Here is a 56,844-nt window from a genome sequence, read left to right on the forward strand (position 1 = left end):
GGCCGCGCTGCCGGCAGACCAGCTGCTCCTGGTGGTGACCCGGGTCCTGGAAAACACCAGTCCTTTCGCCGACGAGGCTCAGCTGGTAGCCAGTGAGATCCTCCGCCTGCGTGACGCAGGCCAACTTTCACAGAACATCGCGGAAGACCTCGCGTCGCGCATCTACCAGCGTCAGATGCACTCCTGGCACTCCGGCGATTTCCAGCTGACAGAGCCGATTGCGAAACTCAGCAATGACATCGACCCGGCCAAGCGGGAACACTTCCCGGGCACACAAGTGGACCCGGTACACGTCCAGGCTCGCGTCGCTGCCATCGCCGCGGGTATTCCGTCGCCGACGGCCTCGCAGCCTGGAGGTGGGCAGGATGAGGCCGACCTGCTGGTGTCCATCGCTCGAGCGGTCGAAGGCAGCGTTCAGCCAGGATGGAGCAGCTTGCGTTTCAGAGCATGGGCCATAGGAAACGTCATGTCCTACGAACTCCTCGCACTGCGGAACGGGAAGGAAGAGCGCAGCATCCCTGCGGCTGCGGCTGTGTATAGACCACTGAAGCGCCTGAAAACGGTTGGCCATGTAGCGGGGACAGGCACCTGGCTGTCCCTGACACTGAACATCTCGTCCTTCGGCGGCCTCGACGTCGACTACAACTTTGACGACAGGCCACATTTCGACATTGACATAAGCACCCAGGACTACGCCCTCGAGCTGCAGCGATTTCGGCGCCGTGATGAATCGATACCGGCATGGTGGCGCGAACGCATCGCGCGTGGTGACTAATAAGGTGCATGACGAGCCAGTTTTGTCTGCCCTGTGGGCCTGAGCCCTAGGTGTCCGTTGTGCAACTCTTTCTTTGCGAGACACCGTGACGAGACAGGGCCGCTCCAAAGAGCTGGCGACTAGGTAAAGAGCTAGCGACTAGGTAACCAACGCCGCAGTACTCTCCCGCACCACCAGCCGCGTCGGCACGAGTTCCCGCCCCGGCTCCGTCGAGTTGTCCCGCATCTGCTTCAGCACCTTGTCCACGCAGCGCCGGCCCAGCTCCGCGAAGTCCTGGTGCACCGTCGTCAGGGGTGGGCTGAAGGAGGTGCTGTCCGGTATGTCATCGAATCCGACGATCGAGACATCCTGTGGCACCCGGACGCCCTTCTCGTGGAACGCCCGCAGGATCCCCAGTGCCATCTGGTCGTTCGCAGCGAACACCGCGGTGCAGTCCGACTCCGCCAGCGTCAGCCCCGCAAGGTAGCCCGAGTCCGCAGACCAGTCCCCCCGTAGCAGCGGAGGCTCCTCGCAGCCACGAGCAGCGAGAGTCTGACGCCACGCGTTGACGCGCCGTTCAGCGGCGAAGGACTCCGACGGCCCCGCCACGTGCCACACGGTCTCGTGCCCCAGGTCCAGCAGGTGCTCCACAGCCTTCTGGGCGCCGTCGGCCTGGTCCGTGTCGATCACGCTGTAGCCGTCGCTCGCGTTGGAATCGACCACCACGGCGTGCACGCCCGGCGGCAGCGGCACCGTCGCGGCATCGAGCAGGTGTACCTCCATCACCACGATGATCGCGTCCACCGCCAGCTCGTTCAGCCGCGAGAACGCTCCCCGCACTCCGGCCTGCGTCGGCGCGGACACGGGGATCAGCGTGATGACGTAATCCTCCTCGGCGGCCCTCGCGGCAATCGCTTCCAGGGTGCGGACGTTGCCGGTGGTCGAGAGCGTGAAGAGCAGGACGCCGATCGTCCGGAAGCTCCCCCGCTTAAGCGCCCGCGCGGCGCTGTTGGGTCGGTACCCCAGTTCATCCATGGCCCGAATGACCTGCTGTCGCGTTGCCTCGACCACGCCCGGGCTGCCGTTGGAGACCCGGGACACCGTCTGCGCCGAGACGCCGGCCAAACGGGCGACGTCGGACATGGACACACGCCGCTCCTCACGGACGAGGTGTTGACGCGGCGTGGAGGACATGTGACCATCGTAACAACAATGTTTGCGTAAACATGCCGCTTCCCGTTCTGCTATGTTTGCGCAAACATCATCGATAGAGTCAGAAGGAACCACCCATGACGACGGCGTCACCACCACCGGCCGTGCTCGGCACGCAGCCCAAGCCCGCGAAGCGAGCGCAGAAGCGCACCCAGAAGCGATCCTGGTCCGGCTGGCTCTTCATCGGCCCCTTCATGGCGGTCTTCGCGGTCGTCTTCCTCGCACCCATCGCCTACTCGATCTGGCTCAGCTTCTTCCGCAACCAGCTCGTGGGTGGCAACGGCTTCGTTGGCCTCGCCAACTACTCCCAGGCGCTGCAGGACTCCCAGTTCTGGTCCTCGCTCCTCCGCGTGACGCTGTTCCTCGCGGTGCAGGTGCCGGTGATGCTGCTGATCGCCCTGCTCGTGGCCCTGGCTTTGGACAGCGGCAGGCTCTACGGGAAGTCCTTCTTCCGGATCTCGATCTTCCTGCCGTATGCCGTTCCCGCCGTCGTCGCCAGCCTCATGTGGGGCTTCATGTACGGCACGCGGTTCGGCCTCGTGGGCAACATCAACAGCGCGCTCGGCACCAACCTGCCGAACCCTCTCTCCCCCGACCTGATCCTCGCCTCGATCGGCAACATCGTCACGTGGGAGTTCATCGGCTACAACATGCTGATTTTCTACTCGGCGCTCCGCGTGATCCCGAAGTCCCTGTACGAGGCCGCGGAGATCGACGGCGCCAGCCGGTTCCGCCTCGTCACCGCCATCAAGCTCCCCGCAATCCGCGGAGCCCTCGTGGTCGCGGCGATCTTCTCGGTGATCGGCAGCTTCCAGCTCTTCAACGAGCCGGCCATCCTGCAGAGTCTCGCGCCGAACTCCATCTCCACGTACTTCACCCCCAACCTCTACGCCTACTCGCTGAGCTTCTCCGGCCAGCAGTACAACTACTCCGCCACCGTGGCCATCATCATGGGCGTCATCACCATGGTCATCGCCTACGCAGTCCAGCTGCGCGGCATGCGGAAGGAGAGCTGACCATGAGCGTCGCCGTCGAACCCGCCCATACCCGCAAGGACCACCAGAAGCAGAAGCCCGGCTACGTTCGTATGAAGAGCACGCGCCGCGGCGTGGACAATCCGAAGCGCAGCCTCCTGCTGACCGTCCTCACCGGCATCGTCCTCATCTACAGCCTCATCCCGCTGGTTTGGCTGTTCATCAACTCCTCCAAGACCCAGGCCGATCTCTTCACCTCGTTCGGCCTGTGGTTCAGCGGCGACTTCGCCCTGTTCGGCAACATCGGCGACACCCTCACGTACGACGGCGGTATCTTCGGCCGCTGGTTCCTCAACACCGTGCTGTACGTGGTGCTGGGCGCCGGCGGAGCGACGTTCCTCGCCGTCCTCGGCGGGTACGCTCTCGCGAAGTTCAACTTCCCGGGCAAGAAGGCCGTGTTCGCCGTCGTCATCGGTGCGGTGGCCGTTCCCGGCACCGCCCTGGCAGTCCCCACCTTCCTCATGTTCAGCGAGATGGGCCTCACCAACACCCCGTGGTCGGTGATCATCCCGTCCCTCATCTCGCCGTTCGGCCTGTACCTGATGTGGACGTTCGCCTCCGAGGCGATCCCCACCGAACTGCTGGAATCGGCCCGCATGGACGGCGCCGGCGAGTTCCGCACGTTCTTCCAGATCTGCCTGCCACTGCTGGGCCCGGGCATCGTCACGGTGCTGCTGTTCACCATGGTCGCCACGTGGAACAACTACTTCCTGCCGCTGATCATGCTCAAGGACCCGGCCTGGTACCCGCTGACCCTGGGCCTGAACGCCTGGAACGCTCAGGCGTCGACGGCGGGTGGCGAGGCGATCTTCAACCTCGTCATCACCGGCTCGCTCCTCACCATCCTGCCGCTGATCGCGGCGTTCCTGCTGCTGCAGCGCTACTGGCAGTCCGGCCTGAGCGCGGGCGCCGTCAAAGAGTAATCCCCTCCCGTTACCCCTTCCGAAAAACAATGAAGTGAAAAGGAACCCCATGAAGAGCAAAATCTCCCCGGCGGTGCTGCGCGGTTCGGCACTCGCCCTCGCGGCAGCCCTCACCCTCACCGCTTGCGGTGGCGGCGGGAACGACGCCGGCGGCGCCGCACCCGAAGAGGTCAGCGCCGACGACGTCCAGGCAGCCCTCGAGGAGGGTGGCGACCTCACCATCTGGGCCTGGGAGCCCACTCTCGAGAAGGTCGTCGAGGACTTCGAGGCCGAGCACCCGAACGTGAACATCGACCTCGTGAACGCCGGCACCGGAAACGACCAGTACACCGCGCTGCAGAACGCGGTCGCGGCCGGCTCGGGCGTGCCCGACGTCGCGCAGATCGAGTACTTCGCGCTTCCCCAGTTCGCCCTGGCCGAGTCCGTCAAGGACCTCACCGGCTACGGTGCCGGTGACCTCGCCGACACCTTCAACCCCGGCCCGTGGAGCTCCGTCCAGGCGGGCGAGGGCATCTACGGCCTCCCCATGGACTCCGGGCCCATGGCCCTGTACTACAACACCGAGGTGTTCGAGAAGCACGGCGTCGAGGTCCCCACCACGTGGGACGAGTACGTCGAGGCAGCCCGCGCGCTCCACGCCGCGGACCCCAGCATCTACATCGCCAATGACACGGGCGACGCCGGCCTCACCACGAGCCTCATCTGGCAGGCAGGCGGCCAGCCCTACAAGGTGGACGGCACCGACGTCACCATCGACTTCTCCGACGAGGGCTCCACCAAGTTCGCCGAGACCTGGCAGCAGCTGCTCGACGAGGACCTCCTCTCGCCCATCACCTCCTGGAGCGACGAGTGGTACCAGGGCCTCGGCAACGGCACCATCGCCACCCTGGCCACCGGCGCCTGGATGCCCGGCAACTTCACCTCCGGCGTCCCCGCGGCGTCCGGCAAGTGGCGCGCGGCACCACTCCCCCAGTGGGAAGAGGGCGGGACCGCGAGTGCCGAGAACGGCGGCAGCTCGCTGACCATCCCGACCGCGAGTGAGAAGGGCGCCCTCGCGTACGCCTTCCTCGACTACGCGAACGTGGGCGACGGCGTGCAGACCAGGATCGACGGCGGCGCATTCCCCGCGACCGCGGCGGCCCTCGAATCGGAGGAGTTCCTCAACGCCGAGTTCGAGTACTTCGGCGGCCAGCAGGCCAACCAGATCTTCGCCGAATCCGCCCGCAACGTTCCCGAAGGCTGGTCCTACCTGCCCTTCCAGGCGTACGCCAACAGCATCTTCAACGACACCGCCGGCCAGGCCTACGTCTCGGACACCCCGCTGACCGAGGGCCTCAAGAGCTGGCAGGACGCCAGCATCAAGTACGGCTCCGAGCAGGGCTTCACCGTCTCGGAGTAGTACCAGCAGCTCGACCAGACCCGGGCCGGGCGGGAGCTCGCGCACCCGCCCGGCCCGCTCCATCCCCGCCGTACCCCGCTGCACCGAACGGGCAGCGGGAGCACCGCCCCTGCATTGAACGCCTCACGAAATCGCCTCAAGGAGCTGTACCGTGTCAACACCCACCACCCACCGCTGGCTGCGCTGGCCGTCCGAGCCGAATCGCAAGCGCATGGCCTTCGGCGCCGACTACAACCCGGAGCAGTGGCCGCGCGAGACGTGGGACGAGGACGTACGGCTCATGCGCGAAGCCGGCGTCAACGTGGTGTCGCTGGCGATCTTCTCCTGGGCCCGCCTCCAGCCCGAGCGGAACACTTGGAACTTCGCCTGGCTCGACGAGATCATCGACCTGCTGCACGCCAACGGCATCGCCGTCGACCTCGCGACCGCCACCGCCTCGCCGCCGCCGTGGCTCGCCACCGAGCACCCCGAGATCCTGCCCGTGACGGCCGACGGCGGCACCCTCTGGCCCGGCGCGCGCCAGCACTGGCGCCCCACCAGCCCCGTCTTCCGCGAGCACGCGCTGAACCTCGTGAGCGCGATGGCCGAACGCTACAAGGACCACCCCGCGGTCTGCGCGTGGCACGTCTCCAACGAGCTCGGCTGCCACAACATCTACGACTACTCCGACGACGCCGCCCGCGCCTTCCGCACCTGGCTCACCGAGCGCTACGGCAGCATCGACGCGCTCAACGACGCCTGGGGCACTGACTTCTGGTCCCAGCGCTACACGCGGTTCGAGCAGATCTTGCCCCCGCGCCAGGCCGCCTCGCACCCGAACCCCACGCAGCAGCTCGACTTCAAGCGGTTCTCCTCCGACGCCCTGAAGCAGTACCTGCGCGAGGAACGCGACACCCTGCACCGCATCACGCCGGACATCCCCGTCACCACCAACTTCATGGTCATGGGCGAGACCAAGGGCATGGACTACGCCGACTGGGCCGCCGAGGTGGACTTCGTCTCCAACGACCACTACTTCGTGCCCGGCTCGCAGGCCGTGGACGAGCTCTCCTTCTCCGCGAACCTGACCGGTAACATCGCCGCCGGCAAGCCCTGGTTCCTCATGGAGCACTCCACGAGCGCCGTGAACTGGCAGCCCATCAACACCCCGAAGAAATCAGGGGCACTGCGCCGCGACTCCCTCACGCACGTGGCTCACGGGGCCGACGCCGTCTGCTTCTTCCAGTGGCGGCAGTCCAAGGCCGGCGCCGAGAAGTTCCACTCCGCGATGGTCCCCCACGCCGGCGAAGACAGCCCGATCTTCCGCGGCGTCGTCGACCTCGGCCGTGAACTCGGCGAGCTCTCCGCCGTCGTCGGATCCCGCCGCAGCAAGGCGCCGGCCGCGATCCTCTTCGACTGGAACTCCTGGTGGGCCTCGGAGCAGGACTCCCACCCCTCCGACCGCCTGCGCTACAAGCAGGAGGCTCTCGACTGGTACTCGGCGTTCCTCGCGCTCGGCATCCGCGCCGACGTCGTCCCCTCCGCCACCGACTTGAGCGGCTACGGGCTCGTCGTAGCGCCCATCCTCCATTCCGTCCCCGCGGGCCTGAAGGCGCGCCTCGAGGAGTACGTGACCGGCGGCGGGCACCTCGTAGCCAGCTACTTCAGCGGCATCACCGACGAGAACGACCACATCTGGCTCGGCGGCTACCCCGGCGCCCTGGCGGACCTCCTCGGCGTGCGCATCGACGAATTCGGGCCCCTGCTCGACGGCGAGACCGTGCAGCTGGACAACGGCACCACCGCGACCCTCTGGGCCGACCGCGTGCTGCCTCGCGCCGACGGCGTCGAGGTCCTCGCCCGCTACACCTCGGGTGAGCACACCGGCGATGCCGCCGTCACGCGCCGCACGGTCTCCTCCGACCCCGGAGCAGGCAGCGCCGCCTACGTCGGCGCGCGCCTCGGCGCGGCAGGCATCGAACCCGTTCTCGCGGACCTCGCCGCCCGCGCCGGGATCGAGAGCGAGCTTCCCGCCGATCTCCGCGGCGCCGTCGAGCAGGTGCTGCGCACCGACGACGACGCCGACTACGTCTTCCTCATCAACCGCACCGACGAACCGGTGGACATCGCCGGCGTCGACGGCGACACCCTCACGGGCGAGGAGTCCAAGCTGGCTCCCCGCTCCGTCGCCGTGCTCTCGAGGAAGGGACGCACCACTTAGCAGTGCCCCTGCAGTTCATCCCTTTGCTGGAAGGAACATATTCAATGACGAATCGACCCAGGCGCGCCACTCAGGCCGCCGCCGTGGGGGTGGCCGCCGTCCTGGCTGCCGCCTCCCTCATCGGGGGTGCGGCGCAGGCCGTTCCCCCGGCACCCCCCGCACCTGCGGCCGTGCCCGACGGCGCCCTCACCCTCACGCCCGACCCCTCCTACCAGGGCGAGGAGTTCGAGGGCTGGGGCACGAGCCTCGTGTGGTTCGCGAACGCGACCGGCGACTACCCCGACGAGATCCGGAACCGACTCGCCGAGCTGGTGTTCGGGCCCGAGGGGCTCAACCTCAACATCGCGCGCTACAACATCGGCGGCGGCAACGCGCCGGACGTCAAGGACTACCTGCGCCCGGGCGGTGCCGTCGAGGGCTGGTGGAAGGCGCCCGAGGGGACCACGCGCGAGGACACCGACTGGTTCGACCCCGAGGACCCGACCGACTGGAACCTCGAGGCGGACGCCACGCAGCGCTGGTGGATCGACCGCATCAAGCAGGACATCACGCACTGGGAGGCGTTCAGCAACTCGCCGCCCTACTTCCAGACCGTCAGCGGCTACGTTTCGGGCGGTTTCAACGCCACCGCGGACCAGCTGAAGACCGAGAGCATCGACGACTTCAACTCCTACCTCGTCCGCGTGGTCGAGGAACTCGAGGACGCCCACGGCATCACCGTCGACACGCTCGACCCGTTCAACGAGCCCAACACCAACTACTGGAGCACGCGCCTCGACGCGAGCGGCCAGCCGGTCGGGGGACGCCAGGAGGGCGCGCACATCAGCCCGCAGCTCCAGCAGCAGGTCCTCCGGAACCTCGCACCCAAGCTCGACGCCGCCAGCACCGACGCGACGATCTCGGCGATGGACGAGACCAACCCGGGCACGTTCGCCACCAACTGGAACACCTACCCCGAGGACGTCCGCGCCCTCGTGGACCAGCTCAACGTCCACACCTACGGCACCGGCCAGCGCACCACGGTGAGGGACATCGCCAAGGGCGAGGACAAGCCGCTGTGGATGAGCGAGGTCGAGGGTTCCTGGGGCAATGGCCAGAGCTTCACGAGCATGGAACCGGGCCTCGGCATGGCCAAGCGCATCGCCGATGACCTCCGCGAGCTCGAGCCCAGCGCCTGGGTGTTCTGGCAGCCCGTGGAGGACTACGACAACATGAAGCCCGGCGGCGAGAGCGCTGCCGGCGCCAACTGGGGCAGCATCCAGATGCCGTTCGACTGCACCAATGCGGACACGCTCGAGAGCTGCCCCATCTACACGAACACCAAGTTCAACACCGTGCGCAACTACACGCACTTCATCAGGCCCGGCGACCGCCTGGTCCAGGTGAACGACGACGACACCACCGCCGCCATCACGGAGACCGGTGCCGCCGTCGTCCACATCAACGAGTCCACCGACGCCAAGCCCGTGGTCCTCGACTTCTCGAAGTTCGGGACCGTCGCCGCCGGCGCGACCGTGACCCCCGTGGTCAGCGACGCCAACGGAGCGCTCGTCGAGGGCACTCCGGTCGCGATCGAGGCCGGCTCCGCCGTCGTCACCGCGCCCGCCGAGTCCGTCACGACCTTCGTGGTCGAAGGCGTCTCCGGGATCGCCGAGGACGCGGCCGCCATTCAGGACGGTCACGTGTACCGGCTGCAGGGCGTGCAGAGCGGCAAGTCGATCGAGCCGACCGGCACCACCGCCGTCATCAGCGCGAGCGATCCCGCCGACGCCGGCCAGCTGTTCCGCTTCACGAGCCTGGGCGAGGACAACACCAACCGCGAGCGCTACTCGATCACCACGCTCGACGGCGCGTCGCAGCTCGCGGACGAGGGCGGCGCCGCCGTCGTCGCTCCTGCGGGAGCCAACCCGCGCGCGGAGTGGATCGCCTCGACCACCGGCGACGGCACCTACACGTTCGTGAACGCCGAGACCGGCCTGCTGCTCGAAGTGGGCGGCGGCTCGGCGGCCGAGGGTGCTGCCGTGACCCTGTACATCGCTAACTCCGGCGCCAACCAGCGCTGGACGCTCATCGACGAGACCGTGCTGTCCGTGCAGGACGCCACGGCGTTCACCGTCCCCGGCATCGCACCCGTGCTACCCGAGACCGTGACACCGGTGTACCGCGACGGCGCGCGCGGCGCGATCCCGGTCGAGTGGAAGGTCCCGAACGACAACCGCTGGAAGAAGTCCGGCACCGTCAAGGTCAAGGGCATCGCGACCGACCTCACCGGCACGCAGTTCCCCGTGGAGCTCTCCGTCACCGTGGACACGCTCGTCTCCACGCAGCCGGCGCGGGCGAAGGCGGTCGTCAACGGCCTGCCGTCGCTGCCCGCCACCGTCACTGCCGTCGGCAGCCAGGGCGGAACGGTGGAGCGTCCGGTCACCTGGAACACCGCCGTCGCCTACCCGGCCCCCGGAGTGTACGAACTGGCGGGCACGGCCGACGACGGCAACGGCGGCACGCTCCCGGCGACCGTCCGCATCCAGGTCACCGAGGGCACGCTGGACAACGTGGCCGACGACGGCGGCACCACCGCCCGCGCGACCTACACCGAGCCGGGCTACGGCACGGCCGGCCTGTTCAACGGCGACACCCGCGACAAGGCGTGGTCCAACTGGCGCTCCGGCACCAAGAACGCGGCCGACACGCTGACGGTCACGCTGCCGAAGGCGCAGACCCTCGGGGGCGTCGTCGTGCACTTCTTCCGCGACGGCTCTTCGGACAGCTACGCGCAGACCGTGCAGTTGCAGGTCCAGGGCGCCAACGGCCAGTGGACCAACGAGGGCGGGCCGGTCGCGGTGCGCGGCGGCTCCCCCGCACCTGCGGTGACGCTGCCGATCGCCAGCGTGACGGCGTCGAACGTGCGGGTGGTCATGACGGCCCGCTCGCAGACGCACATGGTGGTCAGCGAGATCGAGGTGCTCGGCTCCGTACCGGCTGCCTCGTCGGATGTGGCCCTCGCGTCGATCAGTCTCGACGGTACGCCGATCGAGGGCTTCGATCCCGCGGTCACGGAGTACTCGGTGCCGGCTCGGGGCAAGGTGCCAGCGGTCTCGGTTGTCACCGCGGACCCGTACGCCACGGCGACCGTGACGCAGCCCTCGGGCGGGGACCGCACCGCCGTCGTCACCGTGACGAGTGAGGACGGTACCGCCACGAGCACCTACCGGGTGGACCTCACGAAGTAGTAGCTACTCCGGATCGACACGACGGGGCGTCCGCAGCAGCGGGCGCCCCGTCGTCGTTCCGCGGTGGGGTTCGCTGCCGTGCTTCTGTCGGCCGAAGGCTCTACCCCTGACGGGATACGGCTGGTGACGCCTGCGTGCGTCGGCGGACGAGGAGGACGATGATCACGACGGCGAGCAGTGCTATGACGCCGATGAAGTAGGAGGTTGCGCCCGCTCCTGCCTCGTCCTGAAGGATGGGGGGAAGCTCGCCCGCCTCGGTCGATGTCGACGCTGCCGATGCGGGGGCGGCGACGGTGAACCGCAGGTCCGTGCCCGTGGCGGCGGTTGCCGTGGCGTCATCCGTCACCGTGAGGGTCGCGGTGTACTCCCCGGGCTCGAGCGCCCCTGCGAGCGTGGTCCTGACCTGGGTGGAGGTCCTGGCGTAGACGACGTCCATCGCCACGTCCGACCGGCTGACGATGGTTCCGTCCGCGTCCCGGACGAGCAGCTCGCCGGCCGGCATGAGGCTGGTGTTGCCGGTATTGGCGATGGCCACGTCGACGACGGACCGCTCCGCGGCCAGGGAGTGGCTTGCTGCGTGAACCGCGAGCGCTGGAGTGGAAGGCCCTGGAACCTCGATGGATACCGCGATGGCCTGCCGGACGATCTGGTCCAGTGCTACGTCGCCCGACCCCTCCACCGCGACGTTGTTCTCCAGCACGAGGCTCGTGAGGTACTGCCCGGGCTCGGTCCCGGGAGGGACGGTGACGGAGAAGGCACGGGTGATGCCCTGCTCGGTCGGTAGTTCTACGACCTCCGTAGGGTAGGACACCCACTCGGTCGTCCCGGTCGGGCTGCTTCCGCGCTCCTTCGCCCCGAACCCACCGTTGATGACGGTGTAGGCGTCAGCGGCGTAGGTGAGGGCCTCGATGGGCACGGTCCCCTGATTGCCGAGCTCGACGGCAAGCTCCCGGCTCTCGCCAGGGCTCATCGTCAGGGCGAAGTACGGACCGGGCTGGTCGGCCGGCCGTAGGCTCAGCTCCACGGGCTGTTGCTCGGCATCCGCCGTCGCCAGTGCCGGCTGGGGCGACACAAGTCCTGCCAGCGAAAGCGGAAGGAAAGCCAGGACCAGGAGGAGCGCGGTGGTTCGCGCGCGGAGTGCGTGAGGCATGAGGGATTAGCTTCTTTCGGGCGAATGGCGATGCTGCTGCTGGCGACGGGGCCGGGTTGGCCGTCCCGGCCCCGTCGTCTTGATCAGTGCCGGCGGATCAGCTGCCGGAAGGAGCGGCGCTGATCGTGGTGGTCAGCGTGGCCTTGTAAGTACCCGCGAAGCTGTCCGCAGGGACCGACAGGGTGCCCTGAACCACCTGACTGAAGGCCCCGTTGACGCTCTTGCTGGCCGTCAGGACGGTGACCGGCTGGTCCAGCGAACCGGAGGCGCCGGGGACGGCCACGGCTCCGTCGGGAGCGCTGACCGTGCCGGGCACGATCGAGAAGTTCGACGCCGGGATGTCGGTGCCGTTGTAGTCGCCGTCGTACAAGAAGTCCGAGACCTTCGCGGTGACGCTCCACCCCGCGCCGGTGCCGCTGCTGTCGTCGACTGTCAGCGTCATCGGAATCGCGCTGTTCTGGTCGCTGTGGCTCGAGGAAACGGCGGGCAGAGCAGCGTTGAGGAACGAGGCGGTACGGGCTCCCTGGGTCACGGTGGCGGTCACTTCGTCCGCGGCGGAAGCCCCTGTGGCTCCAACGAAAGCCAAGGCGGCCACACTGCCGACGACGAGGATTTTGGTAGGACGAGAAGTAGACATGAGAACTCCTGAGACTGCTTGGGGGTTACTGATGGCTTCAACGGATATGAAGCCGACCCGAACGTAGCAAGCCGCCCGCCCTATCCGGAGCTGCTTTCAGCTCTTCTGCACCAAGCCTGAGCGGAACATGCACGAGGGCGTGGACTTGGGCGAAATCAGCGGAAAATGCGGAACAACCGCTGAGCATGCGCGGAGCGTCTTCCGTCGGAACAGGAGCGTCAGGCGCTGTGCGGGTGGTTCGTCAGCCAGGCGCGCGCCTCGTCGTGGTCTTCGAAGTGGCGGGTGGGAAAGGGCGGTTCGTGCACCTGCCTGAAGTACTGGCTCAGGGTTCGATCGACGGCCGAGGGTCCCACCAGTGCCAGGGCCGCTATGTTCAGACCGGTCGCAAAATAGTGCAGTGCGCCGCGGGCGAGGGACACCATCCCGTTGAGTTCCACGAGCATCGGCGGACACAGGTTCGGGCAGATCTGGTCGGCTCGCTCGATGAGCGCCACGGCCATGTCCTCGCTGACCGTCGCGCTGCTGCTCCACTTCACCCAGAGGATGCTGCCGCGCATCCCGGCCGTGAATGCTTCCACGTCCGTCACCTGTGGCTGACCGTCCACGCCGTCCTCCTCCGTGTTACACCTCCGTGGTGTCAGCAACACTACGTCCACCAGCTGCGGGCGCCGGGAGATACGGGTGACGTCGGGAAGCGGATCGCCGGTTCCGGTCCGGTCCGCTTCCCGACTTGGCGTAATGCTTCGTGGTTCCTCGACAAAACCTCAGTGAGACTTCGTGTTCACCCGGCAGACTGATGAGCAGCCGCGCCGGACGGCGCAGAGAGGAGTGGTGAGGGTCGATGATTCGTCAGGAGCCCGTAGAGGCGCATCGCGCCAGGGGCGGGGGCCCGGGGGTGTGGCTTCTCGTCAGCCTTCTCCTGGTGGTTTCCGCGGCCTATACGGCCGCTGTCGTGCTCAAACCCTCCGAGGAGTTCCACCCCCTGGTCGATGGCGCCCTGGGCCTCGTGGCCATGTGGGTGCCGGCTGCGATGTCCTGGCTCGCGGTGTACCGGGCGGAGAGCCGGCGGCCGGACATCCTCCTCGCCGCGTGTGCCGTGTCCTGTTGGGCTGCAGGCACCACCTACTACGTGCTGCACGCAGCGGCCGGTGAGGATGTTCCCCTGCCGTCCCCGGCGGACTTCGGGTATTCCGGGTTCTATCTCCTGATGCTGGCCGCTCTTGCCTTCGTCGTCCGCGACCGGCTCCGGGCCATGACATGGTCGGTCATCCTGGACAGCGTCATCGGTGCCCTTGGAGCGGCTGCCGTGCTCTGCGTCGTCCTCGATCCGCTGCTGACCTCCACCATGGGCGGTCCCTGGACCCCCACGGCCCTGCTGGGGACGGGTTACCCGCTGATGGATCTCCTGCTGGTGGCAACCGTCATCGGGATCACCGCATCAACCGGGTTCTCGCTCGGCGAAGGGTGGGTCCTCGTTGTCCTGGGACTCCTGCTCTTCACAGGGGCCGATGTGGCCTATGCGCTGTTGGAGCTGAACCATGACTACGTCCTCGGCACTCCCCTGGATGCCTCGTGGGCCTTAGGGCTGTCGCTGGTCGCAGCCTGGATCGCGCTTCAGGCACGAACCCCCGGGCGGCACAGCCGGTGGCGCGTAGCCGTTCCGGCACAGACCGTGCCCACCCTCGCGACGGTTGCCGGGTTGGGCGTCCTGATCCTGGCGTCCCAGGAGCGGGTTCTGGTGCTTGCCGTGGCCCTGGCCAGCCTCACTCTGGCCCTTGCGGTACTGCCGCTGGTGTTTCGCCAGCGGCTCCGGTTGTCGGAGGCCACCACCCAGGCGCGCACGGATGAACTGACAGGCCTTCCCAACAGGCGGGCTCTCTACGCGGACGTACCAGAACGGCTGGCAGCCGCCAGGAGGCGACGCAGTGCCGTACTGCTGCTGGATCTGGACAAGTTCAAGGAGATCAACGACGGCCTGGGCCATGACGTGGGGGACCGGCTCCTCGTTCAGGTGGCGGCGCGACTGTCCGAACAGCTACGGCCGGCCGATCTGCTCGCCCGCATGGGCGGCGACGAGTTCGTGATCCACCTCGACAACTGCGGGCAGGAGCAGGCGCAGGCCGTCGCCCTGACACTCAGGGCTGCTTTGGTAGAACCGTGCGACCTGGGCGATATCACCGTCCACGTCAGCGCGAGTATCGGCATATCGTGCTACCCGGAGCAGGGCCAGGACCTGACCCTGCTGCTGCGCAAGGCCGATATGGCTATGTACTCGGCCAAGTCGACGCGAAGCGGCCACGCCGTCTATGCCGACGGTGCGGCGGAACTCATCCCCCACCAGTTCCACACTGTGCAGGCCCTCAACGAGGCACTCCTCGACGACCAGCTGATCCTTCACTTCCAACCGAAGATCGACCTCTCCACAGGAGCAGTGCGAGGGGTCGAGGCCCTGGTCCGGTGGGACCATCCAACGCTGGGGCTGCTCCAGCCCGAGGCTTTCCTCGCCCGGTTCGAGGAGGCCGGGCTGATGCCGGCGCTGACCAACGTGATTCTGGGCCGGGCTTTGGACCAGGCCGCCGCGTGGGCGAACGACGAAAAACCCCTGTCGGTGGCGGTCAACCTCTCCGCCTGTTCGGTCATGGACGCCCGCCTCCCTGCGCAGATTGCCACGATGGTCTCGGACCGAGGACTCACCCCGTCCGTACTCGTCCTCGAGATCACCGAGGACGTGCTGGTGGGTGATCGAAGCCGGGCCTCCACGACACTCTCGGCCCTTCGGGAAACGGGTGTGCGGATCGCGGTGGACGATTTCGGGAAAGGCTACAGTTCGCTCTCCTACCTCCGTGACCTGCCGATCGACGAGCTCAAGCTCGACAAGTCCTTCATCCTCACGATGTTGGACGACACCCGCGCCACGGCGCTCGTGGTGTCGACCATCGACCTCGCGCACAGCCTGGGGCTCCAGATGACCGCGGAGGGCGTCGAGAACCTCGATACCTACCGCAGCCTCAGCGACTACGGCTGCGACTTCGCCCAGGGTTTCGTGGTGTCCAAACCGCTGACCGCCCCGGAACTGGACGCGTGGCTCCAGGCCCGATGTCCCCTGTCTGCTGCCGCCGACTACGTTCCTACCGCTTCCCAGGCCGAATAGGCGGCTGCGCCGCGGTGCCGCCCGGAGGTGTTCCGCTGGGAGCCTTCACTTCGGCATTCCAAGGGGGGGCCGCTTGCCGGCATTTTCGAGTACCCGCCTGAGCAGATGGAGTAGCCAGTACTCGCGAAACCGGCACGGCCCTCCTCGTAGTGTTGTTCGCGAAGATGCATTCCAAGCCCGCCGTTGTGCTGTGGCTGGAATGCCCTCTTCGTGCCGATCTTCTCTTGAGACCGGAAGATCACGGCACGGCGGCTTCCTCTGCCCCTTGGAGGCTGCCCCCAGTAAGTCGGCGGCGCCGAAGGCCCTCCTGAGACCAGGGACTTCATCAGGCGCCGCCGACTCCACGGGCACACGTCGAGCGGGTCGCCCCGCCATGCACCAGAAGGTGGATCCCCTTCACGGGCAATAGCGGCTTCACGGGCAATAGCGGCGAAGCCACCTGATCGCCCTGGATTCCGAGGTGAAGAACCGCGTGGGGTGCAGCGCCTGCTCCGCCCTCGCCGCCAGGACCCTGTCCATGGGGCCCGAACCGAGGAACGCGGCAGCGACTGCTGTTGTCTCCGTCGCGAAGGCCCGATGCGCATCGAGGCTCACGTAGCGGATGCCCCGGAAATCGATGAGGACCGCGTGCGGCGCGTTCGCGGCGAGAACGGCGCTGCGGGCGAGAACATCCCGAGCATCGGCTACGGAGATCTCGGCATCCGGGACCCAGGCGAATCTGAGCAGACTTCGACCGATGCTGCTGACGCTGGCCTTTCCACCCACGGCGTCGCCGTATGCCATCACGTGGCTGCCCTCCGTCCGGAGCAGGAGCTCATCCCCACCCGCACCCGGCTGCCTCGAGGTCGCGCTGATCAGTTCAGGGCTGTGATCGAGTTGGATCGAGACGATGCAGGGCTGCTGCCGACCCTATTGGTCGCCGTCACCGTGAAGGAGTATGTCCTGCCCGCAGTGAGGCCCGTAATCCTGGCCGTAGTGGCGGTGCCCGCGATCGTGACGGCGCCGATCCTCTGGGTCCCGGAATAGGCGGTGATGGTGTGGCTGGTCAGTGCTGAGCCGCCATCGCTGCCCTTGGTCCAGGAAAGTGACGCCGACCTGCTGCCGGCGGTTGCTTTCACGGCGGTCGGAGCGGCAGGCGCTGTGGCGACCAAGGGGGTGATGGTGTTGGATCTCGCCGACGCAGGGCTACTGCCGATGCTGTTGGTGGCAGTGACGGTGAAGGCGTACGCCTTTCCTGCGGTGAGGCCCGTGATTCGTGCGGTAGTGGCAGACGCCGCCACTGTGACGTTACTGATCACCTGGGTCCCGGAGTGGACCGTGATGGTCTGCCCGGTCAGGGCTGAGCCGCCATCACTTCCCTTGACCCAGGACAGCGCTGCCGCCGACACCTCCGCGGTAGCGCTCACGGTGGTCGGCGCGGTCGGCGCCTTGGCAACGGGGGCAGGAGCGGGGGCAGGAGCGGGCGAACCCGTGTAGAGGAGCCTGTTCGGGGTTCCGGTACCGGCCGCCATCACCACGCCGGTGGTAGCCGTGCCGTTGAGCGTCGCTGTGACCTGCGCCGGGGCCATCGACGGCTGCTGGCCGAGCAGCAGCGCTGCTGCACCGGCAGCGTGCGGGGCGGCCATCGAGGTGCCGGACATCGTGGCCGTCGAGGTATCCGAGGTGTAGGACGCGGACAGTACGGACGCGCCGGGCGCGTACAGGTCGACACAGGACCCGAAATTCGAGAAGGAAGCCTGTCGGTCCGAGGAATCACTCGCCGCGACGGTCAGGGCTGCTGCCAGTCTCGCCGGGGAGGTGGAGCAGGCATCGGCCGCGGAGTTGCCCGCTGCCACGACGGCGGTGACGCCGTCGTTGATCACGCCCTGCAGTGCAGCGTCCACGGTAGAGCTCGCCGCGCCGCCCAGGCTGAGATTGACGACGGCAGGGGTCCCTGCGGCGTGATGACCGGCCACCCAGTCCAGACCGGCGATGACGTCCGAGGTGTAGCCGGAACCGGTGCAGCCGAAGACCCGCACCGGGACGACCGTCGCGGCTTTCGCGACACCATAGGTGGCGCCCGCGATCGTGCCTGCGACGTGTGTGCCGTGCCCGTTGCAGTCGCCGGCACCTCGACCGTCCGCGATCGCGGACCAGCCCGTGCCGACGCGGCCGCCGAACTCCGCGTGGGAGCCGAGGACTCCGCTGTCCACCACGTACGCCGTGACGCCGGCCCCGGTCGTCGCCGTCGTGAACGAACCGGAGAGCGGCAACGTGCGCTGATCGATGCGGTCAAGTCCCCAGGGCGCTGGTTGCTGGGTCGCCGTCACTTCCATGACGGCGTCGACCTCTACGGCCTGCACCTGCGCCGACGCCGCCAGGTCCGCGGCCGCGGCCGGGGTGAGCGTGACGACGGCGGCACGCACCGCGTGGGAGAACTCCCGCTCCACCCGGATGCCCTTGCCGCGCAGAGCCCGTGCGGCGGCAGGGACGTCGGTGCCCGGGGCGTATCGGACGACATACCGGGCGGGCTTGTCTGCTGCAGGCTGCGCGACCTCCGGGGGTACCGGCACGACAGCCGAAGCGGCAGGCGTCACGCCGGCGAGCACTACGGAGGACAGCAGGGCGGCGGTGAGGATACGGGGCACCACAGGCAGCACGGAGGCCAGCTTTCACGTCAGGGATTTCCAGGGGAGGGACCGTGCGGGCATGCCCGCTCCTTCACGGTAGAACGACGACGATCGGCATTCCCCTGATCTAGCACAATCCTGCGCGAAGCCTGACGATCATCGGGCTTTCGCTGCGCAACTGCCCTGGTGTGCCCGAGAAGGGCAAGCTCCGACACCGGTCACAGCCCTATCCTCCCGGAGCGCTCGCTTCTCCCGCGCTGGTTCATCCCCGGTCGCCCTGCTTGCCACGCTGGCCTCGTCAGGCGTCCGGCAGCTCGCGTCCGAGCCGGTCGACGAGCTCCAGGCTCTGCTCCCGGATGGACCCGAGCATGCTGCCGGCTCCGCACAGGACCATGGCCGCGTCGGCCACCTGGAGCGGAGAGGCCGGCGTCACCTGCCCGTCGGCGCGAAGGCTCACGAGGGATTCGACCAGGCGGAAGGCCAGCTCCCCCTGGTGCTGGGGATCCCCCGGCCAGAGCGGTGCCGGAACCGCGGCGGCGCCGAAGTTCCGGTACAGACCCCGCAGCTCCGCCCGATCCGCGAGGAAACCGCTGAAGCGCTCGTCCCGTGCCTCGGGCAGGTGGTAGAGGATGCCGACGTTCCACCGGCCGCTGCACAGGTGCGTGCCGTCGAACAGCGCGACGGCGTGAAGCCTGGCGGCCGGCGACGCCGCGCCGTCCGTTGCCGGGACCTCGGCCACCGCCCGGGCGAAGGCGAGCCCTTCCGCGACCGTCCCGGCCAGGAGGTCCTCAAGGATGTCGTCCTTCGTGCCGAAGTGGTGGTAGAGGGAGGACTGCCGCATGCCGACGGCGTCCGCGATGGCACGCGTCGATGTCGTCGCGTAACCCTGCGTCGTGAAGAGCTCGGCTGCCGCGTCGAGGATCTCCTCGCGGGCCGTGGCACCGGGTCGTGTCGATTGTCGCGCACGGGGGCGCCCTGGTCCGGCTAGTGTCACGCCCTCATTCTTACACCCGGCCCATCGGCTCCCGTGCGCTCCCGTCTAGCCGTTCGGCGGAGTTCCGCCGGATGCGCCCATGCCGCTCATGCCGCTCATGGGGACAGTGGAGTGGCGGACCCTATCCGCCCTGTAGGTGGGCGCTGTGTCCGACCTGTGAGGGCGAAACATCACGGAAACAACCTCCTCACACGCCTTTTACCTCCGGGAAACCCGAGCGGGACGCCGGATTGGAAAACTATCAAGTGATCGGTATTACGCAGGAACCGCGCTCCTGCTCCCACCGGCACCCATCCCGTTCGAGCCCCGGAGACACCGATGACGATTCCAACCTCGACCCACATGGACGACGCCGACCTCACGTCCCTCGGCTACGAGCCCTCCCTGCACCGCAAGCTGGGCCGGTATGCGTCCTTCGCGGCGGGATTCTCCTTCGTCTCCATCCTCACCACGATCTTCCAGCTCTTCGCTTTCGGCTACTCGTTCGCCGGCCCGGCGTTCTTCTGGACGTGGCCCATCGTCCTCGTCGGGCAACTCCTCGTAGCCCTCAACTTCGCCGAACTCGCCGCTCGGTATCCGCTCTCCGGTGCCGTCTACCAGTGGGCGCGGCGCATCGGCGGCGAGACGGTGGGCTGGTTCGCCGGGTGGTTCATGGCGGTGGCCCAGGTGGTCACGGCGGCCGCTGCTGCCATCGCCCTCCAGGTCGTGCTGCCGCAACTGTGGAGCGGCTTCCAGCTCGTCGGCGGGGACCCCGCGCTCAACACGGTCACGGGTGCCGCGAACGCCGTCGTCCTCGGCGCCATCCTCCTCGTGGCGACGACCGTCATCAACGCGATGGGCGTCCGGCTCATGGCGCACGTCAACTCCGTCGGCGTCACCTGCGAGATCGTCGGCGTCATCGCCGTCGTCCTCGCCCTCATCACCGCGGCGCAGCGCGGGCCCGACGTCGTGATGGACACCACGGTGCTCCAGAGCTCGGACCTAGGCGCCGTCGGGGCGTTCCTGGTCTCCGGCCTCATGGCCGCCTACGTCATGGTCGGCTTCAACTCGGCCGGCGAACTCTCAGAGGAGACCCGCGATCCCCGCCGCACAGCACCGCGCACCATCATCTCCGCCCTCGTGATCTCCGGGATCGGCGGGGCCCTCATGATCATCACCGCCCTCATGGCGGCACCGAGCCTCGACGACGGCCGGCTCGCCACCGAGGGCCTCCCCTACGTCCTGACCGCCGTGCTCGGCACCTTCTGGGGGAAGGTGCTGCTGGTCGACGTCGCCATCGCGATCTTCGTCTGCACCCTGGCCATCCAGACCGCGGGCTCGCGCCTCGTCTTCTCGATGGCACGTGACGGCAAGCTCCCCGCCTCCACGCTCCTGGCCACGGTCCACCCCCGCCGCGGAACCCCGATGTGGCCGTCGATCGTCATCGGCGCGCTCGCCGTCGGCGTCCTGGCCATCAACGTGGGCAATGCCGCGCTCTTCACCACGCTGACCAGCGTCTGCATCGTCATGGTCTACATCGCCTACCTGCTGGTCACCGTCCCGCAACTGGTCAACCGCCTGCGCGGCGACTGGGACCGCGTGGGGCAGACGATGCCGGCCGGCCTCTTCTCGCTCGGCCGCTGGGGCCTGCCCGTGAACGTCCTCGCCGTCCTGTACGGCGCCGTCATGGTCGTGAACCTCGCCTGGCCCCGCCCCGAGGTGTACGACCCCGCCGGCGAGAACGGCATCCTCCTCTACTCCGCGCCCCTCATGGTGACCGTCGTACTGCTCCTGGGTCTGTGGATCCGGAGGAGCATCACGGACAGGGCCTCCTGAAACGCCAGCCACCGCACCTCTGCCGCACCTCTGCCGCACCTCTGCCGCACCTTAGACAGGACCGACATGACACAGACCACCGACTCCCCGGCAGGCACGTCCACCACGGCCGGAGCCCGGGCCCATGCCCGGGAGCAGCACCACCGCACCGCGGACACGATGCGCCACATCCCGGTATCCACCGCTCCCACCCGAGTCACCGGCGCGCTGCCCGACACCGCCGCAGACAGCCTCGTCTGGTCGGAGACGCTCGCGTTCGGTCGCTACACCACCCTGCAGCTCGCCCGCGGAACACGCCTACGGCTCACCGACACCGGGGATGCGTGCGTCCACACCCTCCTGTACAGAGCCGGAGCACTGCACGAACGCTACAACGCGGCTGATTCCGTCAAGGTCCCGTGGCAGGCCTATCCGGGAGCAGGGCACCCGCTCCTGTCCGCCGCCGGGCGCCTCCTGGCCACGATCGTCGAAGACACCTCGGGCAGCCACGATGCGCTGACGGGTGCCACCACCCTCGCCGGCAACACGGCCCGGTACGGGGCAGGCACGGCGCACAGTGCTTCACCCGCGGCGCGCGAACTGCTGACGCTGGGTGCACTGAAGAACGGACTCGGCCCGCGCGATGTCGCTCCGTCGCTCACCTTCTTCAAGGGCATCCACGTGGACACCGACGGAAGCATCCGCTTCACGGGTAGCGCCGGCCCCGGCGCGCACGTCGACCTGCTACTGCAGGTGGACGCCGTCGTCGTGCTGGCCAACACCGCACATCCGCTGGACCCGCGCGCCGACTTCACCGGCACCGCCGTGAACATCGCCGCATGGCGGTCACCAGGGGGCCTCGCCGCGCTGGCGGACGGGACCCTGGTGGGGCCGTTGACGCCGGAGCACCAGCAGGCACTGAACAACACCGAACACGATCTCGCCGCAAGGAGCACCCGATGACGACCACCCTCTCGCAGCCCGCGAGCAGCATCGCCCTCGCGCCGGGTGCCGTCGTCCTCGACGAGTACGTCGAGGCACGTGGGCCCTGGTCCGCCGTCGTCGCAGCCGGTGACGTGCTCACCATCGTGGACCTCGACGGCAACCAGGCCGTCGACTGCCTGCTCTACGCCGCCGGGGACACCACGGTCCGGTACTCCGCACCGGTCACGATCGCGCAGCAGCAGTCCATCGTCCTGACCACCGGCTCCGTGCTGCGCGCCGACACAGGGCTCGCGCTCATGACCGTCGTCGCCGACGAGGTGGGCGTGCACGACACCATCGGGGGCGCGTGCTCGCAGGAGTCGAACACCCTGCGGTACGGCCAGCACACCCGCGAGCAGCACGCGTGCGTGGAGAACTTCCTCATCGAGGGCTCCCGCTGGGGACTCGGCAAGCGCGACCTCGTCTCCAACATCAACTGGTTCATGAACGTGCCGGTGGATCCCGACGGTGCCCTCGGGATCGTCGACGGCCTGTCCGCTCCCGGCAAGCGCGTAGCGCTCCGCGCCGAGGTGGACACCCTGGTGCTCGTCTCCAACTGCCCGCAGGTCAACAACCCCTGCAACGGCTTCAACCCCACACCCGTCCGCATGATCGTCACCCGCCCGGAGAACATCGCATGAGCCGCTTCGACACCCTGCTCGTCGCCAACCGCGGCGAGATCGCCTGCCGCATCATCGAGTCCGCCCGGAAGCTCGGCCTGCGGACGGTCGCCGTCTTCTCCGAGGCGGACCGCGGCGCCCGCCACGTCCGGCTGGCCGACGAGGCCGTGCTCCTCGGTCCGGCACCTGCCAAGGAGTCCTACCTGCGGATCGACGCCCTGCTCGCCGCCGCCGCGTCGACCGGTGCCGGAGCCATCCACCCGGGCTACGGCTTCCTCTCGGAGGACGCCGACTTCGCGGAGGCCGTCGAGGCCGCCGGGCTGGTCTTCGTCGGACCCACTCCCGAGCAGCTCCGCATCTTCGGGACCAAGCACACCGCCCGCGACGCCGCGCAGGCCGCCGGCGTGCCCATGATCGCGGGGTCCGGACTGCTCGACGGCGTCGAGGACGCCCTCGCCGCCGCGCAGACCATCGGCTTTCCGCTCATGCTCAAGGCGACCGGCGGTGGAGGCGGCATCGGCATGACGGTATGCCGCACGGAGGAGGAACTCGCGGAGAGCTTCCCGAGGGTCTCCCGGCTCGCCGGCGCGAGCTTCGGCACCGCCGGGGTCTTCGCGGAGCGGTACGTGGAGAACGCGCGCCACGTCGAGGTCCAGGTCTTCGGCGACGGAGCCGGCCGGGTGGTCAGCCTCGGTGACCGCGACTGCTCCCTGCAGCGCCGCCACCAGAAGGTCCTCGAGGAAGCCCCTGCACCGGATCTGCCGGACGCCCTCCGCGAGGAGCTGCACCGCAGTTCGCGGGCACTCTGCGCGTCGCTCGGCTACCGCTCGGCGGGAACCGTCGAGTTCGTCTACGACTCCGCGCGCCAGGAAGCCTCGTTCCTCGAGGTGAACGCTCGCCTGCAGGTCGAGCACCCCGTCACGGAGTCGATCACGGGCGTCGACCTCGTGGAATGGATGCTCCGCCTCGCGCAGGGCGGGCCCGACGCCGCGGCCGTCCTCGCCGACGTCCCCGACAGCGTGCCGGTCTCGGGCTGTTCCGTCGAGGCACGGGTGTACGCGGAAGACCCCGCCCGCGGCTTCCAGCCCAGCGCGGGCACGATCACCAACGCGGAATACCCCGCGGCGGAGCACGTCCGCGTGGACACGTGGGCCGAGACCGGCAGCGAGGTCTCCACCAACTACGATCCCCTGCTGGCGAAGATCATCACGTCCGGCACCACCCGCGACGAAGCCTTCGACCGGCTCGCCGACGCCCTGCGCGGCACCCGGATCGACGGCATCGAGACCAACCTCGGAATGCTCCGCACCGTCAGCACCCTCGACGTCGTCCGCGCGGCGGAGCACTCGACCAGCACGCTCGACGCCGTCGGCGACCCGGAACCACGCATCACCGTGGAGCGCCCGGGACTGCAGACCAGTGTGCAGGACTGGCCCGGCCGCACCGGCCTGTGGCAGGTGGGCGTCCCGCCGAGCGGTCCGATGGACGACCTCTCCTTCCGCCTCGGCAACCAGGCCCTCGGCAATCCGGAGGGTGCCCCCGGCCTCGAGTTCACCATGACCGGGCCCAGCCTGATCTTCTCGCACGAGACCACGGTGTGCGTGACGGGCGCCGACGTGCGCATCACGGTGGACGACGTCGTCGTGCACGCGTGGGAGCCGATCACGGTGCCGGCAGGCGGAACGCTCGACGTCGGCACCGCGGGAAGCACGGGCCTGCGCGGCTACGTCCTCTTCGCCGGCGGCCTCGACATCCCGCAGTACCTCGGCAGCGCGTCGACGTTCACGCTCGGCCAGTTCGGCGGGCACGCAGGGCGCGTCCTGCGGACCGGCGACGTGCTGCGGACCGTTGACGCGGAGGAGACCGCCGGATCACCGGTGCCTCTCGACGCCCGGCCGGCGCTGACGAGCCGCTGGGAGCTCACCGTCGTCGAGGGTCCGCACGGCGCCCCCGAGTTCTTCCAGCGCGAGGACATCGACGACCTGCTCGCCGCGGACTACGAGGTGCACTTCAACTCCGCGCGCACCGGCGTCCGGCTCATCGGCCCGAAGCCGCGCTGGGCACGGAACGACGGCGGCGAGGCCGGCCTGCACCCCTCCAACATCCACGACACCCCGTACTCGGTGGGTGCCCTCGACTTCACCGGTGACACCCCGATCCTCCTCGGACCGGACGGGCCCAGCCTCGGCGGGTTCGTGTGCCCGGTGACGGTCGTGACGGCCGACCGCTGGAAGCTCGGGCAGCTCCGCCCGGGCGACACCGTGCGCTTCGTCCCGGTGCAGGCCGTTCAGGCGCCATCGCTGCGGGACCTCGGTCCCGGGCGGCAGCTGATCCTGCCCGGAACGGCGGGATCCGCTCCCGGCGCACCGGCCGGGATGACCACCCGCGCGTCCCGCGACGGGGACGACGGCGTCCTGGCGCGCGTCGCGGAGGAGCCGGGCAGGCCCGCCGTGACCTACCGTCGGTCCGGCGACGACAACCTCCTCGTCGAGTACGGCGACATGGTGCTCGACCTCGGCCTCCGGGCCCGCGTACACGCCCTGCACCAGGCCGTCGAGCAGATGCGGCTCGCCGGCGTCGTGGACCTCACGCCCGGCATCCGCAGCCTCCAGATCAAGGTGGATCCCTCCGTCCTGTCCAGCCGCCGCCTGCTCGAGGTGGTTCAGGACATCGAGAGCTCCCTGCCCGCCAGCTCGGAGCTCGTGGTGCCCAGCCGTTCCGTCCGCCTGCCCCTCTCCTGGGACGACCCCGCCACGCGTGAAGCGATCGAGCGGTACATGGCCGGAGTGCGCGACGACGCCCCCTGGTGCCCCTGGAACATCGAGTTCATCCGGCGCATCAACGGGCTCGAGTCCGTGAACGACGTCTTCGACACCGTGTTCGACGCCGAGTACCTGGTCCTCGGCCTCGGCGACGTGTACCTCGGTGCGCCCGTCGCGACGCCGCTCGATCCCCGGCACCGCCTCGTCACCACCAAGTACAACCCTGCACGGACCTGGACGCCGGAGAACGCCGTCGGCATCGGCGGCGCCTACATGTGCATCTACGGCATGGAAGGCCCCGGCGGGTACCAGTTCGTGGGCCGCACCACCCAGGTCTGGTCACGCTACGCCGACTCGGCGCCGTTCGAGCCGGGATCCCCGTGGCTGCTGAGGTTCTTCGACCGCATCTCCTGGTACCCGGTCAGCCCGGAGGAACTGCTGGACCTGCGGGCGGACATGGCAGCAGGTCGGGGCCGCGGCGTCGAGATCGAGGACGGGACGTTCTCCCTCGCGGAGCACGAGCGCTTCCTGGCGGACAACAGCGCGTCCATCGCGGAGTTCCGCGTGCAGCAGTCGGCGGCCTTCGCCGTCGAACGCCAGGCCTGGGCCGACGCCGGCGAGTTCGATCGCGCCGACGCCGCAGCCGCCGTCGTTCCCGACACCGAGGACCTCGTGGTGCCCGACGGCGCCTCTCTGGTCTCCGCGCCCTTCGCCGCCAGCGTCTGGAAAGTCGATGTGGCTCCGGGCGACACCGTGCTGAAGGGGCAGCCCCTCGTCTCGCTCGAGGCGATGAAGATGGAGACCGTCCTCAGCGCGCCCTGCGACGGGCTGGTGTTGCAGGTCCTGCCCCTCGCAGGTTCGCAGGTCGTGGCCGGCGAGGCCCTCGTCGTGCTGGGCGCGTCCCCCGGGACGGAGCCCGGAACCGAGCCCGGGACGGACCAGGACCCATCAGCCCGGCCGGAGCAGCAACCTGAGGCACGCGAGACGGAAGAGGTAGCCGCATGAGCACCCTGGCAACCGACCGGGTACGCGCCGCACTGGCGGCCGTGCACGCCGTGGACCGGCCCGAGATCTGGGTGACCCTCCGCGCGGAGGAGGACCTCCTCGCCGAGGCCGCCGACGTCGACGTGCGCGTCAGCGGTGGCGAGGAGCTCCCTTTGGCGGGACTGGTGCTCGCCGTGAAGAACAACGTGGACGTGGCAGGCGTGCCCACCACCGCGGCCTGCCCGGGCTTCGCCTACCTCCCGGGGCAGGACGCGGAAGCGGTGCGCCGCCTGCGGGCAGCGGGCGCAGTGGTGCTCGGTGCCACCAACCTGGACCAGTTCGCCACCGGACTCGTCGGAACGCGCAGCCCCCACGGTGCGGTCCGCGACTCCCGGCGCCCGGAGTACATCTCCGGCGGGTCCAGCTCCGGGTCGGCCGTCGCCGTCGCGCTGGGACTGGCCGACATCGCGATCGGGACCGACACCGCCGGCTCGGGCCGCATTCCCGCCGGCCTCCAGGGGATCGTCGGTATCAAGCCGACCCTGCACGTCGTTCCGACCGACGGCGTCGTGCCTGCCTGCCGTTCCTGGGACGCCGTCACCATCCTCGCGCGGGACCTCGTGACGGCGGAACGCGCGATGGGCGTGATGGCGGGAGGTGCTCGCGCCTGGCCGTCCGGGGTCCGCCTCGCAGCCCCTGCGCGGCCGCGCGTCGCCTATCCCTCCGAGCTGCCCGAGCTGTCGCCCGCCTGGGCTGCGGAGTTCGACCGGCAGGTCGCCCGGCTCGAGGCGTCCGGCGTCGAGGTCCGGCCCGTGCCGATCGATGTGTTCCTGCAGGCTGCGCGGCTGCTGTACGACGGCGCGCTCGTCGCGGAACGGTATGCCGCCGTCGGAGCCTTCGTGGACAGCGCCACCGGGGACGGCAATCCCGCGGGCCTCGATCCCACGGTCGCGGGCATCATCGGCCGCGCGGGAGCACTTCCCGCGCACCAGTACGTGACGGACACCGCCCGGCTGGCCGTCCTCGAAAGGGAAGCGCTGGCACAGCTCGAGGGCTTCGACGCCCTTCTCGTCCCGACGGCACCACTCCATCCCCTCCTTGCCGAGGTTGCTGCGGACCCCGTGGGCGTGAACTCGCGCATGGGCACGTACACGAACTTCTGCAACCTCTTCGACCTCTGCGCGGTGGCCGTGCCCGCGGGCGAGGTCGACGGCGCCCAGTTCGGCGTGACCGTGGTCGGACGCACGTTCGACGACGCCGTGGTGGCGGACATCGCCCGCCGGATCGAGCTCGCTCCCGCTCCGCCCGCCCTCTTCGCCTCCGGTGCCGTCGCCCCGACGGGCACTGCCGGTCAGCCGTGGCCGCTGGCAGCCGGAGCGGCCGGCGTCCCGCTCGTCGTCGTCGGCGCGCACCGCCGCGGTCAGGTACTCGCCCGCGAGCTCGAGGCGCTCGGCGGCTACTGGGATGGTCCCGTGCGGCTGGCCGCCCGCTACCGCATGGTGGCCCTGGACACGGAGCCGCCCAAGCCCGGCGTGTACCGCGCGGACGACGGCGCCGAGCTCGTCGCCGAACGCTGGATCCTGGCCGAAGCTGCACTCGGACGGTTCCTCGCGGCCCTGCCCGAACCCATGCTGCTCGGCTCGGTCCGCCTGACCGATGGCACCACCGCGGTCGGCTTCGCCTGCGACGCCGTCGCCGCCGCCAGTGGCCGCGACATCACGCACTACGGGGACTGGCTCGCCGCGACAGCAGCGGTTTCTGCCGGATCGGAAAGCCCGGAGCGGAAAGCGCCGGGCGAACCGGCCCACGGCGGCCTGCGTGACTTCCTCGTCACCGGGCTCTCCCGCGGCCTCCATGCCGATACCAGGCGCGGCTAGCCGTGGAACGCACCTCCGATGTGCACCTGCCCGCCGCGCGCGACGCCGTCCGCCGGGGCGGGAACGCCCAGGGAAGCAGGACCCGATGGTGGCGACCGATCACCGGCCGTTCCGGCGAGCGCCCGGCTCCATCCGCTTCCCCGGACACGAGGGTCGAGGTGGAGTGGCAGTACCTGTGGTTGCTCCCCGGCGATGCGCCCTACGCCGCGAGGACGCCGGGCAGGTCGTAGGCCCTCTGCGCCCAGCGCTCCGGTCGGCCGCCGCGCTACCGGGGTTTCCGGTGGTGGACGGTGTCCGCCGGATAGGGTTGCAGCATGGCTGAGGTGGGGGCAGTGCTGGAGGCGGAGCGGTTGCTCGTGGGCTACGCGGGAACCGCCGTGTGCGGGGAGGTTTCCAGCGCGATCGCCGCGGGAGAGGTTCTGGCCGTCGTGGGGTTCAACGGCGCGGGGAAGTCCACCGTGGTCAGGACCCTGGCAGGGCGGCAGGCGCCGCTGGCCGGGGAGGTGCGGGTTCATGGACTGCCGGTGATGCCCGACGCCGTCCTGTTCCGTCGCCAGGTCGCCGCCGTCTTCGACGAGGACGTCTTCTTTCCCTCGTTGACCGTCCGCGAGCACCTGCTGCTGGTAGCCCGAGGGCACTCGCTCGCGTCTCCTGAGGAGGCGGTCGACGCCGAACTGGAGTTCTTCGGCCTCTCGGAGCGGTCGCACGCCGTTCCGGACGCCCTGTCCTCGGGTCAGCGACGGCGACTGCTCCTGGCGGCCGGTTTCATCCGGCCGTCCTCGCTGCTGATCCTCGACGAGCCGGAGCAGCGTCTGGACCCGGTCATGCGGGACGCGCTGGCGCACCGTATCCAGCAGCGCGCCGCAACCGGCAGCGCAGTGGTCCTGGTGACGCATGATCCCCGCCTGCTCGTGCAGACGGCAACAGCGTGCCTCGTCATCGACGAAGTGGTCGAACGCGTCGACACCCGGCGGGCGGCGGAGATCATTGCAGGATCCTGACGGAACCCGGACGGTGGCAGGACCAGGGACGCCCGACGGTGACACATTGCGCCTCGCCCGCGACGTCGTCGGCTACACCCGGCGGACGTCCCGCCGATACAACAGGGCCCGGTCGTCGCCCCGCGATCTCTTCATCGACGTGTACTCGAACGTGCTCGCGCTGGGCTGCGTGCTGATGATGGCCGCGTCCCTCGTCCTGGCACTCCGCGAGGAGATCGCGGGGCGCAGCGGGCACGCGGGGAGCCTGACGGAGGCGCGCTGGCAGGTCCTGCCGGCCGACAGCCTGTGGGCACTCCTGACTCTCCTGGCCTGGCTCGGGATCCTGCTGGCGGCCCGGCGGCTCGGGCCCGTCACCGTGAGCCGCGCGGAGGGTGCCTGGTGGCTGCCGCTGCCGATCGACCGGCGCCCGATGGTGCTGCCCGCCTTCCGGCGTCGACTCCTGGCCGTGGGCGCCGCGGCCGCCGTCGCCTATGTGCCCTTCAGTATCCTGACCGCCGTGGACCTGCAGCCCTGGATGCATGCGGTCGCCGCGGCGACGTTCGGCGGCGGCGCGGTTCTCGCCGTGTCCACCGCGGCGATCCTCCAGCTGTACCCGGCGGGGTCCGGTGCCCTGCGCTCCCGGATTCTGGCCGGATCGGGGGCCGTCGCCGTCCTGCTGTTCCTCGCACCACCTGTCCTCTCGCTCGTCCTGACCCTCGGCGGGGGGTCGGCCCTCGCCTCGTACGCGCTGTCCCGCGCCGGAGAGGTACCGGGCGCGGAACTGGAGCGCGGTGGAGCCGTCTCCGGCCATGTCGGGGCATCGATCTTCTTCCTCGACCTCAACGAACTGCGCCGCGCGGTGGCGTCCGGGCCGCGTGCTGCCGCAACCACGCGGGGTTCGCGCTTCTACTCGAGGCCGGTCCGCGGGGCGTTCGCCGCCGTCGTGCGCGCGGACGCGGTGGCGTTCCTGCGCCTGCAGTCCGCGCCGGTCGCTCCCCTGGTCTGGCTGGGAATCTGTCTCGCCGCCGCGCTGATCACGCCTGCCCTTCCGGTCCTCCTGCAGCTCGGAGTGATCCTGATCGCCGGATGCGTCACGACGGCGGGAACCGGGACGGTCGCCCGGAGGACGGCCGTGATCCCCGAACTCGAGGCGCTCCTCCCCGTCTCCCCCGTGCTGGTGCGATGCAGCCGGATGCTGATGCCGTCCCTGGCCATGGCGGCGTGGATGGGCCTGCTGGCCGCAGCGCTGGCGGCTCTCGGCGCGGGCCCCTCGCCGCTCGTCCTGCTCGGGGCGCTGGCCGGCGTGGGGATGGGAGCCGGGGCCGTACGCGCAGCGACCCGGCCCCCGACGGACTGGACATCCCCGCCCGTGGAGACTCCCTTCGGGTCCGTCCCGAGGGATCAGGTCTCCTCCCTCCTGCGCGGCACCGACATGACCGTCCTGGCAATGCTTCCGATGCTGCTCGCGCTGTACCTGGGGGTCGTCCACCCGGGGCTGATCATCGCCCAGTGCATCGCCAGCGCAGTGGCGGTTTCCGTGCAGGCCTCGTCGTCCCGGTGACCGCCGATCGCCGCCGGTCGGAGCGCTCGGGTCGGCGTGCCGCTACTCTGCCGTGGTGTGGTGGCGACCGAGGGGAAGCATGAGCGGCTTGTCCGAGGTGGGATCGCGGACCACCCTGCAATCGAGTCCGAAGACCGCACGGATGGTGTCCTCGGTGAGTACCTCGTCGGGCGTGCCCACCGCGTGGATCTGTCCGGCCGTCAGGGCGATCAGATGGTCGGCATAACGGGCGGCCAGGTTCAGGTCGTGCAGGACGATGACGATGGTGGTCCCACGGGCCCGGTTGAGGTCCGTCAGGAGGTCGAGCACCTCGAGCTGGTGGCTGACGTCCAGGAACGTGGTCGGCTCGTCGAGCAGGAGCACATCGGTCTGCTGGGCCAGGGCCATGGCGATCCACACGCGCTGGCGTTGCCCTCCGGACAGTTCATCGACGGGCCGGTCGGCGAGCACGGCGGTGTCGGTCGCGGTGAGGGCGTCGGCGACCGCCTGGTCGTCCGCGGGCGTCCACCGGGAGAACAGGCCCTGGTGCGGGTGCCGCCCCCTGCCCACGAGGTCGGCCACGGTGATGCCCTCCGGCGCGGTGGGCGACTGCGGGAGGAGGCCGAGCGTCCGTGCGAGTTCCTTCGCGGGCATCTGGTGGACCGCGCGCCCGTCCAGCACCACCTGTCCGCCGCGGGGTGACAGGAGCCTCGACATCGCACGCAGCAGGGTCGACTTGCCGCACGCATTGGCTCCTACGATCACCGAGATGCTGCCCATCGGCACCTCGAGGTCGAGGTGCTCGACGACGGTGCGGGCGCCGTAGCCCACCGTCAGTTGCTGGACCTGGAGAGTGTGGGCCGTTGTCATAGCGAGCCTCCCGCGCGGTTCGTCCGCACAATCAGATAGACGAGGTACGGCGCCCCGAGCACGCCGGTGATGACTCCCACCGGGTAGCGGACGCCGAAGGCGTACTGCCCCAGGAAATCGGCCGTGACCACGAGCAGGCTGCCGACCAGGGCGCTGGGGATGAGCAGGGACCCTCCCGGGCCGACAATCCTGGCGGCGATCGGACCGGAGAGGAACGCGACGAAGGCGATGGGCCCTGCGGCCGCTGTCGCGAAGGCGATGAGCCCCACGGCAGCGATGATCACGAGGATCCGCGTGCGCTCGACCCTGACACCCAGGGCCGCGGCGGTGTCGTCCCCGAGTTGGGACGCGGTCAGGTTGCGGGACTGGGTGAGCAGGATGGGCATGAGGACGGCGAGCGCGATGGCAACGGGCACCACCTCGGACCACCGAGCCCCGTTCAGGCTGCCCGTCAGCCACCGGGAGGCCTCCTGCAGGTCCCACTGGGCGGCCCGGCCCAGGACGTAGGCCGTCACGCTGTCGAGCATGGCGGCGATGCCGATGCCGATCAGGATCAGCCGCGTCCCCACGACGCCGTCCCTGAAGGACAACCCGTAGACCAGCAGCGCGATCCCGAGGCCCGCGGCGATCGCGACGACGGACACCTGGGCCGCCCCGAGGCCGAGCGTGATGATGGCGAAAGCCGCCGCGGCACTCGCGCCCGCACTGATGCCGATGATGTCCGGACTCGCGAGCGGATTCCGGAGCATGGTCTGGAAGGTGACGCCGCCGACACCGAAGCAGAGTCCGGCGATCACCGCGAGCGTGGCCCGGGGCAGCCGAAGCCGCCCGACGGTGAAGCCGGTTCCGCCGACGTCCTTGCCCAGGAGAACGCCGAGGACGTCCTTCGGGGAGTAGTAGGTCTGCCCGAAGGAGAGTGAGGCCGCGAAGGCGATGACGATGAGCGCGGCGAGCACGCCGATGACCATGCGCCGCCGCCCGGTGCGCCGCCGTCGTCCCGCTGCGATCTCCGCGGCCGAGATCCCTGCCCGCGGGGGTGCCTGCAGAGTCGTCATAGTTCCCGGACCTTCTGGCGGCGGACGATGTAGATGAAGAACGGCGCACCCACGAGCGCGGTGATGATCCCCACGTCGATCTCCTCGGGGCGCGCAACGATGCGTCCGAGGACATCCGTGGAGGTGAGCAGGACGGCCCCGAGGACCGCGGATATCGGCAGGAGCCAGCGGTGGTCCACGCCGAAGAGCAGGCGGCATGCGTGCGGTACGACGAGCCCGACGAAACCGATGGGCCCCGTCACCGCGGTCACGGCCCCGCAGAGGAGGACGGCTCCGAACGCAGCCGTCCCGCGCGCGACGGCCACGCGTTCGCCGAGCCCCGCAGCGAGCTCGTCACCGAGGGCGAGGGAGTTCAGGGAGCGTGCGGAGACGAGGCTGAGGGCGAGGCCCCCGACCAGGAAGGGCAGGACCTGCGTGATGCTCTGCACGGTGGCGCCGCCGACGCCGCCGATGAGCCAGGACCGCACGCTGCCCGAGATGTCCCCGCGGGGTAGCACGATGGCACTGATGAGCGAGGTGAGCGCTGCCGAGGTGGCTGCACCCGCCAGCGCGAGCTTGAGGGGAGTGGCTCCCCCGCGGCCCAGCGAGCCGACGACGTAGACGAACACCGCCGTGACGGAGGCGCCGGCGATCGCGACCCAGATGTAGCCCGTCGCCGAGCTGAGGCCGACCGTCGCGATGGCCATCACGACCGCGAGGGAGGCACCCGTGTTGACGCCGAGGATCCCGGGGTCGGCCAGGGGGTTCCGGGTGACGCCCTGCATGACCGCGCCGGAGAGGCCCAGTGCTGCTCCCGCCAGCACGGCCAGCAGGGTTCGCGGGATGCGCTTCGCCACGGCCGCCTCGTTGAAGCCGTCCGTCGACCCCCCGAGGGCTGCCACGACGTCCGACAGTGGGACGTCCCGGGAGCCGATGGTGACCGATGCGAACATCGTGACTCCCAGGATCCCCACCAGGACCAGGAGCCAGGACGGCCGAAGCCGCCGGAGGTCCCGCACGTCGGCGGATCCTCCGGCGGCCCGGACAGCGGAACTGGCCACTACGACTTGTCTGCGGCTTCCGAGATGAGCGTGAGGTAGTCCTCGAGCACCCAGGAGATGGACAGCGGGGTGGGGTTTGCCGCGGTGCCGACAGGGGTGGTGCTCGGCAGGTTCACGATCGCCTTGTTGGCCACGGCGGGGATCTGCGAGAGCAGCGGGTCGGCTTCGAGGGTCGAGACGAGCTCGTCGTCGCCGTAGGTCACGATGATGTCGACGTCGTCGAGCACGTCTGCCTGTTCGGTGCTGATGGTGCCGGAGAACAGCTCTGTCTCGGCCGATGCCGTCGCGACGCTCTCGGGAGTCGCCAGACCGAGGTCCTCGAAGAACATGGCGCGCGTGTCGTGCGTCGTGTAGTAGCTGACCTCGCTGAGGTCGGTGGGATCGACGTGCGTCATGAACATGGTCTTCTTGCCCGCGATCGTCGGGAATCCCGCCGTGGCATCGCCGATCTGCTGGTCGAGGTCCGCGATGAGCTCCCTCCCCTCCTGGGCCATGCCCATTCCGGCGCTGTTGAGTTCGATCATCTCGCGCCAGGGCGTACCCCACGCGGTCTCGGGGAACGCGACGACCGGAGCGATCTCGCTCAGGGTGTCGTAGTCCTCCTGCGTCAGGCCCGAGTAGGCCGCGAGGATCACGTCCGGATCGGTGTCCGCCACGGCCTCGAAGTCGATCCCGTCGGTCTCGTCGAACAGGACCGGGGTCTCGCCGCCGAGCTCGTCCAGCTTCTCCGAGACCCACGGGAGGATCCCGTCGCCGTCGTCGTCCCCGAAGGTCGCGGCGGCCATGCCGACCGGCACGACACCGAGTGCCAGCGGGACTTCCTGGTTGGCCCATGCGACCGTCGCGACACGCTCCGGCTTCTCCGGGATCGTGGTCGTGCCGAACGCGTGCTCGACCGTGATGGCCTGGGCTCCGGCGCTCGAGGACGCCGCATCCTCCGTACCGTCCGCGGGTGCGGCGCAGGCGGCGAGGACGACGGTCATGGACGCCGCTGCGGCGAGGGCGATGAGTTGTGGGGCGCGGAGCATGGAAGCCTTCCGGAGGATCGATAGGGCGGGTACCGGGTACCGCCGGATCGAACAGCGCACAGCACCAGGTAAGGATGACCTTAGCAGTATTAGCACACGCATCCGTGACGTTATTCGGGGCGCCCTTCCGGGGTGATCCCGGGGCCGTCCTCCAGGGCGTCCTGCCAGTGCGCGCGATGTTGGCCCGCGTCCGGAAAGAAAGCGGACACGGGCTGTCCGGAGCCGGGTGCGCTGAGGCGCCCACAGGAGCACAATCGCCGCATGACACTCCGCTGGTACTCGACCGTCATCGAATCCACCGACCACCGCGCGCTCGCGCGCTGGTGGGCCGAGGCGCTGGACTGGGAGGTGATGTTCGAATCGGACGACGAGGCGGTCCTGGTCCCGCCGTGGGCGCGGGAGCTCGGATCGACGCTGGCTTTCGACCAGGTGCCGCCGGGCCTCGTGTTCGTCCTCGTCGAGCACGAGAAACAGGGCAAGAACCGGGTGCACCTCGACTTCGCCCCGCACACCAGCCAGGACCGGGCCGCGGAGCTCGACCGGCTCCTTGCCCTCGGCGCCGTGCGGGTGGATGTCGGTCAGGGCCCGGACGTCAGCTGGGACGTCCTCGCTGATCCCGACGGCAACGAGTTCTGCGTCCTGTCCTCGCGCGACTCCTAGCGGGCCTTCCAGTGCCGGGGCCGGGTGCTACGGCTCGATCCGCTCCGTCTCGATGACTTCCTTGCGGACCTGGCCGCTGACGACCTCGTCCTGGGTGTGCACCTCACGGGCGATCCGGACGCGCTCGATCGGCACGACGTCCACCTCGACGCGTGGCTTCTCCTCGTAGAGGACCATCTCGACGACGTCGCCGTTGAAAGCTGTCCCGACGGCGTTGTAGAGGCGCTCACGCTCGGCATCGGTGAAGGAGCCCTCGCCGTCGTCGTACAGCGGTGCCCCGTCCCTCACAGGTACGCGTTCGACGACGAATTCCTCGCGCCGGATCTGGACCGTCAGCGTCACGTCCTCGGTGACGACGCGCTTGACGAGGCGGACGCGCTCCGTCTCGCGCAGTTCGGTTCCCACGCGAAGCTGCTCCTCGGAGCGCGTCATCGCGTAGTCGTCGCCCTCGGGGCGGGAGGAGCGGGTCCCGGCCGGCTCACCCACGGACCGACCCTGGCCGGCGAGCTCCTCGTCCTTCGTCGCCATGAGCCCGTAGTAGCGCAGGAGGTGCTGCTCCTCCGCCGGACTGAGGTGCCCGTCCTGGGACATCTTCGGGGAGTCGTAGACCTTGGAATGCGAATAGGGAAGGCGCACGTCGCGACCGTCGAGGGTGGCACCCTGCAGTGGCGCGAAGGATTCGGGATTGCCGGCCTTGTGCGTCGCGACGGTGACCCAGCTGGGTTCCCCCGTGGCGTCGTCGACATAGAGCTGCCCCATGGGGCCGAGCACCGCGCCGTCCTCGCTCAGCACGTTCGCGCCGGCGTTCATCGATTCCTTCATCTGTTCGAGCGTGATCATGATGGCCCTTTCGAAGAGGTTGCTCCCCTCACCGTAGGTCCCACCCGACCCGATAGCAAGCATGCTTACTACTGCATCCGTCACCGCAGCGGCAACCGGTCCTGGAGCGGGGCCCACACCTCGAGCCCACGGAGAAGGTTCCGCCACGCGTCGAGCACGGTCCAGTCCCGGAGTGCCAGCCGTTCAGGCCTGGGCGTGACCCAGCGCCCCGCCATGGTGAAGGCGGAGAGGACGAGGCCGACGATCACGACGAGCGACATGGCGGCCCCCTAGGCTTCGCGCCGGAGCGCGTAGGCGGAACTCGGCAGGGACTCCGCGTTCCAGTCCGCGTGCGACGGCGGGCAGTGCGACGGCGAATCCGCCGCGACCGCACGCAGCAGGCAACGTACCAGGAGTGCCGTCAGGGTGATGGCCAGAAGGATCAGCAGAATGTTCATGGTTCGATCCTGATCCCGCGACCATCGGAAAAAGAGTGGCAGGATCGACCCATACCGCTGAAGAACTGCCATACTGCAGTGCATGCTCACCAAGGTCGCCGTGATCGTCCTGCCGGGTCTGTCCCTCTTCGAGTTCGGGGTGGTCTGCGAGGTCTTCGGACTCGACCGCTCCGGCCTCGGCGTCGGGCTCCCCGCCTTCGACTTCCGTATCTGCACACCGCACCCCGGCGCGCTCCGCACGGACGCGGGCGTCACCGTGGCGGTCAACGCCGGACTCGAGGGGGTGGAGGATGCCGACCTCGTCGTGATGACCCCGTTCCCCGCCGGCTCGGCCGTGCCCGCCGAGGTCCTGGGCGCCCTCCGGGCCGCGGACGCCCGCGGTGCCCGCGTCTTCTCCGTGTGCTCCGGAGCCTTCGCCCTCGCCGAAGCAGGGCTGCTCGACGGACGCTGCGCGACGACGCACTGGCGGTACACCCGCAGGCTCGCGGACACCTATCCCGGCACGCGCGTGGACGAGAACGTGCTGTACGTCGAGGACGGCAACGTGCTCACCAGTGCGGGAACCGCTGCGGGGATCGATGCGAGCCTGCACCTGATCCGCCAGGAGTTCGGGCCGAAGGCGGCGACCGCGATAGCGCGAAGCATGGTGGTCCCGCCCCACCGCGACGGCGGCCAGGCCCAGTTCATCGAGCGGCCGATCCCGCAGGAGTGCGGCGCTTCCATGGAGGAACTGCTGATCTGGCTGGCCGACCACCTCGACCAGGACATCTCGGTGGCGATGCTCGCCCGTCGGCTGCACATGAGCGAGCGCACCTTCGCGCGGCGCTTCCGTGCGGAGACGGGCACGACGCCGGCCGCATGGCTGACGGGCCAGCGCCTCCTGCGGGCGCAGTCGCTGCTCGAGGAGACGCGGCTGACCATCGACGCCGTCGCCCGCGCATCGGGTTTCAACCAGGCCGTCCTGCTGCGGCACCACTTCCAGAAAGCCCTCGGCGTCAGTCCGGCCGCGTACCGCAGGACCTTCAGGGGATCGGAGAAGGGCTGCGACCTCGACCTGCACGACCTCGAGGAGCAGTTCGGCGGGCAGCGTGCGGGGACGGGCGCGATCAGCCGGCGATGACCGGGATGACGAGGAACACGAGCGGCAGGTAGAGCACCCCGGCCACCGTCTGGAGCGTGATCGTCGATGCCATCAGGCGCGAGTCGCCGCCCAGCGCCCGCGCCATGACGTAGGCCGAGGACGCCGTGGGCAGGGACAGGAAGAGGATCACCGTCGCGGCCGGTTCTCCCGTGAGCCCGAACACCAGGCACCCTGCGATGCCGAGCCCGGGCAGCACCGCGAACTTGACCACGGTCGCGAGCCCCACGGCACCCAGGTTGCGCCCCATGCTGCGCAGCTCCAGTGCCGCGCCGACGCACAGGAGGCCGAGGGGCAGCGACGCACTACCGAGGGTCCGCACGAGCTCGGCCGCCCCCGGCGGCAGGCCGATACCCGTGACGTTCAGCAGGATGCCGACGACGCAGCCCGCGATCAGCGGATTCGTCCCGATGCTCCGGACCGTCCCGCCCACGCTCAATCTCTCCGAGCCGTAGCGCGCGAAAGCGAGCGTGCAGATGACATTGACGAGCGGCACCAGGATGGTGTTCGCGATGGCGGCCAGCGCAACACCGTCGGCTCCGAACAGTGCGAGGGCGATGGACAGTCCGAGGTAGTTGTTGAAGCGGATGCTTCCCTGCATCACCGAGGTGAAGGCCGGCCCGTCGAGGTCGAGCCAGCGCTGCGCGACCACCAGCCCGGCCGCCGTCAGGACGACCGGTCCGGCGAGGATCGGGGCCATCAAACCGATCGGCAACCCCGAGAGGTCAGCCGTCGCCGTGCCGCTGATGAACAGCGCCGGCAGGAGGATGAAGTAGCACAGGCGTTCGGCGGGCGGCCAGAACGCCGGAGCGAGGAGATTCCGCGCGCGGAGTCCGTACCCGAGGGCGATCAGGGCGATCACCGGCCCCAGTGCCACGAGGGCCTGGGCGATCACCGTGCTGGTGGCAGCGGGTGGGTCCGGGCGGCGAGCGTCAAGCCCCGAGAGGACGCTCCGCTCACGGTCGGACCGGTCACCAGCCCTGGGCCCGGAGCCACTCGGCCGCCAGGCGGCTCCACTGCTCGGCTGCGCCGCTGCCCTCCGCCAGCCCGAGGCCGTGTTCCCCCTCCGCGAAGACGTGCAGGGCATGCGGGACCGCGTGGGCGGCCAGCGCCTGGCCGAGCAGGTACGCGTGCTCGACGGGCACAGCCTCGTCCTCCGCGGTGTGCCAGACGAAGAACGGTGGGGCATCAGGGGTGACGAGGCGATCCAGCGACGTCGCCGCACGGAGCCGGCCATCGGCGTCGGACCCGATCAGCTCGTCCTGCGAGCCCCGGTGCGTCGCCAGCCGCATGGAGACGACCGGGTAGCAGAGGACGGCGGCGTCCACGCGTTCGTCGTCGTGCTCGCGGGCCGCGAGCGCCGCGTGCCCGGCGAGGTGCCCGCCGGCGGAGAACCCGAGCAGCGCGAGACGTTCGACGCCGGCGGAGCGGGCACGCCGGATCTCCGCGCGTACGGCGTCGAGCGGTCCGGGATGCCTCGTCTGCACGGGATAGGAGAAGACCCCGGCCGACAGGCCGAAGGAGCGCAAGCGCTCGGCGACGACCTCCCCCTCGTTGTCCGACAGCATGGTGTAGCCGCCTCCGGGCAGGACGATGACGTGTGAGGACTCCATGGCACCACCGTACTGCGATCAGGCCGGTACTGAATCAGCCCCGGCTTCCGCGGTTAACGGAGAGAGCCCCCGGCCATCGGACCAGGGGCTCGGGTACGTCCGGACGTGCTGTCAGCCCTCGCACTCCGTGCAGTACTTGTCGCCGTTCTTCTCGCGCGCAAGCTGGCTGCGGTGGTGCACCAGGAAACAGGACATGCAGGTGAACTCGTCCTCCTGCTGGGGGATGACCTGGATGAGGAGTTCCTCGTGGGAGAGGTCGGCCCCGGGGAGGTCGATGCCTTCAGCGGTTTCGCCGTCCTCGACATCGATCAGCGCGGTCTGCGTGGTCGCGCTGCGCTGTGCCTGGATAGCCTCGAGTGACTCGTTGGCCGGCTGGTCTTCCGGGCGAACGCGTGGCTCGTCGTAGTCGGTTGCCATGGGGGTAGATCTCCTTCTATGGGCGGGAATGACGCCCAGATGCCACTCTCAACCTCGGAAGAGGCGGAAGTATTCCATATACCGGGAGCAATATACCCGGTTCGGCCGACTCTTTTTGCCAGCATGCGCAACCCCGTTCCTCCCTACCGCTTTGTGACGCGGAGGCGTAGAAGGGGCGACGTGGTGGCGGGACGCGCCGCTCCAGTGGATCGGCACCCCCGGGGAGCGGTGGGCTACGCGACGTAGGGTTGGTACCTGCCCCCCTTCCCGAACGTCCCAGGAGCTTCCATGGCATTGTCAATCGACCTCAGCGGCAAGACGGCGCTCGTCACAGGTTCGACGCAGGGCATTGGACTGGCCATCGCGGCGGGCCTCGCGGCGGCGGGCGCGCGCGTCGGCGTGAACGGTCGCAGCAACCGCAGCGTCGCCCGGGCGATGGAGGCGATCCGTGCGGACCTGCCCGACGCCGACCTCGTGGCCGTCGCAGCCGACGTCACCCGGGACGACGGCGTCGCGAAGGCCCTGGCCGTCCTGCCCGCCGTCGACATCCTGATCAACAACCTCGGCATCTTCGGCGCGCAGCCGGCCCTGGAGATCGACGACGCCGAGTGGCGCCGCTACTTCGAGGTCAACGTGCTGACCGCCGTCCGCCTCACGCGTTCCTACCTGCCCGGAATGGTGGGTGCCGGCTGGGGCCGCGTCCAGTACATCGCGAGCGATTCCGCCGTCGTCATCCCCACCGAGATGATCCACTACGGCGTCTCGAAGACCGCCCTGCTCGCCGTATCGCGGGGGTTCGCCAAGGAGGCCAAGGGCACGGGCGTGACGGTCAACTCGATCATCGCGGGCCCCACGCACACCGGCGGCGTGGAGGACTTCGTGTACCAGCTCGTCGACAAGGACCTCGAGTGGGCGGACGCCCAGCGGCAGTTCATGAAGGACCACCGCCCCCAGTCGCTGCTCGAGCGCCTCATCGAGCCCACGGAGATCGCCAACATGGTGACCTACCTCGCCTCGCCGCTGGCATCGGCCACCACCGGTGCAGCCGTGCGTGTGGACGGCGGATACGTGGACGCCATCCTTCCGTGAGCCGGTCCGCGGTCCTCCGCCCAAACGGCGCCCTCGACCCGGGGCCGATGGCCGCGATCCTCGCCAACCACGCCATCCCCGGCTGTGAGCTCACGGATCGCGCCACGCGGGTGCACACACGCCTGCTCCCGACGCCGGGCGGCCCGCGCCGCGTCACGGTCTCCATACGGTCCGACGACGTCCAGCTCACGGCGGACACGGAGGACGACGGCGAGTTCACCCACCTCGTGCGCACCACCCGCACGTGGCTGGACCTCGATACCGATACCGGGGCCGTCGCCCGGGCCTTCGACGCCGACCCGCTCCTCGGACCCCTGGTCCGCGAGCACCGGGGCTCCGCGCGGTGGGCTACCCGGAGCCCTTCGAGGCCGCGATCATGACCGTCCTCGGGCAGCAGGTGTCCGTCGCCGCGGGCAGCACGTTCGGCGGGAGACTCGCGGCTGCGTACGGCTCGCCGTCGGCCTCCGGGCTCACCGTGTTCCCCACGCCCCGGGCGCTCGCCGACGCTCCGCAGGAGGAACTGCGCAGTGCCGTCGGCGTCACCCGGACGCGCGCCGCGACCGTGCAGAACGTCGCCCGCGCCGTCGTCGACGGGCTGGTCCTCGATCCCGAGGCCGATCCTGTGGCGCTCCGCAGGGCGTTGCTCGCCATTCCGGGTATCGGCCCGTGGTCCGCGGACTATCTCGCGGTGCGGGTCCTGCGGGATCCGGACGCCTTCACTCCGGGCGACCTCGTAGCGCGCCGGGCCATGGGCAATCCGAGCATCCGCGATGCCGGAACGCTGTCCGAGTCCTGGCGCCCGTATCGCGCCTACGCCCTCTTCCATCTCTGGACGTCGGCGACCTACAGCGCGCCCTAGGCGGAAGCCCTGCGGCTCCGGAGGGCGATCTCGAGCTCGAAGCGCACCTTCGGATCCTTCAGCTCGTCCCCGAAGAGTTCGCGCAGCTGCAGGACGCGGTAACCGACTGTCTGCGCGTGGATGCCGAGCTCCTCCGCGATCGGCGCCCGCTGCCCCCAGTGCCGCAGCCAGGCGAGCAGCGTCTCCTCGAGCTTCTCGCGCTGGCCGTCGGCGAGACCGTCGAGGGGGGCCAGTCGGCGGTGGGCGAGCTCCGCGGTGGCCGAGGGCTCGGCGGCCAGCACCACTTCCGTGAGGTGTTCGTCCGCCCAGACGGGCGGATCGTCGTCGCCCTCGCGAGGCGGGAGCATCGACGCCGCCAGGACGGCCAGGCGCAGCGACTGCGCGACCTGCCTCAATCCGCCCGTGGGGCCGATCGCCGCGCTCCTGCCGGCCAGCACGCGTTCGAGTTCCGTCCGCGTGGCCGGCCCGCGATCCGGGACGAGGGCGACGACGTCGGTCTCGCGCTCGATGACGATCGCGCCGCGAACGAGGCGCTGCCGCAGCCCTTGGGCGCGGTCCAGCGGCAGGGTCACGACAGCGAGCTGTGCGGGCACGGCCCAGTCCGCGAGTGACGCGGCCTGACGCAGCGCTGTCTCGTCCGCTCTCCCGAGCAGCAGAAGTTCCAGCAGTTCGGCCCGACGGCGGTCGACCGCCCCGGCGTGGTCGGACTGCTCGAAGGCGTACGCCTCGGCGCTGACCGCGGAGAGCTCGTCGATGTACGCCATGATCGATTCGCCGAGGTTCACCACGACCGCGGAGCCGAGACCCATCTCCATCGACCGCCGGGACATCTCGCGGAAGGTCACCCGTGCGCCCATCCGGTACGCGCCGAGCAGCGAATCCATGCTGCGTCCCTGGCGGAACTCACCCCGGCCGAGGCCTGCCACCAGCTGGCGGCTCTGGTCGGACAGGGCGGGCAGCCTCGTACCCGGCAGGTCGAGGAACCGCTCGAGGGCGACGGCCACTCCCAGGCGCAGTCCCCGTCCGAAGTCGCCTTCGATCGGCCGGGCGTAGGCAGGAACCAGCTGGGGAACGGTCTGGATGATCGCCTCGACGAGGTCCGGAGTCAGGGGACGCAGCTTGTCACTGACATCGGGCGGCAGCGCGAGCCAGGGCGGTTCGGGTGGAGCAAGTGCTGCCTGGGCCGGATCCATATTCCTCTTCCGTCTATCACGTCAAGATAATCCTGCTCCATCAACTGTATGCCGTAAGCGAAGAAATTTAGCGGGAGAGGTTATAGCGTTAAGCCAATGATCCGGTTCAAACAGCTGGCGCGAGCAGCAAACGCGCTCATCACCCCGCTCACCCCGGAAGACTTCCTGTCACTCTTCGACCCGGTGCACTCCTCCCGTCAGCTCCGCGGCGTCGTAACCCGCGTGGTGCGCGAGACCGAGGATTCCGCCACCATCTACTTCCGCCCGGGCAAGGGCTGGCACGCGCACCAGGCCGGGCAGTGGGCGCGCATCGGCGTCGAGCTGAACGGCGTGCGCCAGTGGCGGTCCTATTCACTGAGCAACGCGGCGGGGCACGATCCCGCCATCACCGTGAAGGACGCCGGTTCCGTCTCGCATGTACTCGTCCGCGATACGAAGCCGGGTGACATACTGTTTCTCGCGCCACCCCAGGGCGACTTCATCCTGCCCGAGCACCCGAGGTCGCTGCTCATGCTCACGGCAGGCAGCGGCATCACCCCGGTCATGTCAATGATCCGCACGCTCATCCCGCGCCGACCGGACGCCGACGTCGTGCTCATCAACTCGAACAGCACGCCGGAGAAGAGCCTGTTCCGCGAGGAACTCGACGAGCTGGCCGACCAGTTCCCCAACCTCACCGTGCGCCACTGGTTCACGAGCGCGCGCGGCAGGCTCGAGTTCACGGCGAAGACCATCGCGGATCTCTGCCCGGACTGGCGGTCCCGTGCCGCTTTCGCGTGTGGGCCCGAAGGGTTCCTGAACGCCGCGGAGGAGCTGTGGGAGCGTGAGGCCGCCCTCGAGACCGCCCGCGCCGTGCCGGGGGTCTCAGCAGGAGCGGCCGCACAGGCGGCCCCGAGCGGCACGCTCACCATCGAGCGGTTCACCACGGACCTCACCGCCGGCGCCGGCCATGACGGAGGCCTCGTCACGTTCGAGCAGTCCGACCGCGAGGTCCAGGCGGACGGCGACACCCCCCTGCTCGACATCGGCGAGGACGCCGGCATCCTGATGCCGAGCGGCTGCCGCATGGGCATCTGCCACAGCTGCCTGATCCCGCTGCGGTCCGGTCAGGTCCGTGACCTCCGGACCGGTGAACTGCACAACGAGCCCGGCCAGCTCATTCAGACCTGCGTCTCGGCAGCCGCCGGGCCGGTCAACCTCGACCTTTAGTCCCCCACCAGAGGAGTCCCCATGACCACCACGCTGACCCGCCCCGGCGCCCTTGCGGCATCCGGGCACCCACTGGTCCGTCCCGATGCAGCGAAGCACCTGACGGACGAGCAGGTCGAGGAACTCGGCCGCGAGCTCGACGCCGTGCGTGACGAGATCCTCGCCAAGCGCGGAGCGACCGACGCCGCCTACATCCGCCGCGTCATCAAAGTGCAGCGCAGCCTCGAGTTCGCGGGCCGCGGCACGCTCCTGTTCAGCAAGTACAAGCCCGCCTTCTTCGCCGGTACCGCGATGCTGAGCATCGCCAAGATCCTCGAGAACATGGAGATCGGCCACAACGTGCTGCACGGCCAGTGGGACTGGATGCGCGATCCGGACATCCACTCCACCACCTGGGAGTGGGACTTCGTGACGCCCGCGCGTTCATGGCAGCACACCCACAACGACCTGCACCACCGCTGGACCAACGTCATCGGCAAGGACAAGGACATCGGGTACAACCTGCTCCGCATGGACCCCGACCAGCCGTGGCGCCCTTTCAACATCGGCAACCCGCTGTACAACGCGATCCTGGCGCCGGTCTTCGAGTGGGGCATCGCCCTGTACGACCTCGAGATCCCGGAGTACAAGGAGGGGATCAAGTCCAAGGAGGACATGAACCGCGACCTCAAGGCGCTGGGCAAGAAAGCCTTCAAGCAGTTCGCGAAGGACTACGCGGCCACTCCCGCCGTCGCGATGCTGACCGGTTCCGGCAAGCAGGCCCTCTACGGCACCCTCGCCGCCAACGCCATCCGCAACTTCTGGGCGCACGCCGTGATCTTCTGCGGCCACTTCCCGGACGGTACGGACACGTTCACGGAGGAGGAGGTCGACGGCGAGACCCGCGGCGACTGGTACGTGCGGCAGATGATCGGTTCCGCCAACATCTCCGGTTCCAAGTTCATGCACCTCATGACCGGCAACCTGTCCCACCAGATCGAGCACCACTGCTTCCCCGACCTGCCCTCCAACCGGTATGCTGAGGTCGCAGTGAAGGTCCGGGACATCTGCTCGCGGTACAATCTGCCGTACACCACGGGTCCACTGCCCAAGCAGGTCGGCTCCACCTGGGCGAAGATCTTCAAGCTCGCCCTGCCGAACCGTCGGCCGAAGACCGCCACGGCCTAGGATCCAGGCTCTCCTGCGGCGTGGCCCGCGCGGCCACATCGATCCACTCCACGCGCCGCCGCCCGGTTCTCCGGACGGCGGCGCGAGTGCGTCGGGCCCTCCCGGGCGGCGCGTGGAGCCGCGTCAGCCAGGCGGTTGCGGCAGAGACGGCGTCGAGCCCTCCTCCGGCGGGGGCAGGCGGGTCAGACGGGAGCGTCCTCGGCGAGCAGAACGTCCACCTGCCCGAGGGCGAGCGTGAGCCCCTCCTGCATGCCCATCTCGACCATCTGGTTGAGCTGCTCGAGGGATTCGAACGTGGTCGTCATGGTCATGCGCGTCCGTCCACCGAGGTCCTCCAGCTCCACCGTCGCGTGGGTCTCGCCCATCTCCGCCACGGGGTCGCCGTTCTCGTCGGCGAACCCGTCGTCGAACGTCAGGCGATGGGGCGCCTCGATGCCGGTGATGCGCCACCAGCCCCGGGCCTTCTCCCCGTCGGGCCCGGTCATGAAATAGGCCGCGCGGCCACCGGGTTCGAACTCGTAGGCGTCGAACGTCGCGGGCCATGTCGGCGGGCCCCACCACCGTTCGAGTTGGCGCGGGTCCTCCCAGATCCGCCACACGCGCTCCACCCCGGCGTCGAATTCGGCGACGAGCCTGAAGCTGAGCGCTTCGGTGTCCTTCTGGGTGCTGATGACTGCCATGATGCTGCCTTCCTAGTCCTCATCCCCGGCATCCTCGGCGAGGATGTCCGCGATCTGATCGACCCGCTGCCGCCAGATCCTCTCGTAGTCGTCCAGCAGGCGGCGCGCGCGCTGCACGCCGTCGACCTGTCCGCTCACGATCTGCTCCCGTCCGCGCTTCTCCTTCGTGACGAGTGAGGCCCGCTCGAGCACGGCCACGTGTTTCTGCACCGCGGCGAAACTCATGTCGTACTGCCCGGCCAGCCCGGATACCGAATACTCGGCGACCAGGACGCGCGCCACGATGTCCCGCCGTGTCGCGTCGGCGAGCGCGTGGAAAAGGCGGTCCACCTCGTCCTCGCTCGCCCGTCCTACAACCATGTGGTTGTACGTTACGCGGGGGAATGGACCGGGTCAAGGGGTGCGCCTGCAGACGTGGCAGGATGGAGCCACCTATTCCCGCGGGAGCCCCGGCAAGGGCTGAGAGGAAGCTGCTGCAGCTTCGACCGCCGAACCTGCTCCGGATCATGCCGGCGAAGGAAGCGAGAATGCAATGCCCCATTCCTCCATGTCATCCACCAGCGGCGTACAGGCCGCCGACCACCGGCGGGCACGTCATGCGGTCCGCGGTGGGATCCTCGGGAACTTCGTGGACCAGTTCGACATCTTCCTGCCCGTCATCGCCCTCGCGCCGGCTGCGAGTACCCTGCTGGGCGCGGAGAACGTCATCGCGACCGCCGGGCTCGTGTTCACGGCAACGCTCATCGGACGCCCCCTCGGAGCGGCGATCTTCGGGCCCGTCGCCGATCGCGTTGGAAGGACGGCCACCACCAGGGTCGCCCTTGCAGGCATCGCCGCAACGACCCTGCTGATCGCCGCCGTACCCGGTCACGAGGTGCTGGGCTGGGGCACCGTGGCGCTGATCCTCACCCTGCGGTTCCTCGGCGGGGTGTTCCTGGGAGGCGAGTACACCTCGGCCGTTCCGCTGGCCATGGAGTGGTCCGCGCCGCGGCGACGGGGACTGGCGAGCGGCCTGATCATGGCGATGTCGCCGGTTGCCAACGCAACCATCGCAGCCCTCGTCCTGGTCCTGCTGGCCGTCCTGGATCCGGCGTCCTACGCGGCCTGGGGCTGGCGCGTGCCGTTCGTCGTCGGAGGAATCCTGGCTCTTGTCATGCTCGGGTATTACCGGCGCCAGGTGGCGGACGTTCCCGCCTCCCACCGGGCCCCCGCACCGGCCTCGCCCCTGCGGGATGTCCTCGTGGGACCCGACCGCCGCGTGTTCGTGCAGACCTTCATCCTGATGACCGGTCTCTGGCTCCTGACCTATATGGCGATTCCCACCCTCACGGCCGAACTCACGCGGGCCGAGGTCTTCGACGGCCGCGGCGTCACCCTCGCCCTGCTCTGCGCCACAGCTGTCTCGGCCGTCGCCATGGCACTGTGCGGACACCTGTCCACCCTCGTGGGACGGCGCCGCTTCTTCATCGGCTTCGGACTGCTGGCCGCCGTCCTGGCTCCGCTGGCCTTCCTAACGATCTTCGCCGTCGACTCCCCCGTTGCCGTCATCGCTCTCTGCGCCGCCCTGCAGGTGGTGACGGTCTCGGTCTACGGGCCGGTCGGCGCCTACCTGTCGGAACGGTTCTCCGGGGGTGTCCGGTCCAGCGGCTACGGGCTCGGCTACAGCCTGTCGATCGTCGTCCCGGCGCTCTACCCCTACTACCTGCCGCCCCTGCAGGAGGCTTTCGGCACCTACGGGCCGGTCGCCGTCCTGCTCGTCATCGCCGGGCTGCTCGTCGCACTGGGCGGGTACCGGGGGCCGGACACGGACACCCGGGCGCCGCTCCGCTGATGACAGGGCGGAGTCCGGCGGGGAAGAAACGCCCGCAAGGGGCGGAACGAGCGACCACCAGCACCGTGCCGGCACCCCGAGGGGCGTTCCCGACGACGTGATACCCGTTATGGCGGGCACCAGAGGACCCTGCAAGACTGGCCCCATGACCCGCGGAATATATGTGAGCGCCATGACCAACGGCTCCGGCAAGTCCCTGATCTCCCTGGGCCTCGCCGACATGCTGCACCGGCACGCCGACCGCGTGGGGTTCTTCCGGCCCATCGTCGAAGGCAGCGACCCTGCCGCGGATCCGATGGTACGCCTCATGCAGCGTGCGTTCGACCTCCCGGCGAACCGTGCCCGCGGCGGCCTCACCCGCGCCGAGGCCCGCGCCCTCCTCGTGACGGGCGACCGCGCCGAAATCGACGCCCGCTGCGTCGCCATCTACAGCGAGATCGCGGCGGAGTGCGACGTCGTCATCGTCGAGGGAACGGACCTCTCCGGCAACGACGCCGCTGTGGAGTTCGACCTCAACGCCCGTCTCGCCAACAACCTCGGTGCCATGGTCCTCGCCGTCGTCGGGGCCAAGGACATGTCGGTCGAGGAGGCGGCGGACACGGTCGACGTCGCCCGCCGCGAACTCGACGCCGCGAAGGTGTCCCTCCTGGCGATGATGGTCAACCGGGCGGCGGACGACGCCGTGACCGCGATCAGCGAACACGTCCGCCCGGGCCGCTCCGGCCGCCCCGTCTACGTCATCCCGGAACTGACCGAGATCTCGCAGCCCACCGTCTCCGAGGTGTCGACGGAACTGGGAGCACGGCAGATCGCCGGCAACTCCAACCTGGAGCGGGACGTCACCAGCGTGCGCGTCGCCGCCATGAACGTCGGCAACTTCCTGCACCTGCTGACGGACGGCGCCCTCGTGATCGTGCCGGGTGATCGCGCGGACGTCCTCGTGGCGACCCTGGCGTCCTCGTTCTCCCCCGAGTTCCCGGTCCCCTCCGGCATGATCCTCACCGGAGGGCTCGCGCCGGACCCGAACATCCTCGCCCTCCTCGCGCAGGCACCGTTCCCGGTCTTCTCGCTCGACGACGACACCTACACCGCGGCGCGCCGCGTGAGCGAGGTGCGCGGCGAGATCGCCAGCGGGCTCCGCCGGAAGGCTGCAGCGGCGCTCGGAGCCTGGTCCCGGCAGGTCGACGAGAACGAACTGCTGGAGCGCCTCGAGCTGCCCCGCCCGGTCACCATCACCCCGCTGCGCTTCCTCCACGAGCTGATTCAGCGGGCACGGTCGGAACGCCGGCACATCGTGCTTCCCGAGGGTGAGGACGTGCGCGTCCTGAAGGCCGCCGAGATCCTCCGCCGCCGTGACGTCTGCGACCTCACCGTCCTCGGCCCGGAGGCGCGTGTTCGCGAGCGCGCAGCGGGCCAGGGCATCGATCTCACCGGGCTCACCCTGATCGACCCGGCGGCCTCGGAACTGCGCGAGGAGTTCGCCGCCGAATATGCGCGGCTCCGGGCGCACAAGAACGTCTCCCTGGACCAGGCCCGCGAACGAATGCTCGAAGGAGCATATTTCGGCACGATGATGGTGCAGCTCGGCAGGGTCGACGGCATGGTCTCGGGCGCCGCCCACACGACCGCGAACACCATCCGGCCCGCGCTCGAGTTCGTGAAGACGAAGGACGGCGTGAAGATCGTCTCGTCGGTGTTCCTCATGCTCCTGCAGGACCGCGTGCTCGTGTACGGCGACTGCGCGGTGAACCCGGAACCCAACGAGGAGCAGCTCGCGGACATCGCGATCGCCTCGGCGGAGACGGCGGCCCAGTTCGGGGTCGAGCCCCGCATCGCCATGCTGTCCTACTCGACCGGAGAGTCGGGACACGGCGGGGCTGTCGACGAGGTGCGACGCGCCACGGAGATCGTGCGCCGGCAACGCCCGGACCTCGCGGTCGAGGGACCCATCCAGTACGACGCCGCCGTCGACGCCTCGGTCGCGGCATCCAAGCTCCCCGGGTCGTCCGTGGCCGGCCAGGCGACGGTGTTCATCTTCCCGGACCTGAACACGGGCAACAACACCTACAAGGCAGTGCAGCAGTCGGCCGGCGCGGTCGCCGTCGGCCCGGTGCTCCAGGGGCTCCGCAAGCCGGTCAACGATCTCTCCCGCGGCTGCACGGTGGAGGACATCGTGAACACGGTTGCCATCACCGCCGTGCAGGCCCAGCAGCCCGCCGCCTCCTAGCCGTTTCCGCCGCCCCCTACAGGACAGGACCCCATGCTCATCCTCGTCATCAACTCCGGCTCATCCTCGCTGAAGTACCAGGTCCGCGAGGGCGACGACGTCCTGGCGGAGGGCCTGGTGGAGCGCATCGGCGAGGCCGAGGTGCCGGACCACGCGGCCGCATTGGACCGGGTGGACCAGGAGGTTTCCCGGGCGCTCGACGGCCGGGAGATCGACGCCGTCGGCCATCGCGTGGTGCACGGCGGTGAGCGCTTCAGCGAACCGGTGCTGATCGACAACGAGATCACCCGCGCCATCGAACGGCTCAACCCGCTGGCCCCGCTGCACAATCCCGCTGCCGTCACCGGCATCCGGGCCATCACCGACAAGTGGCCGGGCATGCCACAGGTGGCGGTGTTCGACACCGCGTTCCACCGCACGCTGCCCGAGCGCGCGTGGCGGTACGCGGTGCCCGACGAGCTCTACCGGAAGTTCGGTATCCGCCGCTACGGCTTCCACGGCACCTCCCACGCCTACGTCGCCAAGGGCGCGGCGGAGCTGATGGGTACGGACACGTTCACGGGCGTGATCGCCCACCTCGGCAACGGCGCCTCCGTCACGGCCGTTCGCGACGGCCGGAGCATCGACACGTCGATGGGCTTCACTCCGCTCGAAGGCCTCGTCATGGGAACGCGATCGGGCGACATCGATCCGTCCATCCTGCTGTTCCTCCTGCGCGAGGGATATTCGGAGCAGGACCTCGATGCGCTGCTCAACCGCAACAGCGGACTGAAGGGCCTCACGGGCACCAATGACATGCGGTCGGTGTCGGAGTCCGCGGACGCCGGCGAGGATCGCGCGAGGGTCGCCATCGACGTGGCCTCGTACCGCCTGGCGAAGTACGTGGGCGGGTACCACGTCGCGGTCGGCGGCGCGCAGGCACTCGTATTCACAGCTGGCATCGGGGAGAACGCGGGTGCCTTCCGCAGCGCCGTCGTCTCGAAGCTCGGCGCCCTCGGCCTCGAGCTCGACGAGGAGAAGAACAGCAAGCGCAGCAGGGAGGCGCGGACCATCAGCACGCCGTCGTCGGCCTTCCCCGTGCTCGTGGTGCCCACGAACGAAGAGGCGGCCATCGCGGAGGCGACCGCCGCCGTCGTCGCCGGTTCCTAGTCGATGCAGCTCGCGCTCACGGGCGGCGAGCCGGCCCTGGTGTGCCGGCGTGGCGTTGCGGTGCGCGGACAACCCCCGCCACAGCGCGCCAGCGGGGCGATCCCACCGCCGGCGCAACCGTGCAGGCCACTCAGCTCCGGCAGACTGGGACCATGACGATCCTCCGGATGACCCTTCTGTTCGTGCTGGCCGCGGGCGCCGAGATCGGCGGAGCGTGGCTCATCTGGCAGGCCGTCCGCGAGGGCAGGCCGTGGTGGTGGGCAGGGCTCGGCATCATGGCGCTCGGCGCCTATGGCTTCGTGGCGACTCTGCAACCGGACCCGAACTTCGGGCGGATCCTCGCCGCCTACGGAGGCGTGTTCGTGGCGGGATCGCTGGCGTGGGGCGTGCTCGTCGACGGCTTCCGGCCGGACCGCTGGGACCTTCTCGGCTCGGCTGTCTGCCTCGCCGGCGTCGCCCTGATCATGTTCATGCCTCGCTCGAGCCCGTGAGCTGGGCCCGCGGTCGAGCTCACGGGCCTACACTGCCCCGAGCAGCCGCGCCACCGCGGCCGCGAGCGCCCCGACCGCGACCACCACGAGGAACGGAGCCTTGAGCCATAGCGCGACGGCGGCCGCACCCAGGGCTGCCACGCGTGCGTCGAGCACGAGCGACTGACCGGACGCGAACGCGTTCACGGCGGTCAGGGCGGCGAGCAAACCGATCGTCAGCGAACCCGCGACCCTCAGCATCCTCGGGTTGTCCAGCAGCTTCGCGGGCACGAGGAACCCGAGGAACTTCGTGGCGATCGACACCGCGCACGCGAGCAGGATCCAGCCCCAGAGCGTCATGCTGCCCCCTTCCCCGCGGATCCGGACTCCGAGGGGTAGGGCTCGACGTCGGGTTCGAGTCCTTCCGTCGCAGGGCCCAGACCCGAGAGCCCGAGGAGGGCGGCCACCACGGCGGCGATCAGGATGGGCACGCCCGGCGGCACGAGCGGCACCGCGACGAGCGTGACCACCGCGCAGACGACCGCGATGGCGGCAGGCTCCTTCGCGCGGATACGGGGCCAGAGCAGTCCCAGGAAAGCCGCGACCGCCGCTCCGTCCAGTCCCCAGCGCGCCGGGTCGCCCATGGCGTTGCCGGCGAGGGCGCCGACGAGCGTGAAGACGTTCCACAGGACGAACACGCCGATGCCCGCGGCCCAGAACCCGCGGCGCTGCTCGGCCGGGTCGGCCTGCCCCGTCGCCGTCGCCACCGACTCGTCGATGGTCAGATGGGCCGCCGGCAGCTTCTGCCAGCGCGGGGGACGCAGGAGGACGTTGACCTGCATGCCGTACACGCCGTTCCGGATGCCCAGCAGGGCGGACGCCGACATCGCGGAGATCCCGCTCCCACCACCCGCGACGACGCCGATGAACGCGAACTGGGAGCCGCCGCTGAACAGCAGGAGGCTGAGCGCCATGGTCTGGGCGAGGCCCAGCCCCGCAGCGACGGACAGGGCACCGAAGGACAACCCGTACAGACCGGTGGCGATGGCCACTGAGAGGGCGACGCGAACCGCCGGAGACTGGAGAAGGACCACCCGACAAGGCTAGGTGACGGCCCGGTCGGCTTTCCATTCGCGGCGAAGAGGTGAATAGTAGGAAAGGAAAGCCTACTTACTACCCGGAGGAGCACCACATGAAGGCAGTGACATGGCAGGGCAAACGCACCGTCAGCGTGGAGAACGTGCCCGACCCCACCATCCAGGAACCGACGGACGCGATCGTCCGCATCACCTCGACCGCGATCTGCGGGTCGGATCTCCACCTCTACGAGGTGCTCGGCCCTTACATGCACAAGGGCGACATCCTCGGTCATGAGCCGATGGGCATCGTCGAGGAAGTCGGATCGGCTGTCACCAACCTCAGGGTGGGCGACCGCGTCGTCGTGCCGTTCAACATCTCCTGCGGCTACTGCTACATGTGCACGCGGGGCCTGCAGTCGCAGTGCGAGACCACGCAGGTGCATGACAAGGGGTCCGGAGCCTCCCTCTTCGGCTTCTCCGAGCTCTACGGATCGGTTCCCGGCGGCCAGGCCGAGTACCTGCGCGTGCCCTTCGCCGACTACGGACCAGTGAAGGTCGGGCACGACCTGCCCGACGAGCGCTACCTCTACCTCTCGGACATCCTGCCCACGGCGTGGCAGGGCGTCCAGTACGCGGACGTCCCGCAGGGCGGCGTACTCGCGGTGTACGGACTGGGCCCCGTGGGCCAGTTCGCCGCGCGCATCGGCAAGTACCTCGGCCACCGCGTGATCGCCGTCGAACCCGTGCCCGAACGCCGGGCCATGGCCAAGCGCCACGGGATCGAGACCATCGACTTCTCGAAGGACACCGCCGAGGAACTGCGGAGCATGACCAGCGGGCGCGGGCCGGACGCCGTCGTCGACGCCGTCGGGATGGAATCGCACGGATCGCCCGTCGGCGCCTTTGCGCAGAACGCCGTCGGCATCCTGCCGGACAGGCTGGCACAGAAGGTGATGGAGACCGGCGGGAGCGACCGCGTGAGCGCCCTCCACTCGGCGATCGACGCCGTGCGCCGCGGCGGCACCGTGTCCCTCAGTGGCGTCTACGGCGGTGCCGCGACACCGATGCCGATGCTGTCCATGTTCGACAAGCAGATCCAGTTCCGGATGGGCCAGTGCAACGTCCGCCGCTGGACGGACGAGCTCCTGCCGATCGTCGAGGATCCCTCGGACCCGCTGGGCGTCACCGACCTCATGACGCACGAGGTCTCGATCGACGAGGCACCGGCGGCCTACCGCAACTTCCAGAAGAAGACGGACGGTGCCATCAAGGTGGTTCTCAAGCCCCAGGGCCTGACGGTCTAGTTTGTTCGACGGCGAGGGCCGGCCCGGCAGGGGCCGGCCCGGCAGGGGCCGGCCCTCGCTGCCTACCACGGGTCATCCCGGTCGCCCGAGGACAGGCGCGATCACTCCCGGGCGATCGACTCGTAGGAACCTGCCTCACCACGGGCCATCTGCAGGGCATCGGCCGCCCGCACGAGCCCCAGGTGCGAGAACGCCTGCGGGAAGTTCCCCGCCATCCGCTTGTTCCCGGCGTCGTACTCCTCGGACAGCAGACCGAGTTCGTTGCTGTAGCCGACGAGCTGGTCCATGAGCCGCGTCGCTTCGTCCAGCCTCCCGCCGTGCGCGTACTGTTCCACGAGCCAGAAGGAGCACGCGAGGAACGGGTGCTCTCCCGGTTCGAGGCCGTCGTCGGATTTGGCCGTGCGGTAGCGGAGCAGCAGCCCGTGCGGGTCCAGCAGGTCCTTCTCGATCCGTGCGACCGTGCCGAGCATCATCGGATCGTCGTAGTCCAAAAAACCCACCTGCGGCAGTTGCAGCAGCGATGCGTCGACCTCCGTGCCGCCGTACACCTGGGTGAACGAACCGAGCTCGCGATTGAATCCGCGCGCGAGGATCTCCTCGCGCAGTCCGTCACGGATAGTTGTCCAGTGCTGCAGCGGCCCACTCAGCCCGTGGTCCCGAACCGCCCGGACCGCACAGTCGAAAGCCGCCCACATCATCACCCGGGAATGCGTGAAGTACTGGAGGTCGCCGCGCATCTCCCAGATGCCGTGGTCGCGGTCGTCGAGGTGCTTCTCCGCGAACCCCAGGAGCGCGCGCTGCAGGGGCCAGGAGAAACTGTCCTCGGTGACGCCGTGTCCGCGCAGCTTCTCCAGGGCCACCATCACCTCCCCGACGACGTCCGCCTGGTACTGGTCCACAGCGCCGTTGCCGATACGTACGGGAGCGGAATCGGCATAGCCCGGCAGGTGGTCGAGCTCCCGCTCGGGCAGGTGCCGCTCCCCCGCCACGCCGTACATGATCTGCAGGTCCTCGGGATCGCCGGCCACTGCGCGCAGCAGCCAGTTGCGCCAGCCCAACGCCTCGTCCGCGAAGCCGTGCGTCATCATGGCCTCGAGCGTCAGGGCGGCGTCGCGAAGCCAGCAGAACCGGTAGTCCCAGTTCCTGGCACCGCCGAACTGCTCGGGCAAGGAGGTGGTGGGAGCCGCGACGATGCCGCCGGTGTCCTCGTGGGTCAGCGCGCGCAGCACGAGCAGCGAGCGCTGCACGGCGTCGGCGTACTCGCCGTCGTCCAGGCAGCTGGCACCCCAGGCCCGCCAGTAGCTGATGGTGCTGTCCAGGGCTTCGTCCACATCCTGTGCCGGGGGCTTGTCACGGTGCGAGGGGTACCAGACGAGTTCGAGGTCGACGACGTCGCCTTCGGACACCTCGAACGTGCCCTCGTGGCGGTGGTCGGTCGCTCTCAGCCGGGGTCCGCGCAGCAGCAGTGCGTCCGGGCCCGCGATGGCGAGGAGCACCGGCACGCCCTCCTCCGTCCCCTGGCTGACCCACGGGACGATCTCGCCGTACCCGAAGCGGATCTCGAGCTCCTGGTGGACGGTGACGGTGCCGCGCAGTCCCTGCACCCGCCGGATCACGTTCGCGCGCCGATCGGTCACCGGCATGAAATCGGTGATCAGCACCTCGCCCCCGGCGGTCCTCCAGCGGGTCTGGAGAACGAAGGTGGAGTCGATGTAGCTGCGCTCCACCACCTCGGCATCCGGGGACGACGGCGCCACGAGCCAGCGTCCGTGCTCGGGTGTGCCAAGCATCGCGGCGAACACGGACTCGGAGTCGAACCGGGGGAAGCAGAGCCAGTCGACGCTGCCGCTGCGTGAGATGAGCGCACCGGTGTGGAGGTCGGAGACGAGCGCGTAGTCCTCGATCGGTGATTGCATCTTCCAACTCAACCACACGCGCCCGAAGTGGTCGTACGGTTACTCCTGGTTGCCCTCGAACGCCATCCGGATCCTCGCGGGATAGTCCGTCGTCATCTCCTGCACGCCGAGATTCGCAAGGAACCGGGCATCCTTCACGGTGTTGACGGTCCAGGCCCGCACGCGCACGCCGTCGCGCACCCACTTCCGCACGCGCTCGGGGTGATGACGCGCGTACCGCACCCCCGGTCCCACCATGCCCACCTCGTGGTGGTTGACGAGCTGCTCGCCCTCCTTCAACGCCCTGCGCATCAGGGTGATGAGGGCACCCTCGGCGATCGGACCGAAATGCAGTGCGTCGCGCACTTCCTTCGGGCTGACGTCGGATACCAGCTGGCAGAGCATGTGGTGCGGTGCCGACTCCGCCAGTTGGCGCATGGAGTCCGGATTGAAGCTCATGAAGCTCACCTCGATGTTCCCGAGCATCGATGACTCCGGGTCCCACCCCTCGTCCATGAGGAACGCGATCAGGGACTCCTCCAGTCGCAGGCCGAACGGGCTCGGATGCTTCAGCTCGATCGCCAGCTTCACGGGACGTCCGGCCCGTCGCAGGATCAGCAGGAGGTCGGCCAGCGACAGGAACTGCTCCGAGCCTCCGCCGTATTCCGCCGGAATGCCCGCGCCCTTCCAGGAGGCGACGTCGAGCGTTCGCAGCTCGGCGAGCGTCAGGTCGGCGACGGGGCCGGAACCGCTGGTCGTA

At 69.4% G+C, this 56,844-nt stretch carries 51 protein-coding genes and 1 riboswitch (2 of these 52 only partly in view); of the genes, 27 read left to right on the forward strand and 24 right to left on the reverse strand.

Going from position 1 to position 56,844, the window contains the following annotated elements; translation table 11 throughout:
- Positions 1 to 775, forward strand: the 3' portion of a protein-coding gene (locus FDK12_RS03930; protein WP_137368357.1) for a hypothetical protein. Its footprint begins 17 nt before the window's first position; 775 of the gene's 792 nt are visible here — the last part of the coding sequence; the start codon falls outside the window, past its left edge; the stop codon is at positions 773 to 775.
- Between the two features lie 138 nt (positions 776 to 913).
- On the opposite strand, the gene FDK12_RS03935 is transcribed toward FDK12_RS03930, so the two are convergent.
- Positions 914 to 1,948: a LacI family DNA-binding transcriptional regulator gene (locus tag FDK12_RS03935; RefSeq protein ID WP_223263078.1), complete on the reverse strand. Its 1,035-nt coding sequence runs from the start codon at positions 1,946 to 1,948 to the stop codon at positions 914 to 916.
- 95 nt (positions 1,949 to 2,043) lie between these two features.
- Here FDK12_RS03935 and FDK12_RS03940 point away from each other — a divergent pair, with 95 nt between their 5' ends.
- From FDK12_RS03940 to FDK12_RS03960, 5 genes are all read left to right on the forward strand, one after another.
- Entirely contained in the window at positions 2,044 to 2,982 is a 939-nt protein-coding gene (locus FDK12_RS03940) for a carbohydrate ABC transporter permease (RefSeq protein WP_137368358.1), read from the forward strand.
- A 71-nt stretch (positions 2,983 to 3,053) separates the two neighbouring features.
- Positions 3,054 to 3,923: a carbohydrate ABC transporter permease gene (locus FDK12_RS03945; protein ID WP_223263127.1), complete on the forward strand. Its 870-nt coding sequence runs from the start codon at positions 3,054 to 3,056 to the stop codon at positions 3,921 to 3,923.
- 49 nt (positions 3,924 to 3,972) lie between these two features.
- Positions 3,973 to 5,322 carry an ABC transporter substrate-binding protein gene (locus FDK12_RS03950; protein WP_137368360.1) on the forward strand — a complete coding sequence of 450 codons (1,350 nt, stop codon included), beginning with the start codon at positions 3,973 to 3,975 and terminating at the stop codon, positions 5,320 to 5,322.
- Positions 5,323 to 5,473: 151 nt separating this feature from the next.
- Positions 5,474 to 7,522, forward strand: coding sequence for a beta-galactosidase (locus FDK12_RS03955; RefSeq protein WP_223263079.1), 2,049 nt, complete (start codon positions 5,474 to 5,476; stop codon positions 7,520 to 7,522).
- 44 nt (positions 7,523 to 7,566) lie between these two features.
- The gene (locus FDK12_RS03960; protein WP_137368361.1) at positions 7,567 to 10,752 is read left to right on the forward strand and encodes a glycoside hydrolase; all 3,186 of its coding nucleotides are present in this window, start codon (positions 7,567 to 7,569) and stop codon (positions 10,750 to 10,752) included.
- A gap of 100 nt (positions 10,753 to 10,852) precedes the next feature.
- Here FDK12_RS03960 and FDK12_RS03965 read toward each other — a convergent pair whose 3' ends face one another.
- From FDK12_RS03965 to FDK12_RS03975, 3 genes are all read right to left on the reverse strand, one after another.
- Positions 10,853 to 11,902, reverse strand: coding sequence for a WxL protein peptidoglycan domain-containing protein (locus tag FDK12_RS03965; RefSeq protein ID WP_137368362.1), 1,050 nt, complete (start codon positions 11,900 to 11,902; stop codon positions 10,853 to 10,855).
- Positions 11,903 to 11,999: 97 nt separating this feature from the next.
- A complete protein-coding gene (locus tag FDK12_RS03970) occupies positions 12,000 to 12,539 on the reverse strand; it encodes a WxL domain-containing protein (protein WP_137368363.1) in 540 nt (179 codons plus the stop codon).
- A 218-nt stretch (positions 12,540 to 12,757) separates the two neighbouring features.
- Positions 12,758 to 13,144: an STAS/SEC14 domain-containing protein gene (locus tag FDK12_RS03975; protein WP_137368364.1), complete on the reverse strand. Its 387-nt coding sequence runs from the start codon at positions 13,142 to 13,144 to the stop codon at positions 12,758 to 12,760.
- Positions 13,145 to 13,461: 317 nt separating this feature from the next.
- Between FDK12_RS03975 and FDK12_RS03980 the strand changes: the two genes are divergently transcribed.
- The gene (locus FDK12_RS03980) at positions 13,462 to 15,690 is read left to right on the forward strand and encodes a putative bifunctional diguanylate cyclase/phosphodiesterase (protein ID WP_189636261.1); all 2,229 of its coding nucleotides are present in this window, start codon (positions 13,462 to 13,464) and stop codon (positions 15,688 to 15,690) included.
- A 414-nt stretch (positions 15,691 to 16,104) separates the two neighbouring features.
- On the opposite strand, the gene FDK12_RS03985 is transcribed toward FDK12_RS03980, so the two are convergent.
- From FDK12_RS03985 to FDK12_RS03995, 3 genes are all read right to left on the reverse strand, one after another.
- Positions 16,105 to 16,476 (reverse strand): hypothetical protein, encoded by a 372-nt coding sequence (locus tag FDK12_RS03985; RefSeq protein ID WP_137368366.1) that lies wholly within the window; start codon positions 16,474 to 16,476, stop codon positions 16,105 to 16,107.
- Between the two features lie 68 nt (positions 16,477 to 16,544).
- Entirely contained in the window at positions 16,545 to 18,329 is a 1,785-nt protein-coding gene (locus FDK12_RS03990; RefSeq protein ID WP_137368367.1) for a S8 family serine peptidase, read from the reverse strand.
- Between the two features lie 268 nt (positions 18,330 to 18,597).
- Positions 18,598 to 19,293: a TetR/AcrR family transcriptional regulator gene (locus FDK12_RS03995; RefSeq protein ID WP_137368368.1), complete on the reverse strand. Its 696-nt coding sequence runs from the start codon at positions 19,291 to 19,293 to the stop codon at positions 18,598 to 18,600.
- A 318-nt stretch (positions 19,294 to 19,611) separates the two neighbouring features.
- Between FDK12_RS03995 and FDK12_RS04000 the strand changes: the two genes are divergently transcribed.
- The 8 genes from FDK12_RS04000 (at position 19,612) to FDK12_RS04035 (ending at position 30,855) form a co-directional block, all read left to right on the forward strand.
- On the forward strand, positions 19,612 to 21,108 hold the full coding sequence (locus FDK12_RS04000) for an amino acid permease (RefSeq protein WP_137368369.1): 1,497 nt from the start codon (positions 19,612 to 19,614) through the stop codon (positions 21,106 to 21,108).
- Between the two features lie 66 nt (positions 21,109 to 21,174).
- The gene (locus FDK12_RS04005) at positions 21,175 to 22,050 is read left to right on the forward strand and encodes an urea amidolyase associated protein UAAP1 (protein ID WP_137368370.1); all 876 of its coding nucleotides are present in this window, start codon (positions 21,175 to 21,177) and stop codon (positions 22,048 to 22,050) included.
- Positions 22,047 to 22,712 carry an urea amidolyase associated protein UAAP2 gene (locus FDK12_RS04010; RefSeq protein WP_137368371.1) on the forward strand — a complete coding sequence of 222 codons (666 nt, stop codon included), beginning with the start codon at positions 22,047 to 22,049 and terminating at the stop codon, positions 22,710 to 22,712. Before FDK12_RS04005 ends, FDK12_RS04010 begins: the two co-directional genes overlap by 4 nt.
- Positions 22,709 to 26,458 carry an urea carboxylase gene (uca, locus tag FDK12_RS04015; protein ID WP_137368372.1) on the forward strand — a complete coding sequence of 1,250 codons (3,750 nt, stop codon included), beginning with the start codon at positions 22,709 to 22,711 and terminating at the stop codon, positions 26,456 to 26,458. Before FDK12_RS04010 ends, uca begins: the two co-directional genes overlap by 4 nt.
- Positions 26,455 to 28,314, forward strand: coding sequence for an allophanate hydrolase (gene atzF / locus FDK12_RS04020; RefSeq protein WP_137368373.1), 1,860 nt, complete (start codon positions 26,455 to 26,457; stop codon positions 28,312 to 28,314). The genes uca and atzF overlap by 4 nt, the downstream gene beginning before the upstream one ends.
- 2 nt (positions 28,315 to 28,316) lie before the next feature.
- Positions 28,317 to 28,544, forward strand: coding sequence for a hypothetical protein (locus FDK12_RS04025; RefSeq protein ID WP_137368374.1), 228 nt, complete (start codon positions 28,317 to 28,319; stop codon positions 28,542 to 28,544).
- Positions 28,545 to 28,628: 84 nt separating this feature from the next.
- Positions 28,629 to 29,315, forward strand: coding sequence for an ABC transporter ATP-binding protein (locus tag FDK12_RS04030; protein ID WP_223263080.1), 687 nt, complete (start codon positions 28,629 to 28,631; stop codon positions 29,313 to 29,315).
- Positions 29,316 to 29,328: 13 nt separating this feature from the next.
- A complete protein-coding gene (locus tag FDK12_RS04035; protein WP_223263081.1) occupies positions 29,329 to 30,855 on the forward strand; it encodes a DUF6297 family protein in 1,527 nt (508 codons plus the stop codon).
- Between the two features lie 42 nt (positions 30,856 to 30,897).
- Here FDK12_RS04035 and FDK12_RS04040 read toward each other — a convergent pair whose 3' ends face one another.
- Genes FDK12_RS04040 through FDK12_RS04055 form a run of 4 tightly spaced genes read right to left on the reverse strand, consistent with a single transcriptional unit; the run spans position 30,898 to position 34,827 of the window.
- Positions 30,898 to 31,704 carry an ABC transporter ATP-binding protein gene (locus tag FDK12_RS04040; RefSeq protein ID WP_137368375.1) on the reverse strand — a complete coding sequence of 269 codons (807 nt, stop codon included), beginning with the start codon at positions 31,702 to 31,704 and terminating at the stop codon, positions 30,898 to 30,900.
- On the reverse strand, positions 31,701 to 32,759 hold the full coding sequence (locus tag FDK12_RS04045; RefSeq protein WP_137368376.1) for a FecCD family ABC transporter permease: 1,059 nt from the start codon (positions 32,757 to 32,759) through the stop codon (positions 31,701 to 31,703). The genes FDK12_RS04040 and FDK12_RS04045 overlap by 4 nt, the downstream gene beginning before the upstream one ends.
- On the reverse strand, positions 32,756 to 33,799 hold the full coding sequence (locus FDK12_RS04050) for a FecCD family ABC transporter permease (protein ID WP_411266149.1): 1,044 nt from the start codon (positions 33,797 to 33,799) through the stop codon (positions 32,756 to 32,758). The genes FDK12_RS04045 and FDK12_RS04050 overlap by 4 nt, the downstream gene beginning before the upstream one ends.
- The gene (locus FDK12_RS04055; protein WP_137368377.1) at positions 33,799 to 34,827 is read right to left on the reverse strand and encodes an iron-siderophore ABC transporter substrate-binding protein; all 1,029 of its coding nucleotides are present in this window, start codon (positions 34,825 to 34,827) and stop codon (positions 33,799 to 33,801) included. Before FDK12_RS04055 ends, FDK12_RS04050 begins: the two co-directional genes overlap by 1 nt.
- 261 nt (positions 34,828 to 35,088) lie before the next feature.
- Here FDK12_RS04055 and FDK12_RS04060 point away from each other — a divergent pair, with 261 nt between their 5' ends.
- Positions 35,089 to 35,487 (forward strand): VOC family protein, encoded by a 399-nt coding sequence (locus tag FDK12_RS04060; protein WP_137368378.1) that lies wholly within the window; start codon positions 35,089 to 35,091, stop codon positions 35,485 to 35,487.
- Between the two features lie 27 nt (positions 35,488 to 35,514).
- Here FDK12_RS04060 and FDK12_RS04065 read toward each other — a convergent pair whose 3' ends face one another.
- Genes FDK12_RS04065 through FDK12_RS15010 form a run of 3 tightly spaced genes read right to left on the reverse strand, consistent with a single transcriptional unit; the run spans position 35,515 to position 36,764 of the window.
- Positions 35,515 to 36,390 (reverse strand): YsnF/AvaK domain-containing protein, encoded by an 876-nt coding sequence (locus FDK12_RS04065; RefSeq protein WP_137368379.1) that lies wholly within the window; start codon positions 36,388 to 36,390, stop codon positions 35,515 to 35,517.
- 17 nt (positions 36,391 to 36,407) lie between these two features.
- Positions 36,408 to 36,587, reverse strand: a complete 180-nt coding sequence (locus FDK12_RS04070) for a hypothetical protein (protein ID WP_137368380.1) — start codon at positions 36,585 to 36,587, stop codon at positions 36,408 to 36,410.
- 9 nt (positions 36,588 to 36,596) lie between these two features.
- Positions 36,597 to 36,764: a hypothetical protein gene (locus FDK12_RS15010; protein ID WP_181036338.1), complete on the reverse strand. Its 168-nt coding sequence runs from the start codon at positions 36,762 to 36,764 to the stop codon at positions 36,597 to 36,599.
- An 82-nt stretch (positions 36,765 to 36,846) separates the two neighbouring features.
- Between FDK12_RS15010 and FDK12_RS04075 the strand changes: the two genes are divergently transcribed.
- Complete coding sequence (locus tag FDK12_RS04075; RefSeq protein ID WP_137368381.1) at positions 36,847 to 37,884, forward strand: helix-turn-helix domain-containing protein; 1,038 nt, start codon at positions 36,847 to 36,849, stop codon at positions 37,882 to 37,884.
- Here the strand turns inward: FDK12_RS04075 and FDK12_RS04080 are convergent.
- The 3 genes from FDK12_RS04080 to FDK12_RS04090 form a co-directional block, all read right to left on the reverse strand.
- Positions 37,871 to 38,797 (reverse strand): AEC family transporter, encoded by a 927-nt coding sequence (locus tag FDK12_RS04080; protein WP_223263082.1) that lies wholly within the window; start codon positions 38,795 to 38,797, stop codon positions 37,871 to 37,873. The genes FDK12_RS04075 and FDK12_RS04080 overlap by 14 nt on opposite strands.
- A 76-nt stretch (positions 38,798 to 38,873) precedes the next feature.
- A complete protein-coding gene (locus FDK12_RS04085) occupies positions 38,874 to 39,515 on the reverse strand; it encodes an alpha/beta hydrolase (RefSeq protein WP_137368383.1) in 642 nt (213 codons plus the stop codon).
- 111 nt (positions 39,516 to 39,626) lie between these two features.
- Positions 39,627 to 39,932 carry a DUF4193 domain-containing protein gene (locus tag FDK12_RS04090; RefSeq protein ID WP_104048589.1) on the reverse strand — a complete coding sequence of 102 codons (306 nt, stop codon included), beginning with the start codon at positions 39,930 to 39,932 and terminating at the stop codon, positions 39,627 to 39,629.
- Positions 39,933 to 40,226: 294 nt separating this feature from the next.
- On the opposite strand from FDK12_RS04090, the gene FDK12_RS04095 reads away from it, so the two are divergent.
- Genes FDK12_RS04095 through FDK12_RS15180 form a run of 3 tightly spaced genes read left to right on the forward strand, consistent with a single transcriptional unit; the run spans position 40,227 to position 41,880 of the window.
- Positions 40,227 to 41,021, forward strand: coding sequence for an SDR family NAD(P)-dependent oxidoreductase (locus FDK12_RS04095; RefSeq protein WP_137368784.1), 795 nt, complete (start codon positions 40,227 to 40,229; stop codon positions 41,019 to 41,021).
- A complete protein-coding gene (locus FDK12_RS15175; RefSeq protein WP_223263083.1) occupies positions 41,018 to 41,401 on the forward strand; it encodes an AlkA N-terminal domain-containing protein in 384 nt (127 codons plus the stop codon). Before FDK12_RS04095 ends, FDK12_RS15175 begins: the two co-directional genes overlap by 4 nt.
- Positions 41,365 to 41,880 (forward strand): DNA-3-methyladenine glycosylase family protein, encoded by a 516-nt coding sequence (locus FDK12_RS15180; protein ID WP_223263084.1) that lies wholly within the window; start codon positions 41,365 to 41,367, stop codon positions 41,878 to 41,880. Before FDK12_RS15175 ends, FDK12_RS15180 begins: the two co-directional genes overlap by 37 nt.
- Here the strand turns inward: FDK12_RS15180 and FDK12_RS04105 are convergent.
- Entirely contained in the window at positions 41,877 to 43,073 is a 1,197-nt protein-coding gene (locus tag FDK12_RS04105) for a PucR family transcriptional regulator (protein ID WP_137368384.1), read from the reverse strand. The genes FDK12_RS15180 and FDK12_RS04105 overlap by 4 nt on opposite strands.
- Positions 43,074 to 43,169: 96 nt before the next feature.
- On the opposite strand from FDK12_RS04105, the gene FDK12_RS04110 reads away from it, so the two are divergent.
- Together FDK12_RS04110 and FDK12_RS04115 are read left to right on the forward strand one after the other, a co-directional pair.
- A complete protein-coding gene (locus FDK12_RS04110; protein ID WP_137368385.1) occupies positions 43,170 to 44,282 on the forward strand; it encodes a ferredoxin reductase in 1,113 nt (370 codons plus the stop codon).
- Between the two features lie 21 nt (positions 44,283 to 44,303).
- Positions 44,304 to 45,449, forward strand: a complete 1,146-nt coding sequence (locus FDK12_RS04115) for a fatty acid desaturase family protein (RefSeq protein ID WP_137368386.1) — start codon at positions 44,304 to 44,306, stop codon at positions 45,447 to 45,449.
- A 182-nt stretch (positions 45,450 to 45,631) separates the two neighbouring features.
- On the opposite strand, the gene FDK12_RS04120 is transcribed toward FDK12_RS04115, so the two are convergent.
- Together FDK12_RS04120 and FDK12_RS04125 are read right to left on the reverse strand one after the other, a co-directional pair.
- On the reverse strand, positions 45,632 to 46,129 hold the full coding sequence (locus FDK12_RS04120; RefSeq protein WP_137368387.1) for an SRPBCC domain-containing protein: 498 nt from the start codon (positions 46,127 to 46,129) through the stop codon (positions 45,632 to 45,634).
- Between the two features lie 12 nt (positions 46,130 to 46,141).
- Positions 46,142 to 46,489: an ArsR/SmtB family transcription factor gene (locus FDK12_RS04125; protein ID WP_137368388.1), complete on the reverse strand. Its 348-nt coding sequence runs from the start codon at positions 46,487 to 46,489 to the stop codon at positions 46,142 to 46,144.
- Positions 46,490 to 46,559: 70 nt separating this feature from the next.
- Positions 46,560 to 46,667, forward strand: a riboswitch (TPP riboswitch).
- 9 nt (positions 46,668 to 46,676) lie between these two features.
- On the opposite strand from FDK12_RS04125, the gene FDK12_RS04130 reads away from it, so the two are divergent.
- From FDK12_RS04130 to FDK12_RS04145, 4 genes are all read left to right on the forward strand, one after another.
- Positions 46,677 to 47,960: an MFS transporter gene (locus FDK12_RS04130; protein WP_223263085.1), complete on the forward strand. Its 1,284-nt coding sequence runs from the start codon at positions 46,677 to 46,679 to the stop codon at positions 47,958 to 47,960.
- Between the two features lie 145 nt (positions 47,961 to 48,105).
- Positions 48,106 to 50,187 carry a phosphate acetyltransferase gene (gene pta, locus FDK12_RS04135; protein WP_137368390.1) on the forward strand — a complete coding sequence of 694 codons (2,082 nt, stop codon included), beginning with the start codon at positions 48,106 to 48,108 and terminating at the stop codon, positions 50,185 to 50,187.
- Between the two features lie 33 nt (positions 50,188 to 50,220).
- Entirely contained in the window at positions 50,221 to 51,336 is a 1,116-nt protein-coding gene (locus FDK12_RS04140; RefSeq protein ID WP_137368391.1) for an acetate/propionate family kinase, read from the forward strand.
- Between the two features lie 152 nt (positions 51,337 to 51,488).
- Entirely contained in the window at positions 51,489 to 51,827 is a 339-nt protein-coding gene (locus FDK12_RS04145) for a YnfA family protein (protein WP_137368392.1), read from the forward strand.
- Positions 51,828 to 51,854: 27 nt separating this feature from the next.
- On the opposite strand, the gene FDK12_RS04150 is transcribed toward FDK12_RS04145, so the two are convergent.
- Positions 51,855 to 52,166: an AzlD domain-containing protein gene (locus tag FDK12_RS04150; protein ID WP_137368393.1), complete on the reverse strand. Its 312-nt coding sequence runs from the start codon at positions 52,164 to 52,166 to the stop codon at positions 51,855 to 51,857.
- Positions 52,163 to 52,900 carry an AzlC family ABC transporter permease gene (locus FDK12_RS04155; protein WP_137368394.1) on the reverse strand — a complete coding sequence of 246 codons (738 nt, stop codon included), beginning with the start codon at positions 52,898 to 52,900 and terminating at the stop codon, positions 52,163 to 52,165. The genes FDK12_RS04150 and FDK12_RS04155 overlap by 4 nt, the downstream gene beginning before the upstream one ends.
- Positions 52,901 to 52,998: 98 nt before the next feature.
- Here FDK12_RS04155 and FDK12_RS04160 point away from each other — a divergent pair, with 98 nt between their 5' ends.
- Positions 52,999 to 54,189, forward strand: a complete 1,191-nt coding sequence (locus FDK12_RS04160; RefSeq protein ID WP_104116679.1) for a zinc-dependent alcohol dehydrogenase — start codon at positions 52,999 to 53,001, stop codon at positions 54,187 to 54,189.
- Positions 54,190 to 54,290: 101 nt separating this feature from the next.
- Here FDK12_RS04160 and FDK12_RS04165 read toward each other — a convergent pair whose 3' ends face one another.
- Both FDK12_RS04165 and FDK12_RS04170 read right to left on the reverse strand, forming a co-directional pair.
- A complete protein-coding gene (locus tag FDK12_RS04165) occupies positions 54,291 to 56,123 on the reverse strand; it encodes a glycoside hydrolase family 15 protein (protein ID WP_223263086.1) in 1,833 nt (610 codons plus the stop codon).
- A gap of 21 nt (positions 56,124 to 56,144) precedes the next feature.
- Positions 56,145 to 56,844, reverse strand: the 3' portion of a protein-coding gene (locus tag FDK12_RS04170; protein ID WP_137368396.1) for a glycerophosphodiester phosphodiesterase. Its footprint extends 173 nt past the window's final position; the window shows 700 of its 873 coding nt (coding positions 174-873); the start codon falls outside the window, past its right edge; it ends in the stop codon at positions 56,145 to 56,147.

The sequence above is a fragment of the Arthrobacter sp. NamB2 genome (assembly GCF_005281365.1).
GTDB lineage: Bacteria > Actinomycetota > Actinomycetes > Actinomycetales > Micrococcaceae > Arthrobacter_D.

Excerpts from the sequence above, each read along its gene's own strand:
- atzF (WP_137368373.1), top strand. The coding sequence starts at position 26,455 with ATGAGCACCCTGGCAACCGACCGGGTACGCGCCGCACTGGCGGCCGTG.
- FDK12_RS04000 (WP_137368369.1), top strand. The coding sequence starts at position 19,612 with ATGACGATTCCAACCTCGACCCACATGGACGACGCCGACCTCACGTCC.
- FDK12_RS04060 (WP_137368378.1), top strand. The coding sequence starts at position 35,089 with ATGACACTCCGCTGGTACTCGACCGTCATCGAATCCACCGACCACCGC.
- FDK12_RS04085 (WP_137368383.1), bottom strand. The coding sequence starts at position 39,515 with ATGGAGTCCTCACACGTCATCGTCCTGCCCGGAGGCGGCTACACCATG.
- uca (WP_137368372.1), top strand. The coding sequence starts at position 22,709 with ATGAGCCGCTTCGACACCCTGCTCGTCGCCAACCGCGGCGAGATCGCC.
- FDK12_RS15010 (WP_181036338.1), bottom strand. The coding sequence starts at position 36,764 with ATGAACATTCTGCTGATCCTTCTGGCCATCACCCTGACGGCACTCCTG.
- FDK12_RS03965 (WP_137368362.1), bottom strand. The coding sequence starts at position 11,902 with ATGCCTCACGCACTCCGCGCGCGAACCACCGCGCTCCTCCTGGTCCTG.
- FDK12_RS04130 (WP_223263085.1), top strand. The coding sequence starts at position 46,677 with ATGTCATCCACCAGCGGCGTACAGGCCGCCGACCACCGGCGGGCACGT.
- FDK12_RS04055 (WP_137368377.1), bottom strand. The coding sequence starts at position 34,827 with ATGCTCCGCGCCCCACAACTCATCGCCCTCGCCGCAGCGGCGTCCATG.
- FDK12_RS04070 (WP_137368380.1), bottom strand. The coding sequence starts at position 36,587 with ATGTCGCTCGTCGTGATCGTCGGCCTCGTCCTCTCCGCCTTCACCATG.
- FDK12_RS04145 (WP_137368392.1), top strand. The coding sequence starts at position 51,489 with ATGACGATCCTCCGGATGACCCTTCTGTTCGTGCTGGCCGCGGGCGCC.
- FDK12_RS03970 (WP_137368363.1), bottom strand. The coding sequence starts at position 12,539 with ATGTCTACTTCTCGTCCTACCAAAATCCTCGTCGTCGGCAGTGTGGCC.
- FDK12_RS04065 (WP_137368379.1), bottom strand. The coding sequence starts at position 36,390 with ATGCTTGCTATCGGGTCGGGTGGGACCTACGGTGAGGGGAGCAACCTC.
- FDK12_RS04125 (WP_137368388.1), bottom strand. The coding sequence starts at position 46,489 with ATGGTTGTAGGACGGGCGAGCGAGGACGAGGTGGACCGCCTTTTCCAC.
- FDK12_RS04005 (WP_137368370.1), top strand. The coding sequence starts at position 21,175 with ATGACACAGACCACCGACTCCCCGGCAGGCACGTCCACCACGGCCGGA.
- FDK12_RS04150 (WP_137368393.1), bottom strand. The coding sequence starts at position 52,166 with ATGACGCTCTGGGGCTGGATCCTGCTCGCGTGCGCGGTGTCGATCGCC.
- FDK12_RS04160 (WP_104116679.1), top strand. The coding sequence starts at position 52,999 with ATGAAGGCAGTGACATGGCAGGGCAAACGCACCGTCAGCGTGGAGAAC.
- FDK12_RS03960 (WP_137368361.1), top strand. The coding sequence starts at position 7,567 with ATGACGAATCGACCCAGGCGCGCCACTCAGGCCGCCGCCGTGGGGGTG.
- FDK12_RS03935 (WP_223263078.1), bottom strand. The coding sequence starts at position 1,948 with ATGTCCTCCACGCCGCGTCAACACCTCGTCCGTGAGGAGCGGCGTGTG.
- FDK12_RS03945 (WP_223263127.1), top strand. The coding sequence starts at position 3,054 with ATGAAGAGCACGCGCCGCGGCGTGGACAATCCGAAGCGCAGCCTCCTG.
- FDK12_RS04075 (WP_137368381.1), top strand. The coding sequence starts at position 36,847 with ATGCTCACCAAGGTCGCCGTGATCGTCCTGCCGGGTCTGTCCCTCTTC.
- FDK12_RS04115 (WP_137368386.1), top strand. The coding sequence starts at position 44,304 with ATGACCACCACGCTGACCCGCCCCGGCGCCCTTGCGGCATCCGGGCAC.
- FDK12_RS04105 (WP_137368384.1), bottom strand. The coding sequence starts at position 43,073 with ATGGATCCGGCCCAGGCAGCACTTGCTCCACCCGAACCGCCCTGGCTC.
- FDK12_RS04030 (WP_223263080.1), top strand. The coding sequence starts at position 28,629 with ATGGCTGAGGTGGGGGCAGTGCTGGAGGCGGAGCGGTTGCTCGTGGGC.
- FDK12_RS04140 (WP_137368391.1), top strand. The coding sequence starts at position 50,221 with ATGCTCATCCTCGTCATCAACTCCGGCTCATCCTCGCTGAAGTACCAG.
- FDK12_RS04010 (WP_137368371.1), top strand. The coding sequence starts at position 22,047 with ATGACGACCACCCTCTCGCAGCCCGCGAGCAGCATCGCCCTCGCGCCG.
- FDK12_RS03940 (WP_137368358.1), top strand. The coding sequence starts at position 2,044 with ATGACGACGGCGTCACCACCACCGGCCGTGCTCGGCACGCAGCCCAAG.
- FDK12_RS03950 (WP_137368360.1), top strand. The coding sequence starts at position 3,973 with ATGAAGAGCAAAATCTCCCCGGCGGTGCTGCGCGGTTCGGCACTCGCC.
- FDK12_RS04110 (WP_137368385.1), top strand. The coding sequence starts at position 43,170 with ATGATCCGGTTCAAACAGCTGGCGCGAGCAGCAAACGCGCTCATCACC.
- FDK12_RS04045 (WP_137368376.1), bottom strand. The coding sequence starts at position 32,759 with ATGACGACTCTGCAGGCACCCCCGCGGGCAGGGATCTCGGCCGCGGAG.
- pta (WP_137368390.1), top strand. The coding sequence starts at position 48,106 with ATGACCCGCGGAATATATGTGAGCGCCATGACCAACGGCTCCGGCAAG.
- FDK12_RS04090 (WP_104048589.1), bottom strand. The coding sequence starts at position 39,932 with ATGGCAACCGACTACGACGAGCCACGCGTTCGCCCGGAAGACCAGCCG.
- FDK12_RS04040 (WP_137368375.1), bottom strand. The coding sequence starts at position 31,704 with ATGACAACGGCCCACACTCTCCAGGTCCAGCAACTGACGGTGGGCTAC.
- FDK12_RS04120 (WP_137368387.1), bottom strand. The coding sequence starts at position 46,129 with ATGGCAGTCATCAGCACCCAGAAGGACACCGAAGCGCTCAGCTTCAGG.